Genomic DNA, 45,710 nt, shown 5'->3' with positions numbered 1-45,710 from the left:
GGGTCGAAGCCGCTCGGATCGGTCTCGAAGCTCGACAGGTAGATGCCGAGCTCGGCCGGGCCGGCCGCTCCCTGCGCCTCGGCTCCGGTGAGTGGATCGCTCTCGTCGAACACGTGGCACGCGCCCGCCGCCAAGGCAGTGAACAGCGCCAGCCCGAACAACGCCCTCACGCCGCTCCTCATCCGATCGCTCCTCTACGACTTCCGACCGCCCCGCCGCCGGCCCGGGCGGCTCAGTGTCCGTGCTCCTCCGGGGGGGTCGGGGGGGCCGGATCGCCCGACGCGGAACGCGCCTGTGCGAGGGCGTGCGCGACGACCGCGATGGCCCACAAGCCGACGAAGCTCAGGCAGATCCGCGTGATCGGGTCGAGTTCCATTGGACGGCTCCCCGTCGATTCGCGGGCGGGATGCTATCACGCCCCCCGCCGCCCCGCAGCCGGTATCGAGGGACCCGCGGGCCAGGCTCCGCGGCGCCTTCTCAGCACGGCCGTGACCCAGAAACCGTCCGGCTCGAAACCCAGCCGGCGGTAGAGCCGGCGAGCGCGGTCGTTGCCGGCCTGGACGTACAGGCAGAGTTTCCGGTTCCTCCGGAGCGCCTCTCGGCCGAGCTGGGCCACCGCGGCGCCGGCGCAGCCGGCGCACCGCTCCGACGGGACGGTGTACACGCCCTCGAGCAGGATCCGCGACCGGCTCTCGACAGGGGTCTCCGCCTTGAACACCGGACGATCCCATCGCTCGCCGACGTGGCTGGCCCCGGCGCGGATCAGGTCGCGGAAGTACCTCCGGTAGGCGGCGAGGTTCCCGCTGACCTGGTCCACGCCCAGATCCTCCCGGCACATCGCGGCGTGGGCTCTCAGCAGCCACCGGTGGTCCTCGGGCCGCGCGCGGCGGAGACGCCAGCCAGGGGGCGGCGCCGGTTCCCGGGGCTCCGAGGGCAGGGTCATGAGGATCTGGTCGCGGACCTCCACCACCGCCAGCCCGACCGACCCCGCGCGTTCGAGCAAAGGAGCGATCACCGTTCGGGGGCCGAACAGCACGTCTTCGTGACCGGCCAGTCGTGCGATCGCCCGGGCCAGCGCGGAGAGCACGGCAGGGTCCTGGCGGAGATCCGGATCCACGGCCACCGCCAGCCCCCGGTGGCGTGCCGCGACCGCCGCCGGCAGGCCGCCGCGTTTGACGACCAGGAGCCGAGGGGCGACCCCGACGAGCGCCCCGTCGATCAGCGCCGCGACGTGGACGTGCTCGGATGGCCGGCTTTCGGCGAGCCGCCGCAGCCGGGATGCGTCCCGGGGCGCCGGCGGCCCCAGGAGCAGCTCGCCGCCTTCTTCCGGTCGGGCGCTCGAAACGAGGCGTGGCCTCCGGATCAGCATCGCCGGACCACCGCGCGGACGACCCCGCGGATCTCGACCTCCTCCTCCGGCAGGCGGGGCATCCCCGCCGGGTCCGGCTCCTCCACGGCCCGGCCGTCGAACCGGAAGAACCGGACCTCGCCTCCCGGTACCAGAGCGAGGACGAGGTCGCCCCGATGAGCGCTCCGGCGCTCCTCGATGACCACCACGTCTCCCCGCCGAATCGCTTCACCGCGGAGCGAATCGTCAGCCGCCCGCAGGGCGTAAGTGCGTCCCGAACCGACGAGCCACGCCGGCAGGGCGATGGTGCGGTCGCCGACTCCGGTCTCCACCGGCCGGGCGTCGTGGACCCGCCCGAGCAGGGGCACCTCGACCGCCCGGGGCGCCTCGTTCTCCCCGACCACCTCGATGGAGCGGTTCTGGTTCCAGGAACGACGGAGAAGCCCCTTGCGGACGAGGTTCGTCACATGCTTGTGCACGGTGGCCACCGACGAGAGGCCGAAGTGGCGGCCGATCTCCTCGAGACTCGGCGAGTAACCCCGCTCTTCGATGAAGGACCGGACGAAGTCGTAGATCTGCTTCTGGCGCCGGGTCAGTGCCATCGCGTCCCTTCCCGGCGGCCCTCCCGCCCGGTCGGAGGCGGACCGGCCGGCGACCCCGACGGCCGGCGAGCCCCGGGGCCGATGTTCCGACGGCAGTATAGCAAAAGCGAATCGAAAGCGGGCCGGACGCTCCCCGGCCGAAACGCCCGGCCGGCGGGACTTTGCGGGGGAACGGGGGCGGTGGTACCGTCCGTCGCATCACGCTCATGCCGACGACGACGCCGCGGTGCCTCCTCCTCGTCCTCCTCGCCGCCGCGACCGGTGTCGCGCGCGGTGCCTCGGGCGACGTTCTTTTCCCTCCCCCCCCTCCGGCCGTCGCGCGGAGGCTCGCGGCAACGATCGAACGCCTGGGACGCGAGGTGAAGCCGGCGGAGCGGGATGCGCTGTTCGATCAGATCGTGGACGCCGGTTCGGAGGCGATCCCGATCCTCCTCGCGGAGATCGAGAAGCGGAACCCGCGCACGTGGAGCCTCGGCATCCAGGCGCTGGGGGCGATCGGCGATCCGAGGGTGATCCCTCGCCTGCGGGAGGAGCTGAAGGGCCTGCGCGGGAGGCCCGCGATGGACGTGCTTTACGCGCTCGCCCTGGCGGGTGACCGCCGGGCTCTGGTGGACGCTCTCCGCAGCACCCACGCGACGGTTTCGTTCGAGCAGGGGACGACCGCCGTGGACTACATCGCGGGAGCGCTCGGTCCGGACGCCGTGCCCACGCTGATCGAGGAAATCCCCCGGCGCGCGAAGAACTCGAGGGTGGCCGGCCTCGGAGCCCTCGGGACGATCGCCGATGCGTCGGCGGTGCCGTTCCTCCTCCGGTGGTCTCGACAGCCGGAGCCGCTCGATCGCCGCTTCGCGCTCATGGCGCTCGCCCGAATCGGAGACCCCCGAGCCGCCCCGAGACTCATCGAGGCTCTCGAGGACCCGGATCTGGACGTGCGGGTCGCCGCCGCCGAGGGGCTCGGCTACCTCCGCGCCGAGGAGGCGATCCCCCGCCTCGCCGCCCTTCTCGGCAAGCCGTCCGTGCTGCGGCCGAAAGCGATCTGGTCCCTCGGTCTCATCGGCGGACCGGAGGCCGCCGCCGCGCTGCGCGCGAGCTGGACCGATGTCTCGGAACTGGAGAAGCCGCTCGTCGTCGAGGCCCTGGGGCGGGCCGGGGACCCCGAATCGGCCCCCCTCCTGGGCGAGATCGCCCGCGGGGAGGACACGCAGCTCGCCTCGCTCGCGGTGGATGCCCTGTCGCGCCTCCACGGCCCCGCGTCGAGCGCGGCTCTTCTCGCCGCCTGTTCGGGTGCGGGCTCGCACGAGACCCGCGAGCGCGCCGCGGGAGAGCTGGTCCGGAGGAGGGACCCGCGATCCGTGCCGTGCGTGCTGAAGCTGCTGCGCGAGGAGGTGGAGCGGCGCAACGGCCTGTCACCGGAAGCGAGCGCCATGCTCGCCGAGCTCCCTCTCTTCGCTCCCCCGGGCGCAGCGGAAGCGTTGGAGACGATGGCGGATGCGGTGCGCGCTCCGGCGATCCGGTACCACCTTTCCTCGGCGGCCTCCGCCATCCGCACGGTCCAGCGGTTGGGCGCGGAGGTCGACCCGTGGCTGGCTCTGCTGAACCAGGGAACCGCAGAGGAGATCGACCTCGCGATCCGGTGGCTGGGAGAGCTGGGCGATGCCCGCGCGGTCGAGCCGCTCTGCCGCCTGATCGGGAGGCTCGAGCCGGCTCGAGCTCATCTGGTGCCACAGGCGCTGGGACGGATCGGTAGCGAGCGGGCCACGTCGTTTCTCGTGTCCCTCCTCACGGAGGAGTCGTACCGGGATCCGGAACTCCGCCGCACGCGGGAGGAAGCGGTCCGGGCGCTGGCGCGCTATGCCCGCTCGAAGCACGTCGCCCAGGAGCTCGAGCGGGCCTTCCGGGCCGAGCACGCAAGGACGGTCACGCCTCTGCTCGCCTACGCGCACATCGTGGGGCGCGAGGGGATCCCCCGGTTGATGATGCTCAAGCGCGAGTTGCTCCGCCGCAGGGGACGCCTGCAGGTGCTCCGGCACGAGAAAGTGAATTGGGCGCTCCGGCTGCTCCGGACGGGCCGTCCGATCCCGTGGGAGGAGCTGCGCGACCCCTCGTGAAGCGCCGCTCAGGCGCGCGCCCCCGCCCGGGCCGGGGTTACGCGCCGCGGGCCGGGACGGGAGGCGAGGATCTCGTCCAACTCGCCCGCCTCGTAGGCCCTGTTGAACGCCTCGACGACCTCCGGCGCGAAGGCGATCCCCTTCAGGTCGTTGATCCGGGCCACCGCGCTCTCCACGTCGAGGGCGTTCTGGTACGGCCGGTCGGTGGTCATGGCGTCGAACGCGTCGGCCACCGCGATGATCCGGGCCTGCAGGGGAATCTCCTCGCCCCGAAGACCGGCAGGATATCCCCCGCCCTGCCAGCGCTCGTGATGGAAGCGGAGCCCCGGAATGATCCCCTTCATCTGCGGGATCCGCCCCATGATCTTCGCCCCCCTGTCGGTGTGGGTCTTCATCACCTCGAACTCCTCGGGGGTGAGCGCCGAGGGTTTCTTGAGGATGGCGTCGTCGATCCCGATCTTCCCCACGTCATGGAGCAGGGACGCGACGTGGAGTTCGCGCAGCACGTCCCGGCTCTGCCCGAGATACCGGCCGATCACCACCGCGTAGCGGTTGACGCGCACGGAGTGACCCTTGGTGTAAGGGTCCTTCTCGTCGATCGCGTCGGCGAGGGCCCGGATGACGCCGAGGAACATCGCGTTGGCCTCGCGGGCACCGGCGCGGAACCGCTCCACCAGCTCGCCGAGCTGCCGGGCCATGCGATTGAAGCTCCGGGCCAACTGATCGAGTTCCCGGACCCTCGAGGGGGCGGCGTCGACGGAGAAGTCGCCGCGAGCCAGGCGCCGGGAGATTCCCGCGAGCCTCGTGATCGGCCGGCTGATCGCCCCGCCCAGCACCAGCGCAGCCACGAGCGCCAGCCCCGCCGCCAGGGCTCCGCCGAACGTGACGTCCTCGAGCATGCGGCGCACCGGCGCGAGCGCCAGGGCTTCGTCGACCTCCACCAGAACGCCCCACCCCTGATCGGTGGTGCTGAACGAGCCGAGCACGCGCCGCGTGCGCCCGTCCGGCTGCCGAATCTCGTAGGCGCGGGCTCCTCGCGCTCCGCCCGCCGCGCGCAGCAGCTCGGCCACGATCCCGCGCTCGGCGAGCGTCCCGGACGGCCCGTCTCCCGACGAAGCCACCACCTGCCCGGTCGGGTCGATCAGGAGAACGCGTGTGGGAGGCGGGACCGACGACTTCACCTCGGCCCACAGTTCCTGCAGCAGGGCGATCTCCTGGAACACCCCGAGCAGCTCGCCGCGGCGCTGCACGGGGGCGGACACGGTCACGGCGAGGATCCGGCTCGGTCCCAGAGCGTAGGGCCCGCCGAGAACCGCTTCGCGGGCGGCCGCCGGGACCGGCGCGGCGCCGCTCTCAAGGAGAATGCGGCCGTCGCGGTCGAGCGCATCCCGCAGTTCGTCGGTGAGGACGAGCTCGGGGGCCATCACCGCCGCGGGGCGGCCCCGCACCGGCGTGAAGCGGGCCAGGACCACCGTGCGGTCAAGGAACTCCTCGAGCGCCGGTACACCCCCCCGGCTGCCGAGCAGCTCCGCCAGCTTGACCGCCTCGCGTCCGGTCTGCTGGAGGAAGGCATCGAACCGCTGGGCAACGGAGGCGGCGACCTGGAGCTGGCGCTCCTGCTGCGCGGTCACCAGCGACTCGCGCATCCCCCGGACCGTCAGCCAGCCGAATAGGGCCAGAGGGGTCAGGGCGACGCCGAGGACCACGAGGAGAAGGACCAGGAAGAGCGGCACCTTCGGGGTGCGCTCCCACCCGGCCTCCAAACGCTCTTCGCGCCGTTCGCTGCTCTGCTCGTCGTGCAAGCCGCCCTTTCCCGTCGAACGGGTGTCGACCCTCGCTGTCGAATGTGGCCTGGAGCCGCCTGCGGGGCAATCCGGGTGTCGGAAACTGAACACCCCCCTCACACGCGCCAGGGGTTCGGCCCCCGGAGGAGCTCCGCCAGATCCGGCCCGGGAGTCGCGGCAGCGCGCTCCATCCGCGACGCGTGCTCCCGGTCGAAGACCGGAGCCTGCACGGCCCGGAGCACACCGATGGGAAGCGGAAACTCCGGCGGCGACATCTGACCGAGCATGAAGGCCGTGGCCGGGCTCTCCTGGCTTTCGTCGTGGATCAGCACGGCCGCGTCGTCCTTGTCCGCGTCGACGATCCGTGGCAGGCCGTCGGGCCCGATCGCGATCCCGCGTTCGAGCGCCTTGCCGAAGCGCATCGGCTTCCCGTGCTCCAGATAGAGCACGTTCTCGTGCCTGCCGTCCCTGTCGGTGAGCGGCGCGAACGCGCCGTCGTTGAAGATATTGCAGTTCTGGTAGATCTCGACGAAGGAGGCTCCCCGATGCTCCGCGGCGCGCTTGAGGACCGCGCGCAGGTGGGCGCCGAAGCGGTCGATCGACCGTGCGACGAACGTGGCGTTCGCCCCCAGCGCCACCGACACCGGGTTGAACGGCCGGTCGAGGGAGCCGTCCGGAGACGAAGGTGTGCGCTTTCCCCGCTCGGAGGTGGGCGAGTACTGGCCTTTCGTGAGCCCGTAGATGCGGTTGTTGAACAGCAGGATGTTCACGTCGACGTTCCGCCGGAGCGCATGGATCAAGTGGTTGCCCCCGATCGCCAAGGCGTCGCCGTCGCCGGTGATGACCCAGACCGACAGCTCGGGGTTCGCCAGCTTGACCCCCGTTGCGAACGTCGGCGCGCGCCCGTGAACCGTGTGGAAACCGTACGTCTCGACGTAGTACGGAAACCGGCTCGCGCACCCGATTCCCGACACCACCACGAAGCGCTCTCGCGGAAGACCCAGCTCGGCGAAGACCGTCTGGACAGCGTTCAGGATCGCGTAGTCCCCGCAACCGGGACACCAGCGAACCTCCTGGTCGCTGGCGAAGTCTTTCTTCCGCAGGCCCGGCGCTCCGGTGGGATTCATGGTTGCGCTCCCAGCATCGCTTCGGCGCGCTCCTCGATCTCGTAGACCCGGAACGGCTGGCCCTGGATCTTGTGCAGGCCGTCGAGCGGGCGGTGGAAGGTCGCTTCGAGAACGCGCTGGAGTTGGCCGCTGTTCAACTCGGGGACGAGCACTTTCGAGAATTTTTGGATCAGCTCCCCGAGTCCGCGCGGCAGGGGATTGAGATGCCTCAGGTTCAGGCTGGCCACGCGGCGCCCGCGGTCCCGCAACCGCGCGACGGCCTCCGAAACCGCTCCGTACGTCCCGCCCCACCCGAGGACCAGGAGATCGTCACCCTCCTCGCCCTGGTCGAGCTTCGCCGGCGGCAACTCGCGCGCGATCGCCTCGAGCTTGGCTGCGCGGAGCCGGACCATGCGCTCGTGGTTGGCCGGATCGTACGAGACCTCTCCTTTCTCGTTCTTCTCCAGTCCACCGATGCGATGTTCCAGGCCCGGCGTTCCCGGCTTGATCCACGGCCGGGCGAGCGTCCGGGGGTCCCTCGCGTAGACACCGGAGAATTCGGCCGCGTCGACGAGGAAACCGGGATCGATCGGCTCGATTTCCTCCGGGTCCGGGACGCGCCACGGCTCCGCTCCGCTCGCCAGATAACCCTCCGAGAGAACGATCACGGGCGTGCGGAACCGGATCGCGACCCGGGCCGCTTCGAGCACGGTCCAGAAGCAATCCCCGGGACTCCCGGCGGCGAACACCGGAAGAGGCAGCTCTCCGTGGCGCCCGTACAGCGCCATCAGGAGATCGGCTTGCTCCGTCTTGGTCGGCATGCCCGTGGACGGCCCGGCACGCTGTACGTCGATCACCAGCAGCGGCAGCTCGACCATCCCAGCCAGGCCGATGATCTCGCTCTTCAGGACCATTCCCGGGCCGCTCGTCGTGGAGACTCCGAGTGCACCGGCGAAGGAGGCGCCGACAGCCGCGCCGACCGCCGCGATCTCGTCCTCCGCCTGGAACGTGAGCACGCCGAATCGCGCCAACCGGCTCGCGCGGTGCAGGATCGTCGACGCCGGCGTGATCGGGTAGGAACCCAGGACCACCTTCAGACCGCTCTTCTGCGCCACCGTCGCCAGCGCCAGGGCGACCGCTTCGTTGCCGTCGAGGTTGCGGTAGGTCCCCGGCGGGAAATCCGCCGCCGGCACCTCGTAGACGGTCTGGAAGATCCCGACGGTCTCCGCGTAGTTGTACCCGGCCCGGAGCGCCTTCTCGTTGGCCCGGGCCAGCTCGGGCCGGCGCGCGAACTTCTCCCGGAGCCAGCCGACGGTCGGCTCGACATTCCGGCTGTACAGCCAGTACAGGATCCCGAGCGCGAAGAAGTTCTTGCACCGATCGACTTGCCGTGTCGTCAAGCCGGAGTCCGCCAGCGCCTCCCGCGTGAGGCGTGTCAGCGGAACGCGGAAGAGCCGGTATTCCGACAGCTCGTCCCCGTCGAGCGGGTTGCGCGAGTAGCCCGCCTTTTTCAGGCTGGTCTCGTCGAACGCGTCCTCGTTGACGATGAGGACACCTCCCCGCTTCAGTTCGGGAAGATTGACGCGCAGCGCGGCGGGGTTGAAGGCCACCAGCGCATCGGGACGGTCGCCGGGAGTCCGGACATCGTGGGACGAGAACTGCAGTTGGAACCCGGACACGCCCGGGAGCGTCCCGGCCGGCGCCCTGATCTCCGCCGGATAGTCGGGGAAAGTGGCCACGTCGTTGCCGGCGAGGGCCGAGGTGGCCGTGAGCTGGCTCCCGGCGACCTGAATTCCGTCCCCGGAATCGCCGGCCAGCCGGACCGTCACCTCGGTCAGCCGCTGCCGGTTCGGCGGCGTCGCCTTCGGGCCGTGAGAACTCGTCATCGCGGTGGTCCCGTCGGATCGGTTGCGAAAAGGGTCGGAGTCTAACGCGGATCGGGGGCGGGCGCCCCGGCCCCCGGGAACGATCCCCAGCGCCATTCGACGAGTTCCCAAGTCTCGACCGGCTGCGTGGAGCGCTCGATCACGAGGCGCGAGGCGAGTTCGACCCCGCCGTACCGGTGCCATTCTTCGTACCGCACCACCTCGTCCGGGACCTTGCCGCTCCCGCGGGCCCCGCCGAACCAGATTTCCAGCCGGTCGATCCCCCCGCCCTCCGGGCGCAGGACGAGCCGCAGCTCCCCCCCGCCGGGGAGGTCCGCCGCCAGAGCGGGGCAGTTCCGGTCCCCGCAGGAGGCCTCCTCCGCTCGCCCCGCGAGCACTCCGCCCGCCACGGCCGCGGCGAGCACCGCCGGCTGCCGGTAGGCGAATGCCTCCACGCGCTCCGCTCCGCCGAGATAGGCCGAGGCCGGCGGGCGGCCCCTTCGGACGACCCGCGCGCTGTTCCCGGGGGCTGCCGCCTCCATCGTCCAGCCCGCGCCGCTGACGCGGAGCCGGAGCTGCTCGGCATCCGCCCGGAGCTCGAGCGTCGCTTCGGCGGGCCCGGCCGGCGTTTCCTCGCGGGCCGCGTAGCGCGCCTCGAAGGGAGATCCGGCGAAACCGCCGGGAGCGAGGCGGTCGAGCAGCCGGCGCGCGAGCGCCGACGCCTCTCCCGCTTCGTCGTCATCCCCGGGCGGGCAGCGGAGGTCCGGTGCCTGTGGACAGAAATCGGCCGCGGGAAGGCGCGGCGCTTCCGCGAGAGCCGGTGGAGCCGCGAGCCCCGGCGCGAGCACGGCTGCCATCGCCGCCGGCGGCGGGAGATCCCTCGCCGCCGCCGCCACCTCCGGCGCGCCGGGCGGCGCGCTCCAGCGCCGCGGTGGAGGCCAACGCCAAGGGGTGGCGCCCGCGGCCCCGTCGAGGAGGCGCTCGGCAGGTTCCAGGGACTCGGCGAGCGCGTCCAGCCTCCGCCGTGCCGCCACGAGCGCCGGTTGGCTCGGTGGCAGTTCGCGAAACGATGGCGGGCCGGCGAGCATCGTCCGCCACGCGTCCTGCACCCTTTCGCAGGGCACTTCCGCGGAGAGCGCGAGAACGGCCGCCGTCCCCGCGCCGATCAGCTCGGCGTGCGCCTCGGCCCGGCCACCCGTCGCGACGGACAGGCGCTGGGCGATGGAGCCGGGTCCTTCCGCCAGCAGCTCCGCCAGCAAAGCCAACGCCGGACCGTGCCGGCCGGCCGTCTCGTCCGGCACGGGGATGGCCAGCGCGAGGCCGCAGCGGGAGGAATCCTGGTCGAGCACCACCCGGCCGCCCTTTCCCAGCGCGACCGGCCCGGGTCCCTCCGCGCGGGGCAGCCCCCTCAGCGTCTCGGCGATCCGTGCCGCGAGGCGCGGGTCTCCCGCCTCCCGCACGAGGACCGGGCTTCCGCGGGCCGCCTCGAGCCAATCGGCGAGCCGTTCGGGGGTGAGCGCGTCTCGCTCCCCCGGGAGGAGGCCGCGTCCGGCACCGGAGGGAACGAGCATGGCGACCGCGGCATCGCGCGCCAGCCGGCCCGGCCCGTCGGCCCGCGCCGCATCGGCGATCGCGGCCCCGAGCGCTTCCGGACCCGGATCCGGAAGCTCGGCCAGCCGTCCGAGCAACTGGACGACTTCCTCCTCCCGGCCGGGTTCGGCGACGAAGCCCCCGGCCGGTCCCCACGGGAGGATGCCGGCCACGGGCCGCACTCCTCCGGAATCGGCGGCCAGGGTCCGCGTCACCGCTTCCAAGGCGACGCGGCCCGCCTCGGGGGGCTCCGCGTCCGGCCAGATCAGGACCGCACCGCCTCCCCGCTTTCCGGAGGCCTCCAGGCCCGGCGCGGCGGCCACGAAACCGCCGCCCGAGGCGAGCAGGAGGGTGAGGACCGCCAGGCGGGGCACCGGACTGCTGCTCACCGGCTCGCGCCCCGGAGCAGGCGATTCGCCGCGTCCACCACCGCCTTCTCGAGGTTCGCCAGGCGCCGCTCGCGCGACTGGACGGTGTGGCCGGCGATGTGCGGCGTGGGCAGGACGGCCGGGTGGCCGACGAGCCGCGGGTCGGGTTCGGGTTCCCCGCGGAAGACGTCGAGAGCGGCGCCGGCGATCCTTCCCTTTTCGATCCCTTCGTACAAGGCGGCCTCGTCGAGGATCTCGCCCCTGGCGGTGTTGACGACGAAGGCCCCCGCGGGCAGGAGGTCGAGTTCCGCGGGACCGATCATGTCACGCGTTTCCGGCGTGAGGGGGCAGTGGAGGGTGAGAAACTCCGCCTCGGGCAGCAGCGCCTCGAGGCTCCACCGCCGCTCGGCCCCCACCAGCGCGAACCGCTCGTCCTCCACGTAGGGATCGACGGCGATCACCCTCATTCCCGCGGCGCCGGCGAGGCGGGCCACTCGGGTCCCGACCCGGCCGAGACCGACGATGCCGACGGCCGCCCCGTGGAGCTGCCGGCCCGCGCACCGGTCGCGGTCCGGCCATGTCCCCCCGGCGAGCGACCGCCAGTGGTCCCGGACGCCGCGTGCCAGGGCGATCATCGACATCAGCGTCAATTCGGCGACGGCGGCGGCATTCTCCGGCTCGACCTGGATCACCTCCACGCCACGCTCCCGGGCCGCCCCGGTGTCGACGTTGTCGATCCCCGCGCTCGCCTGGATCACAGCCCGCAGCCTCGGGGCGGCCGCGAGCAACCCGGCATCCACCCGGTGGACGGTCCGGGTGACGATCAGCTCGGCGGCCGACACGGCCGCCCGCCATTCCCCTGACGCGGGCACGATGATCCGCAGATCGCCGTACGCGGCGAGGCGTTCGGGCAGTCCCGGCTCGGGGGGTGGGGCGAGGAGAACGGTTCTCGAAGGTCTCATCGGCGGGCGATTATGACCGCGGTCGTGCTAGCTTGACAGGTGCGGAAGGGAACCCTACAAGCCGGTCGAGGTAGCGGCGCCGCGGCGCAGCGCGGCCGGTTTCCCGCGCGGAGGCGGTCCACCGATCCGGAGCGCCGTCCCGGTGGGGTGAACGGCCCGCGGGGAGGCGGCCCTCCGCGCCCGCGGACCGGCCGGAGCGGAAATCCCGCCCGCGGAGGGGACGATGGACGCGCTGTGGCCCGCGATCGGACTCGTTCTGGGAACCATCGCCGTCACGCTGCTGGCCGTACTCAGCGGGGCGCTGGTGCTGACCCTGTTGGAGGTCCGCGGCGCGGCGCGGCGCCTTCGCGACACGCTCGAGCGCCTGACGCCACCGGCGGAGGAGACGCTGGAGGGGCTGAGGGAGGTCTCGCGGACGGCTGCCGACGCCACGCGGCAGGTCAAACGTCTCGGCGGGCAGATCGGGCCCATCGCGCAATGGCTCGGCCGGCACGGCGGCCTCCTGCCGGCCGCCGCCGGACTCCTCGGCGCCCTGGCGGCCTATCGCACCGCGCGGCGGGCTCGCCCCGAGGGCCGGCAGCGGGGCAAGCGCATCGTTTCCTGACTCGACCGGGCGGCGCCGCCGGTGCCGCGCCGCCCTTCAGGCCGGTCCCCCTCGACCGGCAAGCAAGGAGGACACCATGGCAGCCAACGATTCGGGTGGTTCGGTGCTGGCCGGATTCCTGCTGGGAACCATCGTCGGCGTGGCGATCGGCCTTCTGACGGCCCCGAAACCGGGAAGGGAGACCCGAGAGGACCTCGCGCGCTGGGCCGACAGCGCGCGCGAGAAGGCGCGGGAGCGCCTCGGCGATCTGCAGGAGCGCGCGGAACGGGTCCGGCACGTGGCGGCCGAGAAGGGGGAGAAGGTCAAGGAGCTCGCCGGCGAAGCGGGACAGAAGGTCCGCCACGCGGTGAGCGCCGTGCGCGAGCGGTTGACCGCTCCCCGTGAGGAGGGGTCCGCCGACGCCTGACCCGCCGCGCGTTCCCCGCGTGGGATCGGTATGACCCGCGCTTCCCCGCACGCCCCGGCGGGAAGCGCGAGGGGTGTCGGCGCGCGCCGGGAACCCCCTTCCCTTCGCGCGCGTTTTGCGAGAGAATCGGCCCGGACCGGAGAGTCGACCGGCAGACGCGGCGGAGCCCTCCCGCCATCAGCGCCCGGAAGGGAGGGCTCGTGTTTGCTGGCAGCGTTCGTTTCGGCGGATACCTGAGAGCTCTGCGACTGGCACGCCGCTTGACGCTCGACGACGTCGAGCGGATGACCTCCGGTGACCCCGAGCCGGTCACGCGAAGCCTGCTATCCCGCCTGGAGAACGGCAAGGCGCGCGTGTCGCTGTTGAAGCTCCTCGCGCTCGCCCGCGTGTACCGGGTGAGCGTCGGTGTTCTCGCCGATCGGCTGGAGCTGGCCCACGCCGCCGAGCGGGTCCGCCGGGCGGCCGCGGCGGCGCCGCGAAGCGAACTGGTCGACCGGGCGCGCCGCGCGGCGGAAGCCGGGGACCTGCGCGAGGCCCTGATGCTTCACGAGCGGGCGATGGGACCGGGACCGGGTGCAGCCGTCCAGGCGCGCCTCTCGCTGGCCCGGGCCCTGCTGTCCGCCCGCCGGCCGCGCCTCGCCAAGGTGATCCTGGAGGAGCTGCGCCTGGAGGAGCTCGGCCCGGAGGATCGCGCCCGGGCGGTGGCTCTCCTCGCCGCGGCCGCGATCGGCAGCGGAGAGACTCTCGCCGCGATCGGCTTCGCCCGCTGCCTGGACGACCTCCCCGGTCCCCTGCCCGAGGACGTCGAGCTCGACAAGGCGCTGGTGGCGGCGGAACTGGCCACGGCGCAGGGAGACCTCGCCCGCGCGGGCGAGGCCTGGATGGAGGCGGCGGGAGCGGCCCAGCGTGCCGGCCACCCCGCGGAGGAAATCCGGTGCTACGTCTCGCTCGCCGCGCTGGAGCGCCGGCGCGGGCGATGGTCCGAGGCGCTGTTCTGGGCAAGGAAGGCTCTGCGCACCGCGGGGACTTCGTCCGAGCACCGCGGACGGGTCGCGGCCCTCATCGAGTTGGGGCGGGTGCACGCCAGCCGCGGGGGCACCGCCTCGGCCCGCCGGGCGTGGGCCGAGGCCCGGCGCAGTGCGCGCGAACTCGGCCTCCGGGAGGAGCTATGCGAGGTCTACGCCGAGCTGTGGCGGCTGGCCGAACGGGAAGGCGACAAGGCATCGGCGCGCGCCTGCCTGCGCTCCCTCCGGCATCTGGCCCGCTGCGTGGAGCGGCTTCCGGCCGCGGCCCCCGAGCTCGCCGCCCGCCTGGGGCAGCCTTCGCGCCGTCACGCCGGGTGAGGCGCCTCACCGAGAGCGCGCAGGTACTCGAAGGAGTAGATGCCGGTGTCGTGGCCGTCGCTCCAGTCGAAGCGCACCCCGTAGCCGCCCACCGCCTTCCAGCCGGTCGCCCGCAGGTCGTCGGGAATCCGAGCGGGATCGTAACGGCGCCGGCCGGTCAGCTCGTCGACACACTCCGCGCAGGGGCAGGCGCGGCGGAGCCGGGCCGGCGGGTGGATGTCCTCCCTCCCGTCGCTCCACGCGATGCCGATCTCCCCGTTGGGGAAGATCTCGATCGCCCGCGGCACCACCTCGCCCACGGCTTCCCTCCGCTCAGAGCTCCGTGTCGAGCGGCCTCGGGACGGCCGCGGGCCCGCTGACCCCCTCCGGCAGGCGCCCGGCGACCGCGACCACCGTCGTGGAGAGCCCCCCGCGCACCCGGAAGAACCCGGTGACGCGCGCCCACGCGGGATCGCACGCCGCCACCACGTCGTCGAGGATGCGGTTGACGGCCGCCTCGTGGAAAGCCCCCTCGTCGCGCCAAGACCACAGGTAGAGCTTGAACGACTTCAACTCGACGATGGACGCGGCCGGCACGTACTCCAGGACGATGGTGGCGAAGTCCGGCTGTCCGGTCCGCGGGCACACGCAGGTGAACTCGGGCGCCACGACCCTGACGAGATACGGCCGGTCCGGGGCGGGATTGGGGACGACCTCGAGTTCTCGCGACGGCGCAGCCATCGGACCTCCCGCAGGACAGCGGGGAGGATGACGGCGAAGCCGCTCTCCCGCAACCCCGCGCGGGAAGAGGAGTTGGACGCCCCGTCCCCGTCCGGGAGCGTTCCCCCCAAGACAGGGGTCAACCGGGGGACGGTCCGGCCGATGAGAGTGCCGGGACTCCGTACCGGGCCGGAGGGCCGAAGGAGCTCAGCGTATGCCGGACATCCAGGCGGTCGCCCCCGTGGATCTGGCCGAGGGCCTCCAGCGGGCCGGCAACGACCGCGCCTTCTACAAGGAATTGTTGGAGATGCTCGTGGCGGACCTGCCGCGCCAGGCGGCCGAGATGCGCACCGCCCTCGAGCGCGGGGACCTGGAGGCGCTCCGCAGGACCGCGCACGCCGTGAAAGGGGCCGCCGCCTCCCTTGCGGCGGGGACGGCGCGGGAACTGGCGTTCCAGATCGAGACGTTCGCCCGATCCGGCCGGCCGGACGGGATCGCCCCTCTCATCACCGACCTCGAGCAGGAGGGCGAACGACTCCGAGCGTTCGCCGGGGAACTGTGAGCCGCCCCCTCCCCATTCTCATCGCCGAGGACGAGCCGGTGACGCGGCGCCTTCTGGAGAGCGCGCTGCGCGAGATGGGCCATCGCGTCATCGCCACCTCGGACGGTCTCGCCGCGTGGGAAGCGATCCGCCGGCACCGCGCGCGCATCGTCATCGCCGACTGGATGATGCCCGGGATGGACGGGTTGGAGTTGGTCCGCCGCATCCGGGCGATGCCGGACAGCAGCTACATCTACACGATCCTCCTCACCGCCAGGCACGAAAAGCAGGACGTCGTCGCCGGACTGGCGGCCGGTGCCGACGACTACGTGGTCAAGCCGTTCGACAGGGACGAGCTGATGGTGCGCATTCGTGCGGGAGAGCGTGTGGTCCGCCTCGAGGAGGAGCTGGCGCGGAGGAACGAGCAGCTCAGACGCCTGACGCTGATCGACGAGCTGACGGGGATCGGAAACCGGCGGGCGTTCGACGAGTCTCTGCGCCGGCTTCACGAACACAGCCGGCGCTTCTGCCACCCGCTGGGCCTGATCATGGCCGACATCGACAGGTTCAAGGCCTACAACGACACCAAGGGTCATGAAGCCGGTGACGACGCGCTGCGGGCCGTGGCGCGGATTCTCAAGGAGTCGGTGCGGACGGGGGATCTCTGCTTCAGGTACGGCGGGGAGGAGTTCGTCTGCCTGCTCCCGGAAACGACGCTGGACGGTGCTCTGATCGTGGCCGAGCGCCTCCGGGACCGGGTGAGGGATGCCGGACTGCCGCACCCCGGGAATCCACCCTTCGGCGTGGTCACGATCAGCGCGGGGGCTTACGCGCTGGAACCGGGAGCGCTGATCACCCCCGAGGAACTCCTCGGCCGGGCCGACCAGGCCATGTACGAGGCCAAGCGCTCGGGGCGCAACGCGGTCCGCGCCTGGCGCACACCCGCCCTGCAACTCTGAGGTGCCGCCGGGAAGGTGCTCGGGCGCGCCGGAAAGACCGGCGCCAGGGCCCGTCCGCCTCCGTCTCCCGCGTCCCGGACGCGGGCCCCGATCGACCCGCGCCACCGCAGCGCACCTCCCGCCAGCCTCGCGGCAGGCCCGGCATCCCGAAGCTCCGAGCGCCCGCTTCCGCGGTGCCGGCAGGGTCCGGCGCCGCCTTCGAGTTCGGCCCGGACGGCCGTGACCGGCGTCGCGCCGGTCCTGCCCGGCGGCTCCGGCGAACGAGCCGGCGAGGGCGGCCGGCCGGCGAGCGCCGCGGCGGCGGCCCGCCTCGCGGAAACCGCCACGCGAGCGATCCTTCCCGGATGCGAGGCGGGGGCCGGAAGCGCTATCATCTCGCCTCCGGAGGAGACATCCATGCACATCCGCATCGACTACTGCGGCGTTTGAAACTACTACCCCAAGGCCGCGAGTCTCGCGGCCGCGATCAAAGACGAATTCGGGGTCGAGCCGGAACTCGTGCGAGGGAGCGGAGGCGTGTTCGACGTGTGGGTGGACGGCGAGCGCATCTTCTGCAAGCACGAGGAAGGGGATTTTCCGGACACCGCCGACGTCCTGTCGCGCATCCGGTCGCGGACCGGCTGAGCGATCCCGCCTGGAGTCCTCCGCTGCGCGCTGCTATTCTCCTCTCGGCCCGGTCCGGGGCCGTCCGGGCGCCGGGACCGGCGGCGGAGAACCGGATGTGACCAGCGGTGCGCGCGGGCCCAGAGACGACTTCTTCTGCTGGAAGTTCCGCGTCTGGTACAACCTCGAGGACTGCGCGTTCCGGCACGCGTACGGCACGACGGAAGACTGCGCGGCGTGCGAACAGGGCGCCGCCAATCTCAAGGTCCTCGGATCGCCGCCGCCTCCTCCGCGCTGGGCGGAGATCCTCTCCGTTTCCCGCCGCCGCGTCCTCCGCCGGATCCGCGGCGCCGCCCGCTGACGATGGCCGCACCCGCGGACGTGCCGGAGGAAATCCGCCGGCTCCAGAAGGTCGAGCTGCACCAGCACGTGGACGGTTCGATCCCGCCCCGGACCCTGTGGGAGATGCTCCGCTCCCACGAGCTGAATCCGGTCGAGACCTTCGAGGAGATGCTCGACCGGCTCGAGCTCCGCGAAGAGGAGGAAGGCTCGCTCCTCGCCTATCTCGACAAGTTCCACTATCCCCTCTGGATCACGCAGTTCTACGAGAACATCCAAGCGGTCTCCGAGGCGATCGTCCGGGACGCGCTGCGGCACAACGTTCGGGTCCTCGAGCTGCGCTATTCGCCGCTGATCCACACCTACGGCGGCCTGACGGTCCGGCAGGCGATCCGGGCCGTGCTGTCGGGGTTCAACCGGGTCCGGCAGGAGCATCCCGAGATCCGGTGCGGACTCATCGTCATCGCGATGCGCCAGCATGGACCGCACATCGCGAAGATTCTCGCCCGGCAGGCGCTCGCCGAGGCGCAGCACCTGCACGAGCGCACCGGCGTGGTGGGCTTCGACATCGCCGGTCCCGAAGCGGGAAATCCGCCGCGCCTGTTCCGGGAAGCGTTCGACGTGGCGCGGAAGGGACGATTGGGCCTCACGGTCCATGCCGGCGAGGCGGCGGGGGCGGACTACATCTGGCAGGCCGTCGACGACCTGGGCGCCGACCGGATCGGCCACGGCTGCGCCGCCGTGGCCGACAAGGAGCTGCTTCGCCGGCTCGCGCGGGACCGCATTCTCGTCGAGTGCTGCCCGACATCGAACCGCCAAACCGGGGCGGTGCCGCGCGGGGCCCGGCACCCGATCCACACGTTCCTGGAGTACGGCGTTCCCGTCGCGCTCTGCACCGACAACACCACCGTGTCCCGGACGGACCACGACCGGGAAGCCGCCGCTTTCGCCCGCGAGGCGGGGCACCGAGGGATCGATCTCCTGCGCGAGATCTACCGCGTGGCCGCGCGACACAGCTTCATCGAACCGAGACCCTCGGTCGAGAACGACTGATGCGCCCGGGCCGGATCGCGGCCGCGCTCGCGGCGACGGCGGCGGCGCTGCTGGCCGCCGCGGCTCCGGAGGAGGAGCCGCCGGAGCCCGATCGCTGGGGCCCCCTCCCCCAGGAGCTGGTGGCGGTGCTGGAAGCCAAGAGCGCCGGCTACCGGAGGCGTGCGCTCAAGTTCACCTGCATCGAGCAGACCAGGAGCGCTTCCTATCGCGGCGACCAAGCGGGGGCGCAGGATCGCTCCGCGGTCGAGTACCTGCTCGTGCGCGACGACCGCGAGCCCGGGGGGTTCCGGGCCCTCCGCAGCCGGATCGGCTCCGCCGGTCGCCGGGAGGTCGAGGCCGAGCACGGCTTCCCCGAACCGTACCTCTGGACGCAGCTGTTCGATCCGGCGATCCGGTCCACCCTCCGTTTCGCCGTCGGAAGCTGGCACACGACGCCGTACAAGCTGGCGATTCCGATTCACTGGCGTTCTTCGGCCCCGGTCGCGACCGGCCGGCGGATCACCGAGTGGTCGGGAACGGCCCAGATCGAGTACCGCACGGGGAACCTGATCGAGATCACCGCGCGCCCGAATCTCCAGGATTCGAGGATGGAAAAGGAGCTCGAGCGGTATCTCACCGCGTTCCGCATCCTGGGCTTCTCGCTGGCCGCCCCGCCCGTCGGAAAAGAGCTCACGGTCCGGTACGGCTACGAGCACGAGGGGTTCACCTACCCGACCGAGGTGGAGCTGCACACCTTCCGGCAGGTGAGCCGGACCGCCCGCTCCACCGTGAGCCGGAAGACGGTGCGCTACGTGGACTACCGCTTCTTCGGCACGGAGATCCACGACGAGATCCCACCGCTGCTCTTCGATCCGCGGGCGGAGGTGGCCGACGGCCGCTGATCGAAGGACCGCATCCCGCGTCACGAACGGGTCCTCCTCCCCCCTGGGCTCCTGTCGCTATAATCCGCCATCCTTTTAGCCGGTGGCCGCGAACATGGTCGAGGTGAGCGGACTCACGAAACGGTTCGACACCGTCGTCGCGGTGGACGGCGTCTCGTTCACCGCCCGCCCCGGAGAGATTCTCGGCGTGCTGGGGCCGAACGGCGCCGGGAAGACCACCACTCTCCGGATCGTCGCCGGGTTCCTCGAGCCGAGCTCGGGCCGCGTCGCCGTCGACGGGATCGACGTGCTCCGGGACTCGCTGGCGGTCCGCCGCCGGCTCGGCTTCCTCCCGGAAAACAATCCCCTCTACCCCGAAATGCGGGTGGGCGAATACCTGCGCTTCCGCGCCGCTCTCAAGGGAATCCCGCGCCGTAGTCGCGACGAGCGCATCGCGGCGGTGGCCGGGCGCTGCGGGGTGGCCCAAGTCCTCGAACGGGTGATCGGGCGGCTGTCCCGCGGATACCGCCAGCGTGTCGGTCTGGCCGACGCGCTGCTCGCCGACCCACCGGTGGTGATTCTCGACGAGCCGACGGTCGGACTCGATCCGAACCAGGTTCGGGAGGTGCGGGGACTCGTTCGCGAGCTGGGGCGCGACCGCACCGTCCTCCTTTCGTCCCACGTCCTGGCCGAGGTCGAACAGACCTGCGACCGGGTGGTCATCTTCCACCGGGGGCGCATCGTCGCGGAGGACTCGACGGACGCGCTTCGCGGCCGCCTCGGACGGGGAGCCCTCGTGACGGCCGAGATCGCCCCCGGCGATGCCCATCGCGCCGAGGAGCTCGCCGCCGGAGTGGCCGAGATCCGCTCCAGCGAGCGACTCGAAGACGGGTGGCTCCGGCTCACCCTCGCGGCGGACAGCGACCCGCGCGAACAGATCTTCCGGCGCGCCGCCCTTTCGGGCGTCGTCCTGCGGGAGCTCACCCGCCGCCGGCTGAGCCTGGAAGAGGTCTTCCACGAGCTGACCGCCGACGAGACGCCGCGAGAAAACGCGGGGGAGGAATCCGGCCGATGAATGCGCTCCGCGTCACGCTGGCGGTGGCCGGGCGGGAACTCCGGGCCTACTTCCTGCAGCCTCTGGCCTGGATCGTGCTCACCACCATGCTCCTCGTCGAGGGTCTGAATTTCTGGTATGTCATCGCGCTCTCCAACGGTGCCGGGGCGTCGTTCGTCGAAGTTGCGCGGCTGTTGTTCAGCTCCCTCCTGTTCTGGCTTCCGCTGCTGGTGGCCATCCCGGTCGCCGCGATGCGGTTGATCGCCGAGGAACGTCAGAGCGGAACGCTCGAGGCGCTCCTCACCGCTCCGGTGACCGAGGGGCAGGTCGCGGTGGGCAAGTTCCTCGGCGCCTACGCGTTCTTCCTCGTGCTTCTCGCGCCGCTCCTCGTGGACCTCGTCCTGCTGGACACCTATGGAGAAGTGGACTGGAGGGCGGCCGCCGCGGGGTTCCTGTCGCTCGCCCTCACCGGGGCCTACCTGCTCGCCGCCGCGATGTGCGCCTCCGCGCTCTCCCGCAGCGCCATCGTCGCCGCGATCACCGGTTTCATCCTCGTGATGGCGCTGTTCGTGACCCCTTACCTCGGCGCCCGGCTCACCGAGGGGACGGACTGGTTCCGATTCTGGGACCAGCTCGACCTTCTCACCGCCCTCGACGAGATGGCGCGCGGGATCGTGAAGTCGAACCGCATCGTCTACCCCGTCACCGGGACGGCCGCGCTCCTCTTCGCATGTGCCCGCCTGATCGAGCTGGTGAAGGGCCGCTGAAATGTGGACCCAGCAGCGCGTCAAGAAGCTGTCCTCCGCTACCTCGCTGATCAGCGTGGCGGTGCTCGTGGTGATCGCCAACTACCTGGGGGCCAAGCACTACGTGCAGTGGGACTGGACGGCCGGCGGGCTGTACACGCTCTCCCAGAGGACCGAGCTCGTCCTCGAGCAACTGGACCGGCCGGTCAGGTTCGTGTCGTTCCTGGTCCCCGAAGAAGAACTCAACCCCGACGCCGTGGAACAGATCCACGTCCTGCTCGAAGCGTACCGCGCGGCCAACCCCGGCATGGTTTCGGTGGAGATCATCGATCCTCGCCGGGATCCGGCGCGGACCCGCGCCCTGCTCAACGAGTTCGATCTCGACCCTCTCACCGACGCGACCGACATCGTGATGGTCGCGTCGGGGGACCGGCGAAAGCAGGTGCGGCTCGACGAAATGCTGGAATACGACGAAGGCGGATTCGGGCTGCCCGGCGGGGTGAAGAGCCTCACCGCCGAGGCGGCCCTGACCGGAGCCGTCGTGGCGGTGACCCGTTCCCGGCGCCCGCTCGTGCAGTACGCCGTCGGCCACGGGGAACGTCCGATGAGGGGCGGTGAGGAGGGGGCGCTCGGGCACTTCATCGAGGCCCTCGAGCGAGAAGACACCGAGATCGTCGAATGGGACGCGCTCGGTGCCGAGGCGGTGCCGGAGGGCACCGACCTGGTCATCGTGGCCGGGCCTTCCCAGCCCTGGCTGGCGCCGGAACGCGACGCACTCGGTCGCTATCTCGAGTCGGGGGGCGCCGCGCTGATTCTGCTGGAGCCGACCTTCCGGCGGGCGGGCGGCGGGAACCTGGTTCCGAGCGGGCTGGAACCGGTGCTGAAGCGGTGGGGACTCACACCGCGGGAGGACATCGTCATCGACCCCGCCGCCACCGTGCCCCTCGTCGGCGCCGAGACGTTCTTCGCCGACATCTCGCCCGACCATCCGAGCACCCGGAATCTCGGCTCCCGGCGGGCCCTGTTCACGTTGGCGCGCTCGATCGCGATGGACGATCCTCCGCCGGAAGGCGTCGTTCTCACCGCGCTGGTCTCCTCCACGGGCGAAGCGTGGAGCGAGCAGGACCTCGACGCGCTTTCCCGGCGGGTGGAGCGGGACGACGACGAGCCGCGCGGCCCGCTCCCCGTCGTGGTGGCGGCGGAACGGCGGGAGGGCGAGGAAGCCGGCGGCACGGAACCGCAGGGGGATGAAGAAGAAGCGGGCAGCCGCTCGGGCCGCGGCGGGAGGATGATCGTCGCCGGAGACGTCGACTTTCTCCTGAACGGATCTCTCGACCAGCTTTCCAACCGGGCCCTCGCCCTGAACCTGGCGGAATGGCTGCTCGAGGGAGACCGGCGCCTCGGAATCCCGCCGAAGGAGCGGACGCTGACTCGCCTCTTTCTCACCGCGGACCAGCTCTATCTCGAGCTGCTCCCGCTTCTCGTTCTGGTGATTCCGCTGGCCGCGGTGGCGGCAGGCCTCGGGGTCTGGTGGCGGCGGCGGGAGACGGGAGGGAGCCGATGAGGCCACGGACGGCACTCCTCCTGTTCGCGGCCGCCGCCGTGGCGTCGGCGGTCGTGCTCCTGTGGGAGCGCCGCCTGCCGGGCACCGACGAGCGGCGGGAACAGGAGGGTCGTCTCGTCCCGTACCTGGCGGTCGAGGATGTCTCCCGGATCGAGATCGAAAGGCCCTCGGGCCGGCTCGTGCTCGAGCGCGCCGGAGAAGACTGGCGCCTGCGGGAACCGGTGGATGACCGCGCGGACTCGTGGGAGGTGGAGGCGCTGCTCCGGGACCTGATCGAAGCGCACGTCCGGACCCGGGTGCCCGCGGGGGAGATTAAGGGAGGCGACGAGGCGACGGGGCTGGGCGGCGCCGCGCCCCAGGTGACGCTGGTCGCCGGCTCCCGGCGCTTCGTGCTCCGGGTCGGGACCGTGGCGGCCCCCGGCCGCGTGCGCTACGTGAGGGTTGCTGGGGACGACCGCCTCGCGGTCGTCGACGAAGCCGTGGCCAGGGCCGTGGAGCGGCCGGCGGAATCGCTGCGCGACCGGGACCTCTTCCACTTCTCGACCCTCGACATGAAGGCGATCAGGGTCGAAAAGAACGGTCGGACCCTCTTCGAGCTGGCCAAGCGGGACTCGGGGCGCTGGTGGCTCACGAGCCCCGTCGAGGACGAAGCGGACCAGAGCACCGCCTCCCGCATCGCCGGCGCGCTGGCGGCCCTGCGCGCCGAGCGGTTCGTCGACGACCCCGGCGCCGATTCCGTTCTCGCCGCCCCCGAGTGGGTCGTGACCATCGACCACGGATCGAGTGAAGGACCCGAGGTGCTCGCCATCGGCGGAGCGCGCTCGGGCGGGGAGGCGAGGTACGCGAAGGTGACCGGACGGCCGGCCCCCTTCGAACTCCGGGCGGAGGATCTGATCGAGGACCTCGCGTCGGGCGCAGAGAAGCTCCGCTCGCGGCTGGCCCTCGACTTCGTCCCCTACGAGGTCCGATCGGTCACGCTCGAAAGGGACGGCCGCAGGGTCGTCGTGGAGCGAAACGCCGGCGAGTACGAGCCTGCGCGGAAATGGGTCTGTCGCGAGCCGGACGGTTTCGACCTCGCCCCCGAAAAGGTCGATCCGTGGCTGGACGGCCTGTCGGGAATCGCCATCGTCCGCTTCGTCGACGATGCCGGGCGCGCCGGCGCGGCGTTCGAGGAACCGCTGGCGCGGATCGCGCTCACGCTCGGGGACCGCGACGGGAGGAGCCTCGAGCTGATCGTCGGCGGCGAGACGGATGGGGGCCTCTTCGCCCGGCGTCCCGACCGGCCGCAGCCGTTCGTGATCGAAGAGAAGGCCCGCAGTCTTCTCGACGCCGAACGGCTGCACCGCGGACCCGACGGCGAAACCGGCGACTGATCAACCGCCGGGCGGCGCCGGGGGCGTTTTCTCCGCCGCTTCTCCCGCCTCGGATCCGGGCCCGCCCGCGTTGCCGGCAGCCGCGGGTGCGGGCGCGGCCGCGGGCTTGCCGATATACGGTTCCAGGTTGAGGAACTCCGGCTTGTACTGCGCGATGAGCTGCGCCGCTTCCCGCTCCATAGCGATCTTGAGCGCTTCTTTGAACAGTCGCTCCCGGATGTCCTTTTCGACCTCCTCGAACGGCCGCACATGTTCCGGTTCCACCTCCTTCGCCAGGAAAAGGTGGAACCCGTGCGCGCTGCGGACGATCTCGCTCAGTTCCCCTTCGTCGAGCTTGAGAACCACGTCCCGCACTTCGGGCAGCATCGGCGCGTCCCGGGTGATCCAGCCCAGATCGCCGCCCTTGATCGCGGAAGGATCGGTGGACAGCTCGCGGGCCACGTCCTCGAAGGCCTCCCCGCCGGCGATCCGGCGCCGGGCCTTCTCGATGATCTCCCTTTCGCGCTTCTGCTCCTCCTCCGGGGCGTCCTTGGCGACCGACCGGAGGAGGTGGAACAGGTGGATGCGCCGCGGCACGCGGAACAAGTCGTCGCGGTGCATGTCGTAGAACTTGCGCGCCAGTTCCCGGGTCGCCTTCTCCTTCCGCACGCGGGGCGCGACGAGCTCGTCCCGGTATTTGTTGAAGAGCAGCTCCATCCTGATCTGCTCCTTGCGCTCGTCCACCGACAGTCCCGCCGCCTCGAGCTGCTTCCTCCACTGTTCCGTCGAGTCGTAGCGGGCCATCTCCTTGGCGAGCTGCTCTTCCACCTCGGCGTCGGAAACCTCGAGCCCGCGTCGCTCGGCCTCCAGCGCGATGGCGACCATCTTCGTCAGCAGCTTCCGGCCCGCGTCGATGAGCGAGTACTCGTCGACCTGGAACGGCCCGGAGGCCGTCATCTGGATCTCCTGCATGGCGCACCAGTTGAACAACCAGGAGGCGGAGATCTTCGCGTCTCCGATGCGGACGACCGGGAGTTCTCTCGGGATGTGCCGGAGCTTCTGCAGCGGCGTCGGTTCCGGCCGCTTGCCGCACCCCCCGGCCGGGAGAAGGAGAGCGGCGGCCGCGAGGGCGGCGGCGGCGCGGATGGGGAACGGGTCGCGGGCTCGGTTCAGGCGCATCGTCGGACTCCGTAAACCGTCGGAAGCGGGCGATTCTAGCGCGGATCGGAGCCGCCCGCCCCGGTCCTTCCGGCGGGGAGGCACTAGACTTGCCCCATGGCGCCGTCCCGGTCGGCTCGCCTGCGGCATTCGTCCGCGGCCCTGTTCTCGCGAGCGTTCGGTCTCGCCGGAAGGTCACCGGTCACGGGCTCGGGTGTCGCGGCGGCGGCCCTCGCCGCCATCGCGTTGGCGGCCGGGCGGCACCTCCAGGACTTCGTGCTCGCGACGGCCGGCGCCGGCGGCCTGGCGCTGTTCGTCCTCTCCGGCCTCGCTGCGCTGGCGCAGGGGCTCCTGGCGAGGCGGCACGCGGCCAAAGGGAAGGAGGCGCTCGCGCCGCTTCGGGCGGTGGAGGGGCGGCCGGCCGAGACGGGTCGGCGATGGCCCGACGCGTGGGTGCCGCTGGCGGCGCCGATCCGGATCGCCTGGCGGGTCCCTCCCGGTGAGGCGCGGCTGCGGCGGGTGCCCGGCGGCCTGGCGGAGACGGTCGTCTTTCGGGACCGCGCCCTCGTCACCGAGGCGGTCCGGGAGCTGGTCGCCGAGGATGTCCTCGGGTTCTGGCGCATCCGGTTCCGGGCGCGTGATGACGTGCGCGTGCGCGTCCTCCCCGACCCCGGACGCCTGAGCGCCGCCGAGCTCGTGGCCTGTCTCGCCTCCGCCGACCTGATGCCCTACCCCTTCGGCCGCCCGACCGGTGACCGCGTCGATTCGCGCACCTACACGCGCTCGGACCCGGCGCGGTTCATCCTGTGGAAGGTCTATGCGCGCACCCGCGAGCTGATGGTGCGCGTCCCTGAACCCGCGCGGTCGCCGGAGCGGGCTCCGCTGATCTTCCTCGCGGCGGGGCGGGAGGACGCCCCGGCGGCGGCGCTGGTGCTGCTCCTCCTCGAAGGCGGGCTGCTCGGCCCCGGCGCGCGTTTCGCCGCCGACGGGAGCCCCGATCCCTCGCGCGATCCCGAGGCGGTGCGCGACGCGATCGCCAGATCGTCGTCGTTCCGGGAGCGGGGCGGACGCGACCTCTCGACGGCTCTCGGACATCCCTCCCTCTCGCCGGAAGATCCGGTGGTGATCGTCGGCCCCGCCGCGGACGAGGCCTGGATGGCGGAGGTGGCCGGCACGGTGGCGGCCGATCCTTCCCGTTTCGTCGTGCTCGCCGCCGCCGACGCGCACCCGCCGGCCCGGACCCCGGCCGGCTGGCGGCGGATCCTCTTCCGCCCGCCCCCCGAAGGCGGGCGTCCGGTCCCCGCGCTCGCCCGGAAGCTCGGGATCCTGACGGAAGCGGGCGCCCGCGTTCTCCTCGCCGACCGCGCCGGCGGAAGGATCGTCCCCGTCGCCCCCGGTCCGGCGGCCGCGAACCGGAGGAGGGCGGGATGACCGGGAGACCGCGGCATGGGGCCGCGGACCGGGCGGCCGGACTCGCGGCGGCGATCGCGGCCGCAGCCGTGATCGGCTGGTGGCCGCACGCGCCCGCCGGGAGCCTGATCGCGGCCGGGGTCTCGGCGTTCGCCGGCGCTTCTTGGGGGAGTCGGGCGGCCGACTCGCGGGTCCGGACCCCTTGGCTGGTCCTCCTTCCGCTCCTCGCCGCAGCGCTCGCCCTTCGTCTCGGCAGCACCGCCGCACTCCTTCCCGTGCCGTTCGTCTCCCCGGAAGCGGCTTCGGCGGTCCGCGATCTGCTGCTCGTCGCCTCGCTGACGTTAGGCGCCGCATTCGCTTTCGGAGCCCTCGTGGCGCGGCACCCGGCCGCGCGCCCCGTCGTGCCTGCCTTGCTGGTCCTGGCCGTGGCGAGGCTCGTGGCCGCGCACCGGGGTGGATCGATCCACCGCCCGCACGCGGTCGCCGATCCCGCTTGGCTTCACGGCTGGCATCCGGTGACGGCGTTCGCCGGTCTCGGCCTCGCGGCGGCCTTCGCCGGAGCGCTCGCCCTCCGATCGCGATGGCGCCGGGGCCTGCGGGACGCGGCCGTGCTCCTCGCGGTGGCCGCGGTTCTCCTGCACCTTGCGCCGCGCATCGGCCTGGTCTTCTCGGTCGCCGACCCCCTCGGGCTCGGCGGCTCGCGGCCCGGGGACGAAGCGCCGGCCGCGGGCGGGAAGCCGGAGAGGGGACGCGACCGGCTCGGCCTCACCGCCCGGGGCGACTCGGTGAGGAGCGGACAGGACGAGATGGCCCCCTTCCGGGACGAGTACCCCCGGGAGGGCGAGCAGGCGCCCGTGGCCGTCGTGACGCTTCACGACGACGTCGAACCCATGGGCGGCGTCTTCTACTTCCGGCAGGTCGCTTTCTCGGTGTGGAACGGCCGGAGGCTCGTCCGCTCGTCGGCGCGCGGCGTCGACGTCGACCTGTTCCGCCGGTTCCCGTACCTGCACCGGATCGACGCGGCGCCCCCGCCTCCGAGCCCTCTGCGCCGGGAAGTTCCGACGACCGTATCGCTGATCAGGGAGCACGCGCAGCCGCCGGTCCTCGTGCAGGGGACCTGGATCGCCCCCGCTCCGGTTCCGGACCGCACCCTGTTCCGGACGAGCTACCGGGCCTCCAGCGCGGTCCTGACGGGGAGCGCCAGCGAGCTTCTGGGCCGGCGCCCGGGCGATCCCCGGTGGCCCGAGCGCGTGCGCCGGATCTACCTCGAGCTGCCACCCGACCGCCGGTACCGAGACCTCGCCCGCCGCACCGCCGAAGCGCTCCGGCCGGAGTACCGGCGCGATCCGTGGGCGCTCGCCAGCGGCGTCGCCCTGTGGCTCGAGCGGAACACGCGCTATTCGCTCCGATCCCATCACGCCTCGGCCGCCGATCCGACGGCGTCGTTCCTCTTCGGCGACCGGATCGGCTACTGCGTGCACCTGGCGCACGCGGCGGCGTACCTGATGCGCGCGCTGGGGCTCCCGTCGCGGGTGGCGGCCGGGTACGCCTACGTCGCGGAGAACCGCGCGGGGGGCTCGGCGATCCTCCTGCGCTCGGGGGATGCGCACGCCTGGGCGGAGGTCTACCTGGACGGAGTGGGCTGGGTTCCGATCGACCCGGCGCCCCCCTCGCTCGACCCGCCGATGCCGGCTCCCGATCTCGACCTGCAGCGGATGCTCGGGGAGCTCGCCCGGGGAGACTCGGGTGGGGTGCCGCCCGCGGCGGCCCAGCGGCGCAGCGGGGCGCGGGCGTGGGCGGCGGTCCTCCTCGCCGCGATCGCCGCTCTGTTCGCCGCCGGACAGGCGGTGAAGATCTGGCGCCGTCTCGCTCCGTTCTGGGCCCGGCGCGACCGGGCGGCCCGCACCGCCTACCGGGCCGCTCTCGATCGCCTCGCCGAGGCGGGGTGGCGGCGTGGTTGGGGAGAGACGCGGGAGAGCTTCGCGCGCCGGGTCGCGGCCGCCGCGCCGGCGTTCGAGCGGCTCACGAGTCTCCACCTGCGCGCGCGCCTCGGCACGGCACCCGCGGACGGGCGCCTGGCGGCCAGGCTCAGCCGGGAGGTGGGGCGCCAGCTCGCCAGGCGAGGGCTGAGAGGCCGGATCCTCGGCGTGCTCGACCCCTTCTCCTGGCTGCGGTCGCGCTGATTGGCGGCGGGCCCCGCCGGGACCGATGATGACCCGTGGCGGCGGGGACCGCCCGGAGGCCGGCACGAGTGAACGGACCGACGGTGGAACCGGAAGCGGAGTCGCGCGGCCCCAGCGAGCGCGAGCGGCGGCTCGCCGAAGCCGAGGCGGTGGCGACGCGCGTCGCCGATCACCTCAAGGCGGCGATCCTCGGACGGGACGACGTCATCGAGCTGGTCGTCATCGCCCTGCTCGCCGGCGGCCACGTTCTCCTCGAGGACTACCCGGGGTCGGGCAAGACACTCCTGGCGCGAGCGCTGGGCGCGGCCATCGAACCGGGCGAGGAGCGCGGGCGGATCGCTCCGTTCCGCCGCATTCAGTTCACACCGGACCTGCTCCCCTCCGACATCACGGGCGTTTCGGTGTTCGATCCCGACCGGGGTGTTTTCGAGTTCATGCCGGGCCCGGTCTTCGCGCACGTGGTGCTCGCGGACGAGATCAACCGCACCTCGCCGAAGGTCCAGTCGGCGCTCCTCGAAGCGATGGCGGAGCGGCAGGTCACGGTGGACAACGTGACGCACCCTCTGGACGAACTCTTCCTCGTCCTCGCCACCCAGAACCCGCTCGGCCTCGCCGGGACCTTTCCGCTGCCGGCGCCGCAGCTCGACCGGTTCCTGTTCAAGATCCGCATGGAACACATCGACCGGGACGCCGAACTGGAGGTGGTCCGGACCTTCCGGAAGAGGCTCCGCCCCCGCCCCTCGGGCCTGCCGCCGGTCCACCGGGACGCCATCGTCGAGGCCCGGCGGGCGATGGAGGATCACGTGCACGTCTCGGAAGTGCTGTTCGAGGCGGCCGTCGACCTCGCCCGGCGGACTCGCGAGGACGAGCGGGTGGCGCAAGGGCTCTCGACGCGCGCCCTGGTGCAGGCGATGCCCGCCCTCCAGGCGCGCGCTCTTCTCCACGGGCGGGACTACGTGGGCACCGAGGATCTCGATGCCCTCCTGATCCCCCTTTTCGCCCATCGCCTTGCGCTGGCGCCGGGTGTCCGGCAGGCGGACGAGGTGCTCCGGGAGGCCGCGGAGGTCCCTCTCGAACGGGCGAGCCGCGCGACGCTCCGCCGCTGACCGGGACGCTCGTCCGGCCACCTGGACAAGGAGACCGTCCGGAATTCGGACAGGCCGGAGGGGCTTCACGGCGCCGGTTCCGCGAACGGGCTCCGGGACTGTCCGCATCCTTCTCGCTGCTTGCGCCGCGCGGTCTCCGCCGCGTGGCACCCCCGTTGCACGAGGCGCGGGCGAGGAGGACACGGACCATGGCAAAGACGAGCCGCTCCTTTCGCTGCCTCTCCCTCGTGATGCTCGCCGCGTTCGCCGCGGCGGCGACGCCCGCCGCTGCAGCCTCGACGATCGTCGCCTACGTCGACCAGCCGGTGGTCGTGGGCGGCCAGGTTTTCTCCGGCGGAGAGATCGAACTCGTGCCCGTCACGGGCTCGGGCGTGATGGCCGTGCGGATCGACGGGCGGCAGGTGGCGACGATGTTCCTCGAACCGTCCTCCGGCGGGGGCGCGCCGGCTCTGCTGTTCAGGCGGGACGCCCGAGGGCTGTTGCACCTCGTCGGAGTGCGCCGGCAGGGACGGCCGGGGCAGCCGCCGGCCGACGCCATCCTGCGGGTGGCCGCAGTCGCCCGAGGTCTCGCCACCGCCGACATGCCTCGGCATCAGATCCAGGAGCGGCTCGCGCGACGCTGAGCGCACCACTCTCCGGCTCGTACCGACCTGCGGGGGCCCCCGGCGGCGGGGGCCCTTCGCACGTCCGGCGCCATCTCGGTTCGACGGACCGGCCGGCACTAGAATCTCCCCATGCGCGAGCGCTCCGCCCTTCTCTTCTGCGCCGCCATCGCCCTCTCCGCGCCGGCCGCGGCCGCCGCGGCCGAGGAGGACCTCGTCGCCCGCGCCTTGAAGGCGGTCGACGAGGGGCGCTACGTGCGTGCCCGCGAGCTCGCCGCCGCGATCCTCACCGAAGATCCTGACTCGGCCGTCGGCGAGTTCGTGCTCGCCTTGGCGCTCCACCGCGGGGAGGGATACCTCCCGATCGCGCTCCGGCACTACAGGAGAGCCCGCGCGCTCGCCGAAGGGCCCGCGCACCGCCCGCGGCCCGGCTTCCGGGAACTGCACGAGCGGATCCTCGCCAACGAGTGCGTCGCGCTGGCCGACCTCGGGCTGTACGAGGAACTCCTCCGGGCGAACGCCCTCTATCGCGAGCTGTACGATCCCGAGCGCTTCAGCGCGGACGTGTGGCCGCTGATGAAGCTCGGCAGAATCGATCAGGCGCGCCGCGCGATCGCGAAGGCGCTGGCGACCGGAGACCCCTTCGAGGAGATCGTCGCGCGCAACGGCGAGTGCGCTCTCGACGGGTACGAGGCCTGCCTGGCGATGCTCGAGGCGGTGCAGCGGGTCAGTGGCCTGTCCCCCGGGCTGGCGCTGCGCAACGCGGCGGTCAGCGCGCTCATGGTCGGCCATCTCGACGAGGCCGAGCGCCTCCTCGTCGAGTCGACCGCTCATCCGGAGGACGACGCCGACCCGTGGCGGGACCTCACCGACCTGTACCTCGCCGAGGGCCGCCTCGGGGAGGCGGTCGAGGCCGCGCGCCGGATGATCGAGTTCGGCCGGCGGATGCCGCCGCGGCAGCGGCAGTACGTCCGGGCCGAACAGCTCGTCTCCGCCGGCCAGCTCCTCCTGCTCGCCGGCCATCCGGAGCGGGCGCTGGCCGCCGTGTCCCGAGCGATCGCGCAACCCGACCGCGCTTCTCACTGGTCCGGAACCCCGGAGGAGATCCGGGCGGAAGGCTTCCTCCTGCACCGGGCGGTCCTGCTCGACCTCGCCGAGAGGGCGGAGGAGGAAGCCGCGCTGGAAGCGCTGCCGCGGAGCCTGGCGGCCCGCCTCCGCGCGTGGCGCCGGCGCGTCGAGGCGTGGCTCGCCGGCCGCCGGCTGATGCCGCTGCTCCTGAGGGGCGGCTTGCGCCTCCGGGAGAAGCGAGGAGAGCGCGATCGGCCGGAGCTCTCGGGTCCCTCCTGGCTCACCCTGGACGCGGTGGCGTTGCTGGGCCCGGGGCCGACCCGTTCCCTCGTCGCGGAGCAGCGCGCCCGCGACCCCGACGGTGCCGGCCTGATCCCGCACCGGCTCCGCGAAGGACTCCTCGACGCGCTCGAGTGCGAAGCGGCGGCGCTCGCCGGGAAGGGCCGGGCGGCGCTCCGCGCCGGGCGGGCGGCACGGGAGGAACTCCCCCGGGGGCTCCGACTGCTCCGCGCCCGGCTCGCCGCGCGGATGGCCGAGGCGGCGTGGGAATCGGCCGGTCCGGCGACGGCGGCCGAGCTCTTCGCGGAGGTCCTGGAAACCGATCCCGGTGCGCTGCGGCGCTTGGGGATCAGCCTTCCCGTGCGGCCCGGGAAGGATCCCGCGGTGCGCCGGCTGCTGTCCACCCCCCGGTTCCACGCGGCGCCCGATAGCCCTTTCGCCCTGGAATCCCGCGGGGAGCGGGTCTGCCTGTCCGGCCCCGGAGGAAGCCTCCTCGGGTGCGGGTCCGGCCGGGATGACGCCGCACGCGCGCGGGCTCTCCTCGACGCGGTCTTCGCCCCCCGCATCGATCTCAGCCAGCAAGACCTGGAAACGCTCGACGGAACCCCGGTCGTGGCGAGGGATCTCGACCGCGATCTCCTGGACGAGCTGACCGGGCCGGCGGAGCGTTCCCCGTGAGGGGGGCGGGGCGGGCCGCCCGGCGCGGCCGGAGCCCCCGCCGCCGTCTCGGCTGGGGCCTGGGAATCACCCTCGGTTTCGCCGCCGTGGAGGCGGCGGGAGGCTACTTGAGCGGATCGCTCGCCCTCCTCGCCGACGCGGCGCACATGCTCGCCGACGCCGCGGCACTGGGCATGGCGCTGGCCGCCGCCGTCATCGCCGAAAGGCCCCACACGCCGCGGGCCACGTACGGCTTCCACCGCGCCGAGATCCTCGCAGCGCTGGCGAACGCGCTGCTGCTCGCCCTGATCGTCCTGCGGATCGCCTGGGAAGCGATCGGGCGGATCGTGTCCCCGCCGCCCGTGGCCGGAGGGCCGATGCTCGCCGTCGCTTCGGCCGGCCTGGCGGTGAACCTCCTGGTGCTCGGCATCCTGCACCCGCACGGCGGCGAGCGCCCGAACCTGAACCTCCGCGCCGCTGCCGCGCACGTGTTCGGGGACCTGGCCGGCTCGGTGGCCGCGGTCGTCGCCGGCCTCCTCGTCTACTGGGGCGGCCATCTCGAGGCGGACCCGATCGCCAGCCTCGTGGTGTCGGGGGTGATCGCCTGGTCGGCGTGGCGCGTCCTCGGGGAGGCGACGGCGGTGCTGCTCGAGGTGGCACCGCGCGGGGTCGATCCGCGGCGCATCCGAGCGGCGCTCGAGGATCTGCCGGGCGTCATCGACGTGCACGATCTCCACGTGTGGTCGATCACTCCCGATCGGATCGCCCTTTCGGTCCACCTGCGCGTCGAGCGGACCGTGACGGGGACCGAAACGCTCAAGCGGGCGCGTGCCCTCCTGAGAGAGAGGTTCGGGATCTACCACGCGACGATCCAGATCGAGCCGCCGGAGGGACTGGCCAGCGGACACCGCCTTCCCGCCTACCCGGCGGAGTGACTCGGCCCGGTCCGTTCGCGAAGCCCCCGGGCGACGGCGCCTCATCGGCTCGCTCGCCGTGGCCTCCGGCCCCGCCGGCCCGTCCGGTGCTCCGCCGGGCCGCGCTCCGCGCGGCGGATCCGGCGGCGGGAACCGCGCCTGCGGAGTGGTGCCGAGGGACGGCCCGGGCGCCCGGCCATGGGGCGGGCCGTCCAGCGGTCCCTGCGGCGTTTCGCCTCGAGGTTGGACGGAGGATCCGGGTCAGACGTCCTCTTCGTCGTCGAGCTCGTCCAGCCACTGCCGCCAGTTCGCGGCCCGGGTGTCGTCGTCCTCCTCGAGGAGGTGTCGCCGGCGGGGCGCCCCGCGCTCCCTCTCCTTGTGCGGCTTTTTCTTGGCTCGGTGGCGCCTCGAGGGTTCCTCCTCGGGCATCGGCTCGGGTACGGCCGCGGCGACGGGTGGGCGCCGCGGCGCAGGCCGCGGAGCGGGAGCCCGGTGCCCGTCGCCCGAGACCGGCCGGGCGCCGCGCTCGCGCGCGATGTTCACCACCAGCGGGCGGCCACCGAACGTCCGGCCGTTCAGCGCCTCGGCGGCCCGCCGCGCTTCTTCTTCGGTGGCGAAGGAGACGAACCCGAACCCGCGCGGCCTCCCCGTCTCGCGGTCCACGGCGAGATGGACGTCCGTGAGCGTTCCGTGCGGTGCGAACAGCGCCCGGATCTGCTCGTCAGTCGCGGAGTACGGCAGATTTCCGACAAAAAGGCGGTTGCCCATGGCCCGAACCGGGTCGCCCTCCGCTGCCGGGGAACGCCGGTCGCGCGGGGGCACTCAGTCGCGCACACTCTACCCAATGCCGCCCCCCGCGGTCCAGTCCCGGCGCCGGCCCTCGGACGGGTGCGGCGATTGACAAGCGGAGGACCGCTTCCTAGCCTGGGCTCGGCCGCGGCGGATCGACCGGTACCGGCGCCGGGAAGGCGGGCGCCGGGCCGCCCGCCGGCGGGAGCGCGATGAGCCCTCCGCCCTGCGAATTCGTCCTCGAGCTGGAACCGAGGGCACGTTTCGACGCGATCGACGTCAACGAGCTGCTCCGGCGCCGGCACGGACCGGCGCTGGAGGGCTATCGGCGCGCCCTTTACTGCTCGCTGCACACGACGGCCGGCTATCTGGAACAGGGCCTGACCGTCCGACTCGCGCGGGACCGCGAGCGCCTGGACAGCTTCTTCCGGGTGTTCGACCGGCTGTTCCCCCGCGGAGCGCCGTACCAGCACGACCGCCTCGAGCTGCGCGCCGAGCTGAGCGAGGAACAGCGGCGGCGCGAGCCGCGCAACGCCGATTCGCATCTCAAGTTCATCGGCTCGGGGCTCCGGAGCTGCGTGACCTACGTCAACCGGCCCGAGCGGCCCGTCTACTTCATCGACCTCGACGGTGTGAACGGCGAGGTGCGAAGGCGGCGCAAGACCACCGTCGTCGGGTTCGACCGGGAGGAGGTCGTGCGGCGGCTGAGGATCCCCGTGCCCGTTTCGCGGCACCCGATCGACTCGGTCAATCTGAAGGATCCGCGGCTCGGTCTGTTTCCGCGGCTCGAGGAGGAACTGACGCGGTGCGGTGTGGACCGCGGCCGCATCCGGATTTCTCTCGCGCCGACCGAGCGGCACGCCGGGCTCACGGTGAACGAATACGAGACGCTCTTGATGAGGCACGATCTGGCGGAGGTCCTGCACGACCCGCTGCGATTCGTCGCCGACCGCATCCGGCACGCGATCCGCGACCCGCGCGCGGTGCCGAACAAGACCCGAAACTACGCCCAGTACGATCTCGTCCAGGTGATGAAGGAACTCCTGGACGCCCTGCACATCAGCGAATCGCGACTGGAGCGCTACCTGGCGAAGTTCATCGCGAGGCCGGCGTCGCGCTTCTTCCGGATGCGGGACAGCATCAGCCTGCTGGTCTCGCGCGAGCGCGGCTCCGGCAAGGGAGCGATCGTGCAGGGCCGGTACCAGAGCCCGATCTTGGTCCAGTGGGAGCGCGGCGGCGGCGACGCGCGCAAGCTGGACGTGGTGCTGACCCGCTTCCGCTGAGAGGCGCCCCGATGCCGTCCACTCCCGAGACGATCCTGGTTCCACTGGACGGCTCCGATCTGGCCCGCCGCGCCCTGCCCCTCGCCTCGTCGCTCGCGGAGCGGCTGGACGCCAAACTCGTGCTGTTCAGCGTGGCTCAACCCTCGGGACTCGAGTTCGTCTGGTGCGGTGAGGCCGCCCTCCCGCTGGCCGGGGAGCCGGGGGCCGCGCCCGCCGAGGAGCTCGCCGAGGAGGCGGAGCGGGTCGCCCGGGCGCACCTCGAGGCCGAGGCCGCGCGTCTTCGCGGCGAAGGACGGGAGGTGGAATGCCGGATCGGCCGCGGTGAGCCGGCGCCGGCCATCACGGCCACGGCGGACGAAACGGGGGCTCTGCTGGTCGTCATGGCGACCCACGGCCGGGGCGGCGTCTCCCGGTGGGCGCTCGGCAGCGTCGCCGACAAGGTGCTCCGGCGCGCATCCTGTCCCGTGTTGCTGGTCCGGGCGGGGATGGCCCGCGTCGGCGGGCCGCCCCGGCGCATCCTGGTTCCCCTCGACGGGTCGCGCGCCGCGGAATCGGTCCTCCCGATCGTGACGCGGCTCGCCGCCGCCTGCGCGAGCGAGACCGTGCTCGCGCACGTCCTCCCCGATCTGCGCCGGCTGTCGTGGGGTCACCGCGGCGAGGGCGGCCGGGCGATGGAGGAGCGGTACCGGAGGTGGGCCGAGACCTATCTCGGCGAGACGGCGGAGCGCCTGCGGCGGGAGGGGATCGAAGCGCGGACCGAGATCCTCGGCGGGGCCGACGTCGCCGAGGCCCTGCTCGCCCGCCAGGAGGCCGGAGACATCGACATGCTCGCTCTCAGCACGCACGGCCGGGGCGGCCTCGACCGCTGGGCGTTCGGCAGCGTCGCGGACCGGCTCGTGCGCGCGGGGGGCATCCCGGTGCTCGCCACCCGGATGCCCCCGGACGCGGACAACGGCGCTCCGTGACCGCCGCTCAGCGCTCCGAGATCGGCACGTAGGACCTCAGCTTCGGCCCGACGTAGACCTGCCGTGGCCTGGCGATACGGAAGTCGCCGTCGCGGTGCAGCTCGATCCACTGCGCGATCCAGCCGGGCAGGCGGCCCATGGCGAAGAGAACCGTGAACATGTTCACCGGGATGCCGATCGCCTGGTAGATGATCCCGGAATAGAAGTCCACGTTGGGGTAGAGCTTGCGCGAGATGAAGTACTCGTCGCTGAGGGCGATCTCCTCCAGGCGCATCGCGATCTCGAGCAGCTTGCTGTGGATCCCCAGCCGCTCGATCACCTCGGTGCAGACCCTCTTGATGATCTTCGCTCGCGGATCGTAGTTCTTGTACACGCGGTGGCCGAAGCCCATCAGGCGGGTGGTGTCGTCCCGCGACTTCGCCTTCTCGACGAACTTCTCGGCGCTGCCCTCCCCCTCCGCGATGCTCTGGAGCATCTCCAGGACCTTCTGGTTGGCACCGCCGTGGAGGTGGCCCCACAGGGCGCTGATTCCCGCCGAGATGCACGCGAACAGGTTGGACATCGAACTGCCGACCATTCGCACGGTGCTGGTCGAGCAGTTCTGCTCGTGATCGGCGTGCAGAATCAGGAGCAGGTCGAGGGCCCTGGCGATCACCGGATCGACTTCGTAGTCCTCACAGGGCGTGGCGAACATCATCCAGAGGAAGTTGCTCGCGTAGTCCAGCCGGTTGGAGGGGTACATGAACGGCTGGCCGATCGAATGCTTGTACGAGTAGGCGGCGATGGTGGGCAACTTCGCGATGAGCCGCACGACGGCCCCGTTGACCTGGTGATCCTCCCGCGGATTGAGGTACTCCGGGTAGAACGCCGACAGCGCCGCCACCACCGCGGAGCAGACCGCCATCGGGTGGGCGCGCTTCGGGAACCCGCCGTAGAAGCGTTTGACGTCCTCGTGGAGCATCGTGTGGTGGCGCACGTCCTCGACGAACCGGTCGAGCTCGTCCTGTTTCGGCAGCTCTCCGTTGATGAGAAGGAGCGCCGTTTCGAGGAACGTCGCCTTCTCCGCAAGCTCCTCGATCGGAATCCCCCGGTAGCGCAGGATTCCCTTCTCGCCGTCGATGAACGTGATGGCGCTGCGACAAGATCCCGTGTTTCCGTAGCCGGGATCGAAGCTGATCAGTCCGGTGCGCGCCCGGAGCTTGCGCATGTCGATCGCGCGCTCGTGCTCCGTGCCCTCGATGATGTCGAACTCGTGCTGCCGACCGTCAACGGTCAGGATCGCCTTGTCGCTCATGGCACCGCTCTCCCTCGCTGCTCGGTTGACGGACGCGCCGCCCGACGGCGCGGGACATCTCGACCGGCGTCCCCGCGGCCGGTCGACAAGGCTACCATGCCCTCGGGCACGATGTGACCCGCCGGGACCGGGCCGCATCCCTCGCAATGTCGCCCCGGATCGCCGCGATGGCCGGTTGGCCTCCGGCGCCCCGCGCGCTATAACGGCCACCGGCACCCAAGCTAGGCGGAGGGCCTGGTGACCGACGCTCAGCTCCTCGAGGCGATCCGCGAACGGCGGGCCGGGGCGTTCGACGCTTTCGTCGAGCGCTACGGGAAGCGGCTGCTGGCGTTCGGGTTGCGCATGTGCGGCCACCGGGAGGATGCCGAGGACGTGTTCCAGGAGACCTTGCTCAAGGCGTACGCCGCCGCGGCCTCTCTGCGCGATCCCGGCGCGCTGCGGACCTGGCTCTACCGGGTCGCCGCCAACCAGTGCCTGATGAAGCGCCGGTCGGAGAAGAACTCGGCGCGGGAACTGTCGCTCGACGCCCTCAAGCCGTCCGGCTGGGAAGACGGTCTGGCGGGCGAGATCCCCGACTGGTCGGCGCTTCCGGACGACGAAGCGCAACGGGCGGAGTTGCGGGCGGAGCTCGAGCGGGCCATCGGAGCGCTTCCGCCCGAGCACCGGGCGGTGGTGCTCCTGCGCGACGTGGAAGGCTTGAGTACGCGGGAAACGGCCGATGTCCTGGGGCTCGGGGTGCCGGCCGTGAAGATGCGGCTGCACCGCGCCCGGATGCACCTGCGGGAGCGGCTCGCCGCCTACCGGGAAGGGCGAACGCCGCGCGGCGGGGAAGCCGGATGAGCCGATTGGATCGCATGGACCGGCAGGAACGGATCGCCTTCTGCCGGCGCGTGATGGAGAGCCTGTCCGATCTCGTGGAGGGCGAGGCGCCGCCCGATCTGTGCGAGCAGGTGGCGGACCTCCTCGCCGACTGCCAGCCCTTCCACGCCTACAAGAACACCCTGGAGGCCACGATTCGGCTCCTCCGGGAGTGCGGCGAACGGGGGCCCGCCGATCCCGGCGCGGAGGACCTGCTCGAGCGGTGCATCGAACGCGCCCGGCGCAGGATCGAGGGCGAGGGGCACACCGAACGCGGCTGACCGGGGGCGGAGGACCGGAAACGGGCGGCCGGCGCATCGTCCTCGTGGGTTCGGGCCACGCCCACCTCTTCTCGATCGCCCGCGCCGGGACGTTCGCCAGCCGGGGGCACCACCTGACGCTCGTCGCGCCCGGGCCCTTCCACTACTCGGGGATGGGGCCGGGACTCCTTTCGGGGGAATACCGCGCGGACGAGGGGTCGATCGACACAGGAGCCCTCGTCCAGGCGCGGGGCGGCACCTACGTGCGGGGTTCGGTGCGGAGGGTCGACGCCGCCCGGCGGCGCCTCGTGCTCGACGACGGCTCGATCGTCCCGTTCGATCTCCTGTCGCTCAACGTGGGCAGCGCCGTGCCGGCTCTTCCCGGCCGCCACGACTTCGTCGTCCCGGCCAAACCGGTGGAGGGGCTCGCCCGACTCCGGGAACGCCTGCTGGCGGCACCCCCGGGGACAGCGCCGCTCCATCGGGTCGTGGTGGTCGGGGGCGGGGCGGCCGGATGCGAACTCGCCGGCGCGGCCGCAGCTCTTCGCCGGCGCGGCGGGAGGATCGGAGAGGTGTCCCTCGTCACCGCGGGACCCCGCCTTCTCGACAGCCATCCACCCCGCGCCGGGCGGCTGGCGGCCTCCGCGCTCGCGGAGCAAGGCGTCCGCCTTGTCACCGGCGTGCGGATCGCCGGATCCGCTCCGGGAGTCCTCCGGCCGGCGCGAGGCGAGCCGCTCCCGGCCGACGTCGTCATCGCTGCCACGGGCGTCGCCCCGCCTCCGCTCCTTCGCGAAAGCGGCCTCGCGACCGCGGAGGACGGCGCGCTCGTCGTCGACGAGTGCCTGCGGAGCCCGCAGGACCCCGCCATCTTCGGCGGCGGCGATGCGGTGGCTCCGGGTGGGCGGCCGCTCGCCCGCGTGGGTGTCCACGCGGTGCGGCAGGCTCCGGTGCTGTTCCACAACCTGCTGGCGGCCGCCGAGGGGCGGCCGCTGCGGCCCTACCGGCCGCAACGGCGCTATCTGCTGATCCTCAATCTCGGCGACGGTACCGGACTGCTGCTCCGCGGGCGGTGGGCGGTCCGCGCCCGTTGGGCGCGGGTCCTCAAGGATCGGATCGACCGCCGCTTCATGAGCCGCAGCCGACAGGCGCGCGGCCCATGAGCGGAGGACCTCCGCCGACACCGGCGCGGCCGCGGCGATCCGGGCGTCTACGACTTCTTTTCGATCGGGACGATCTCCTTCGGCTCCAGCCAGTGCTTGCCGTCCCTATCGCTGAGAATGCCGGTCACGCGGGCCCGCTTCTTGGCGGTGCACACATCGCCCACTTTCTCGTAGACGTCGTTCTTCACCAGGTAGTAGTACTCGACCTCGTCTCCGCTACCCACCGCGAGAACGTTCTGGCATCCGTCGCGCTTTTCCTTCAGTGAGCACTTGGCGCAGAGGATCGTCCCCTCGAGCGTGACCTCCTTGCCCGCATCGCCCGCGAAGGCGATCCCGGTGACGGCCAACGCGGCCAGCACCGCCACGGCCAGCGTCATCGTTCGCTTCATGATGTCCTCTCTCCTTTCGGGTCAGGGGAGCGCTTTCCCCTCCCCGTTCGCCTGGGCACCGCCGGGCAGAACCGCCCGGCGGCCGGCGACGGGAGGATAGCCCGCCCTCCGGCGGCCGGCGAACCGGCCCCGGCGGCGCGGTCAGACGCGAGCGCCGATGGTCCCGGAGTGCCTCCCGGACGGTGCGCCACCGCACCCCACTCGCGGGGCGCCGGAAGTTGCGGGCTCGATCGGTTCGCTCGTTTCGAGATCGAGGCCAAGTGCCGATCGGCCGGCGAGTTGCGCGGCGCTGCGTTCCGCCGGGGGTGCCGCCTCACGCGGGTTCCGCGCCGCCGGAAGCGAGGGAACGAACGGGCGTCGGGCGGCCCCCTCTCCCCCAGTTCGGCGCTCGCGGCGAGCGGGCCGCCGGGGAGGAGCGGCCCTGCCGGAAGAATCGCGCCGCCGAGTCGCGAAAGCCCGGGACCGGGCTTGCGGCGCCCGAGCCCGTACCGGGGGCAGGCCTCCCGGGACCCTCCGGCCGAGTCGGGCACGTTCCGCCGGCTGCCGCGGCACCGGCAGGCCGGAACGGCATCCGGTCTCCGGGACCGAGCGCCTCTTCGGCCGGGGGACGGGTCCCGAACTCAGGGACCGACGGGATAGGAGCCGAAGGCGAGCGCGGCGCCGGTGCCGTCGGTGGCCACCACCCAGGGAGCCTGGGGCGTCCTCCCGTAGCCGTAGCTCAGGAGCGTCGTGCCGAGGGCGTTCCGCTGGAGCTGCAGCGTCACCGTGTTGCCGGAGGTCACCGAAGAGACGATGTTGATCGGCGTCCCGTCGGAGGTCACCCGGTAGAGCACCGCATCGCCCCCCGTGATCGGCTTGTCGTAGGTGACGACGATCCGGCTCCGATCCGCCCCGTCGAAAGTGACCGAGACGAGCTGGGGGCCGATCGGCACGTCGAGGCCGTACGATCCCCGGAGAACGACCTGCGCCAGCCTCCGGCCCGCCTCCTTGTAACCCGGAACGTCGAGGTGGATCGTGTCGTTGCGGGTCAGGTCGACCAGCGCCGCGATCCCGGACAGAGGATCGGCCTCCGCCTGCTGGCGCTGCGCCTCCTGGATCGCCACCCACTGCGGCAGGTCGGCGTAGAGGTAGGTCGCCAGCTGGCAGTTCCCGAAGAACAGCTCCGGGTTGCCGAGGTCGTTTCGGTAGTTCGCGACGAGACGCTCGAGATCCTGGCGGTAGAGGTCCGTGCCGCGGCCGACATCCGACTCCCCCTGGTACCAGATGACGCCGCGGATCGGGTAGGCGTAGTTCTGCGCCAGCACGCGGTGGACCGACGACCCGTAGAGGGTGCCTCGGTTGGTCGGGTCGGAGTCGTCGCGCTGCCACTGCGTGTGCAGGTTCGTCCCTCCCAGGGGAGCGGGAATGACCGCCACCGGCACGCCGATCGCCGCCGAGACCTCCTTCGCGAAACGGAGCATCAGCGTGTGCTGGGGGAACTCCTTGCTGACCCGGTCGACCTGGTCCGTCCCGTCGTCCATCGGCTCGGCCGCCTGCTTCCAGACGTAGTCGTTGCCGAACAGGTGCACCTCCGGCACCGGAGGCTCGGCGTTGGCCAGCGAGCCGGAGTAGCCCGACATGTTCGACTGCCCGGCGGCGAGGAAGACGTCGCCGACCGCGATCGACAGGACCGTGTCGCTCCCGAGGATCTCGCCCGTCGTCGGATCGACGATTCGCGCCTCGAGATCGTAGTTGCCGCCGGCGGGGACGTCCGCGACCTCCACCGAGTCGGCCGCGCCTTCGGGGGCCGCCGGCAACGACCATTGCAGGTCGGCGTAGTCGAAGCCGGGCACGACCGCCCCGCTCGCGCTGTCCACCAGGCGCGCCTCGAGCCGCACCTCGCCGCTCGCCCGGTAGCTGAAGGGCAGCGGGACGGGAGCGGTGTCGGCCGGGCCGCGCTGGAAGAGCTTCCAGTCGTCCAGCGTATCGAAGGCCCGGTCGATCCGGAACGGGTCGGGCGGATGCAGAGCGACGCCGGTGACCCGCAGCGCGGGCCGCCGGCCGCCGTCGTGGTTGACGAGGGACAGGAGGCGGCCGCGCAGCAGGTGGTCGTCGCTCACGTCGAACTGCGCCGCCGGGTCCCATCCCGCGCCGTTCCAGGTGTCGACGTACAGCGTCGATGCGAGTTCGGGCCCCTTCCTCAGCCGGAGCCGCAGCCGGGTGGCCGCGGCGAGCGACTGCTGGCCGAGCGTCTGCAGGCTGTTGCCCTCGCGCTGGCGCACCTCGATCGTCCCGTCGCCGAGGATGCGGAACTGCAGCGCGCTCCCCGCGTCCTCCGCGTACGTGCCCTCCGACCACAGCTCGAGCGTCAGCGTCTCCCCCGCCAGATCGGCCGTGTCGAGGTAGACGTCGAGGTCCTGGAAACGCGTGTCGGCCGAGAGGCGGTCGAACAGATCGTTCGCGGTCGCGCCACCGTCGTAGGCCACCCCCTGGTCGCCGGAGTAGTCCCGCACCAGGAAGGAGGGCTCGGCCGCGCCGTCCTGCGTCATCCCGGCCGGCCGCTGGCCGGCGATGTCCTGCTCGAAGTCGTAGGTGCGCGGGTCGCAGGCGTCGCCGGCCCCGTTCCCGTCCTGGTCGAGCTGCTGCGGATTGGCCAGGCCCGGGCAGTTGTCGCGGTCGTCCCGCACGCCGTCGCCATCGTCGTCCCGGCAGGCGACGCGGGGCGCTCGGGCCGTCCCGTCGGATGCGTCACCGAGCGGACCTTCGCCGTCGGCGTTCCAGCCGGCGACGAGATACGTGAAGAGGACCGGCGGCACTTCGGGATCGGTGGCCTCCGTCAGCGGGGTGCGGAAGACGAAGCAGTCGAGGTCGCTGCCGTCCCGGGCGGTGCCGCGGTAGACGTTGTAGCTCTCCGCGCCCGCGGCGGCTCCCCAGCGCAGGGTGATCCGGTCGGCGTCGAAGCGCAGGGTCGGACCCACGTCCCCCGGTGGAACCGCCGGAGCGGACGCGGACGACAAGAACGCGACGAGAAGCGGGAGATGCCACCGGCGGCTCCGTCGGCCCAGCATCCGGAACCTCCTTCCCGGCCGGGCGGGACCCCGGCCCGCGGCCGTCTCCCGGCCTGTACGGCGAAGCCCGGCGCCCCGCAAGCGCGATCGGACCGGCGCGGGTGCGGGAACGGACTCTCCGGCGGCGGCGTTTCCCATACGGGCGTTCCCGGGACGGTCCGTCGCGGCCCTCGCCGCGGCGGGAACGGCCGGCCCGTCTTCCGGCGGGCCGAGACAGGCTCTCGGGACGACAACCGCAGGCGGGGCCCGCCGGACGGCCCCGCGGGATGGAAGGAGGCACAGCGATGGGTCGGTGCACGAAAGCACTCCGGTGGAGCCGGTGGGCGCTCGTGGCGGCGGTCCTGGCCGCCGCGGCAATCGCGCCGGTCGTGGCGTGCGGCGGCGAGAGGGACGTCGAGGCGTTCGTTATCGGGGCCGAAGGGGAGGGGGACGGCGCCTGGCTGGGCGTTCTCGTCTCTCCCGCGGAAGAGGGCGCTCTGGTGTCGGGGATCGCCGAAGGGAGTCCCGCGGCGCGCGCCGGTCTCGAGAAGGGGGACGTGATCGAGCAGGTCGACGGCGAGCCGGTGGGAGGGCCCGAGGACCTCGCCCGCATGATCGAGGCCCGGAAGCCCGGTGAGCGCGTCCGCCTCCTGATCAGACACGAGGGAGGGCAGACCGAAGAGGTGGAGGTGGAGCTGGCCGAAGCGCCGTGTGCCTTCGTCTTCCGCTGCCCCGGCGGAGTTCCGGGGCTCGCGGGCCTGGCGGAGCGGTTCGGCCGCTTCGGAAAGATGTTCGGCTGGACGCAAGGCCACTGCGAAGAGCGCCGGCACGCGTTCCTCGGGGTGGTTCCGATCGATCCGAGCGACGCCCTGCGGTCGAAATTCGGGGCGGAGCCGGGTGTCGGTGTCCTGGTGAACGAGGTGATCGACGACTCCCCCGCGCAGCACGCGGGGATCGCCGCGGGGGACCTGATCCTCTCGGTCGACGGCACCACCGTGACGAGCGCCCGGGAACTCCGGCGCGCCATCGCCGGGCACCGTCCGGGCGAGGAGGTGACGATCGGGCTCCTTCGCGACGGGAAGGAGCTGAGCGTGCGCGCCGAGCTGGCCGGGTCCGGGTGTGACGACCGGGCATCCTCGCCGGGCGCCGGAGGGCGATCGCCGGAGGAGATGGACGAGCAAGTCGAGCGCGCGTTGCGCGAGGCGCTCGATCGGGCGCGAGAGGCGCTGGAGAGGGCACGAGAACGCCTGCGGCGGAGATGGCGGGCGATCGATGACGGGCCGGCGACGACGACGCCGGAAGTGCTCGCGCTGCGGAGCATCTGATCCCCGCCCCGCCCCCCGAGCGCGTCGGGCGAGCGCGGACTCCGGCCGGCGACCGGCGGAGGAGAGGGTGCCGCCGTCCCGGCGCCGCGCTGGCAGGGTCCCGCCGCCCCGCGTATCTTCCGGGCACGGTGCACCGCCCGGGTGAGCAGCCGGCCGCCCCGCCCCGGAGGGGCGCGGCGCGCCGGACGTCCGTCGTCGGGGCGGCCATGGCGGCCGCAGCGGTGTGGTCCGCGGCGACGGCGGATTCGGGCGGAAACCCCCGGCTCGTTCTGGACACCGACCTCGGGCGCCTGACCCTCGAGCTCGCCGCCGACGCGGCACCGCGGACGGTCTCGCGCGTGGTGGCCCTGGCGGCCGGGGGTGCCTACGACGGCTCGGTGGTCTGCGAGTCGCGCGCGGGCGGGTTCGTCGTGCTCGGCTGCCTCCCCGAAACCCTTCCGGGCGAGGCGCCGAAAGCGGTCCCCTCCCCCGCCGGATGGCCCGACGAGATCGATCCGCGGGCCCTCGGTCTCGACCGGCGCCCCCTCGGTGGGCCGCGCGAGATCGACCTGCTGTGGCAGCTGGAGATCTACCCCCGGTATCTCGAACTGCTCGAGCGCGGCGAGCCGGTGCCGCCCGGCCTGGCCGGCCTGATCGCCAGGCTCCGTGCGGAAGGCACCGCGGCGACGAGGATCCTGCTCGGCAAGTCGCGGCTCTGGTACCTCCACGCGATCGGATTCGATTACCCGCTGCGCGGATCGGGTCTCCCCGTGCGCCGCGGGTCCGTGGCCACGGCCTCGGTCTGGCCGGGGGAGGCGGATGCTCGAATCCTGATCGCCCTCACCGACCTGCCGGAGCGCGACGGACGCGCCACCGTCTACGGCCACGTCGCCTCGGGCTGGCCGGCGCTGGCGGCGATCGCCGCCGCGCCGGTCGACAAGGATCACCGCCCCCGCGAACCGATCCGGATCCGTTCGGCCGCGCCCATCGCGGCGACGGCGGTCGCGAACGGAACGGTCCGCGACCCTGGAGGATCGTGAGATGACGCGTGTTCGTGGTGCCGCCTTCCTGGTTCCGCTGCTCGCCGCCGCCGCACTTCCCGCCCCCGCGGAGCGGCTCCTGCACGCCCCGCCCTCCCGCCCCGAGGGC

42 protein-coding genes and 1 pseudogene are annotated in these 45,710 nt (G+C 72.5%); 27 read left to right on the top strand and 16 right to left on the bottom strand.

Features of this window, described 5'->3' with window-relative positions; all coding sequences use genetic code 11:
- The 3 genes from D6718_08340 to lexA form a co-directional block, all read right to left on the bottom strand.
- A partial coding sequence (locus D6718_08340) for a hypothetical protein (GenBank protein ID RMG45205.1) occupies window positions 1–182 on the bottom strand: 182 nt, incomplete at its 3' end.
- 230 nt (window positions 183–412) lie between these two features.
- Entirely contained in the window at window positions 413–1,369 is a 957-nt protein-coding gene (locus D6718_08335) for a GNAT family N-acetyltransferase (protein ID RMG45204.1), read from the bottom strand.
- Window positions 1,363–1,950, bottom strand: a complete 588-nt coding sequence (gene lexA / locus D6718_08330; protein ID RMG45203.1) for a repressor LexA — start codon at window positions 1,948–1,950, stop codon at window positions 1,363–1,365. Before lexA ends, D6718_08335 begins: the two co-directional genes overlap by 7 nt.
- 206 nt (window positions 1,951–2,156) lie before the next feature.
- On the opposite strand from lexA, the gene D6718_08325 reads away from it, so the two are divergent.
- On the top strand, window positions 2,157–4,058 hold the full coding sequence (locus D6718_08325; protein RMG45202.1) for a HEAT repeat domain-containing protein: 1,902 nt from the start codon (window positions 2,157–2,159) through the stop codon (window positions 4,056–4,058).
- 8 nt (window positions 4,059–4,066) lie between these two features.
- On the opposite strand, the gene D6718_08320 is transcribed toward D6718_08325, so the two are convergent.
- From D6718_08320 to D6718_08300, 5 genes are all read right to left on the bottom strand, one after another.
- The gene (locus D6718_08320; protein RMG45201.1) at window positions 4,067–5,860 is read right to left on the bottom strand and encodes an HD domain-containing protein; all 1,794 of its coding nucleotides are present in this window, start codon (window positions 5,858–5,860) and stop codon (window positions 4,067–4,069) included.
- A 98-nt stretch (window positions 5,861–5,958) separates the two neighbouring features.
- The gene (locus tag D6718_08315; protein RMG45200.1) at window positions 5,959–6,969 is read right to left on the bottom strand and encodes a 2-oxoacid:ferredoxin oxidoreductase subunit beta; all 1,011 of its coding nucleotides are present in this window, start codon (window positions 6,967–6,969) and stop codon (window positions 5,959–5,961) included.
- Window positions 6,966–8,834 (bottom strand): 2-oxoacid:acceptor oxidoreductase subunit alpha, encoded by a 1,869-nt coding sequence (locus tag D6718_08310; GenBank protein RMG45208.1) that lies wholly within the window; start codon window positions 8,832–8,834, stop codon window positions 6,966–6,968. Before D6718_08310 ends, D6718_08315 begins: the two co-directional genes overlap by 4 nt.
- Before the next feature lie 41 nt (window positions 8,835–8,875).
- Complete coding sequence (locus D6718_08305) at window positions 8,876–10,777, bottom strand: hypothetical protein (protein RMG45199.1); 1,902 nt, start codon at window positions 10,775–10,777, stop codon at window positions 8,876–8,878.
- Between the two features lie 11 nt (window positions 10,778–10,788).
- Window positions 10,789–11,733 (bottom strand): hypothetical protein, encoded by a 945-nt coding sequence (locus D6718_08300; GenBank protein ID RMG45198.1) that lies wholly within the window; start codon window positions 11,731–11,733, stop codon window positions 10,789–10,791.
- Window positions 11,734–11,956: 223 nt separating this feature from the next.
- Between D6718_08300 and D6718_08295 the strand changes: the two genes are divergently transcribed.
- The 3 genes from D6718_08295 to D6718_08285 all read left to right on the top strand — a co-directional run bounded on the left by D6718_08295 (window position 11,957) and on the right by D6718_08285 (window position 14,086).
- Window positions 11,957–12,337 (top strand): hypothetical protein, encoded by a 381-nt coding sequence (locus tag D6718_08295; GenBank protein ID RMG45197.1) that lies wholly within the window; start codon window positions 11,957–11,959, stop codon window positions 12,335–12,337.
- A gap of 76 nt (window positions 12,338–12,413) precedes the next feature.
- The gene (locus tag D6718_08290) at window positions 12,414–12,743 is read left to right on the top strand and encodes a YtxH domain-containing protein (GenBank protein RMG45196.1); all 330 of its coding nucleotides are present in this window, start codon (window positions 12,414–12,416) and stop codon (window positions 12,741–12,743) included.
- Window positions 12,740–14,086, top strand: coding sequence for a helix-turn-helix domain-containing protein (locus D6718_08285; protein RMG45195.1), 1,347 nt, complete (start codon window positions 12,740–12,742; stop codon window positions 14,084–14,086). The genes D6718_08290 and D6718_08285 overlap by 4 nt, the downstream gene beginning before the upstream one ends.
- Here D6718_08285 and D6718_08280 read toward each other — a convergent pair.
- Window positions 14,074–14,538: a DUF971 domain-containing protein gene (locus D6718_08280; GenBank protein ID RMG45194.1), complete on the bottom strand. Its 465-nt coding sequence runs from the start codon at window positions 14,536–14,538 to the stop codon at window positions 14,074–14,076. The two genes, D6718_08285 and D6718_08280, sit on opposite strands and share 13 nt — an antisense overlap.
- Window positions 14,399–14,806 carry an NADPH-dependent 7-cyano-7-deazaguanine reductase QueF gene (queF, locus tag D6718_08275; protein ID RMG45193.1) on the bottom strand — a complete coding sequence of 136 codons (408 nt, stop codon included), beginning with the start codon at window positions 14,804–14,806 and terminating at the stop codon, window positions 14,399–14,401. Before queF ends, D6718_08280 begins: the two co-directional genes overlap by 140 nt.
- Before the next feature lie 193 nt (window positions 14,807–14,999).
- Here queF and D6718_08270 point away from each other — a divergent pair, with 193 nt between their 5' ends.
- Both D6718_08270 and D6718_08265 read left to right on the top strand, forming a co-directional pair.
- Complete coding sequence (locus tag D6718_08270; GenBank protein ID RMG45192.1) at window positions 15,000–15,347, top strand: Hpt domain-containing protein; 348 nt, start codon at window positions 15,000–15,002, stop codon at window positions 15,345–15,347.
- Window positions 15,260–15,697, top strand: a pseudogene (locus D6718_08265) (response regulator). Before D6718_08270 ends, D6718_08265 begins: the two are co-directional and overlap by 88 nt.
- Window positions 15,698–16,152: 455 nt before the next feature.
- Here D6718_08265 and D6718_08260 read toward each other — a convergent pair.
- Window positions 16,153–16,659 carry a hypothetical protein gene (locus tag D6718_08260; GenBank protein ID RMG45191.1) on the bottom strand — a complete coding sequence of 169 codons (507 nt, stop codon included), beginning with the start codon at window positions 16,657–16,659 and terminating at the stop codon, window positions 16,153–16,155.
- A gap of 91 nt (window positions 16,660–16,750) precedes the next feature.
- Here D6718_08260 and D6718_08255 point away from each other — a divergent pair, with 91 nt between their 5' ends.
- The 8 genes from D6718_08255 (at window position 16,751) to D6718_08220 (ending at window position 23,877) form a co-directional block, all read left to right on the top strand.
- A complete protein-coding gene (locus D6718_08255; GenBank protein ID RMG45190.1) occupies window positions 16,751–16,909 on the top strand; it encodes a hypothetical protein in 159 nt (52 codons plus the stop codon).
- Window positions 16,910–17,006: 97 nt separating this feature from the next.
- Window positions 17,007–17,249 carry a hypothetical protein gene (locus D6718_08250; GenBank protein ID RMG45189.1) on the top strand — a complete coding sequence of 81 codons (243 nt, stop codon included), beginning with the start codon at window positions 17,007–17,009 and terminating at the stop codon, window positions 17,247–17,249.
- A 2-nt stretch (window positions 17,250–17,251) separates the two neighbouring features.
- Window positions 17,252–18,280, top strand: a complete 1,029-nt coding sequence (gene add / locus D6718_08245; protein ID RMG45188.1) for an adenosine deaminase — start codon at window positions 17,252–17,254, stop codon at window positions 18,278–18,280.
- Complete coding sequence (locus tag D6718_08240) at window positions 18,280–19,161, top strand: hypothetical protein (GenBank protein RMG45187.1); 882 nt, start codon at window positions 18,280–18,282, stop codon at window positions 19,159–19,161. Before add ends, D6718_08240 begins: the two co-directional genes overlap by 1 nt.
- A 94-nt stretch (window positions 19,162–19,255) precedes the next feature.
- The gene (locus D6718_08235; protein RMG45186.1) at window positions 19,256–20,215 is read left to right on the top strand and encodes an ATP-binding cassette domain-containing protein; all 960 of its coding nucleotides are present in this window, start codon (window positions 19,256–19,258) and stop codon (window positions 20,213–20,215) included.
- Window positions 20,212–20,961: a hypothetical protein gene (locus tag D6718_08230; GenBank protein ID RMG45185.1), complete on the top strand. Its 750-nt coding sequence runs from the start codon at window positions 20,212–20,214 to the stop codon at window positions 20,959–20,961. The genes D6718_08235 and D6718_08230 overlap by 4 nt, the downstream gene beginning before the upstream one ends.
- A 1-nt stretch (window position 20,962) precedes the next feature.
- Window positions 20,963–22,504, top strand: coding sequence for a hypothetical protein (locus D6718_08225; GenBank protein ID RMG45184.1), 1,542 nt, complete (start codon window positions 20,963–20,965; stop codon window positions 22,502–22,504).
- Window positions 22,501–23,877, top strand: a complete 1,377-nt coding sequence (locus D6718_08220; protein ID RMG45183.1) for a DUF4340 domain-containing protein — start codon at window positions 22,501–22,503, stop codon at window positions 23,875–23,877. The genes D6718_08225 and D6718_08220 overlap by 4 nt, the downstream gene beginning before the upstream one ends.
- On the opposite strand, the gene D6718_08215 is transcribed toward D6718_08220, so the two are convergent.
- On the bottom strand, window positions 23,878–25,035 hold the full coding sequence (locus D6718_08215) for a hypothetical protein (GenBank protein ID RMG45182.1): 1,158 nt from the start codon (window positions 25,033–25,035) through the stop codon (window positions 23,878–23,880).
- A gap of 96 nt (window positions 25,036–25,131) precedes the next feature.
- On the opposite strand from D6718_08215, the gene D6718_08210 reads away from it, so the two are divergent.
- The 6 genes from D6718_08210 (at window position 25,132) to D6718_08185 (ending at window position 33,254) form a co-directional block, all read left to right on the top strand.
- Complete coding sequence (locus D6718_08210; GenBank protein ID RMG45181.1) at window positions 25,132–26,445, top strand: DUF58 domain-containing protein; 1,314 nt, start codon at window positions 25,132–25,134, stop codon at window positions 26,443–26,445.
- On the top strand, window positions 26,442–28,607 hold the full coding sequence (locus tag D6718_08205) for a transglutaminase domain-containing protein (protein RMG45180.1): 2,166 nt from the start codon (window positions 26,442–26,444) through the stop codon (window positions 28,605–28,607). The genes D6718_08210 and D6718_08205 overlap by 4 nt, the downstream gene beginning before the upstream one ends.
- 83 nt (window positions 28,608–28,690) lie before the next feature.
- Window positions 28,691–29,713: a hypothetical protein gene (locus D6718_08200; GenBank protein ID RMG45207.1), complete on the top strand. Its 1,023-nt coding sequence runs from the start codon at window positions 28,691–28,693 to the stop codon at window positions 29,711–29,713.
- Between the two features lie 188 nt (window positions 29,714–29,901).
- Window positions 29,902–30,336, top strand: a complete 435-nt coding sequence (locus D6718_08195; GenBank protein RMG45179.1) for a hypothetical protein — start codon at window positions 29,902–29,904, stop codon at window positions 30,334–30,336.
- A 111-nt stretch (window positions 30,337–30,447) separates the two neighbouring features.
- The gene (locus D6718_08190) at window positions 30,448–32,340 is read left to right on the top strand and encodes a tetratricopeptide repeat protein (GenBank protein RMG45178.1); all 1,893 of its coding nucleotides are present in this window, start codon (window positions 30,448–30,450) and stop codon (window positions 32,338–32,340) included.
- Window positions 32,337–33,254, top strand: a complete 918-nt coding sequence (locus D6718_08185) for a cation transporter (GenBank protein ID RMG45177.1) — start codon at window positions 32,337–32,339, stop codon at window positions 33,252–33,254. Before D6718_08190 ends, D6718_08185 begins: the two co-directional genes overlap by 4 nt.
- Window positions 33,255–33,494: 240 nt before the next feature.
- Here the strand turns inward: D6718_08185 and D6718_08180 are convergent, their stop codons facing one another.
- Window positions 33,495–34,001: a hypothetical protein gene (locus D6718_08180; protein RMG45176.1), complete on the bottom strand. Its 507-nt coding sequence runs from the start codon at window positions 33,999–34,001 to the stop codon at window positions 33,495–33,497.
- Between the two features lie 233 nt (window positions 34,002–34,234).
- Between D6718_08180 and D6718_08175 the strand changes: the two genes are divergently transcribed.
- Window positions 34,235–35,305 carry a hypothetical protein gene (locus D6718_08175; protein RMG45175.1) on the top strand — a complete coding sequence of 357 codons (1,071 nt, stop codon included), beginning with the start codon at window positions 34,235–34,237 and terminating at the stop codon, window positions 35,303–35,305.
- 11 nt (window positions 35,306–35,316) lie between these two features.
- Window positions 35,317–36,270 (top strand): universal stress protein, encoded by a 954-nt coding sequence (locus D6718_08170; protein RMG45174.1) that lies wholly within the window; start codon window positions 35,317–35,319, stop codon window positions 36,268–36,270.
- Window positions 36,271–36,277: 7 nt separating this feature from the next.
- On the opposite strand, the gene D6718_08165 is transcribed toward D6718_08170, so the two are convergent.
- Window positions 36,278–37,564, bottom strand: coding sequence for a citrate synthase (locus D6718_08165; GenBank protein ID RMG45173.1), 1,287 nt, complete (start codon window positions 37,562–37,564; stop codon window positions 36,278–36,280).
- Between the two features lie 234 nt (window positions 37,565–37,798).
- Between D6718_08165 and D6718_08160 the strand changes: the two genes are divergently transcribed.
- Genes D6718_08160 through D6718_08150 form a run of 3 tightly spaced genes read left to right on the top strand, consistent with a single transcriptional unit; the run spans window position 37,799 to window position 39,842 of the window.
- Window positions 37,799–38,404, top strand: coding sequence for a sigma-70 family RNA polymerase sigma factor (locus tag D6718_08160; GenBank protein ID RMG45172.1), 606 nt, complete (start codon window positions 37,799–37,801; stop codon window positions 38,402–38,404).
- A 14-nt stretch (window positions 38,405–38,418) separates the two neighbouring features.
- On the top strand, window positions 38,419–38,703 hold the full coding sequence (locus tag D6718_08155; GenBank protein RMG45171.1) for a hypothetical protein: 285 nt from the start codon (window positions 38,419–38,421) through the stop codon (window positions 38,701–38,703).
- A 35-nt stretch (window positions 38,704–38,738) separates the two neighbouring features.
- On the top strand, window positions 38,739–39,842 hold the full coding sequence (locus D6718_08150; protein RMG45206.1) for a pyridine nucleotide-disulfide oxidoreductase: 1,104 nt from the start codon (window positions 38,739–38,741) through the stop codon (window positions 39,840–39,842).
- A 47-nt stretch (window positions 39,843–39,889) separates the two neighbouring features.
- Here the strand turns inward: D6718_08150 and D6718_08145 are convergent, their stop codons facing one another.
- Window positions 39,890–40,231 (bottom strand): hypothetical protein, encoded by a 342-nt coding sequence (locus D6718_08145; protein RMG45170.1) that lies wholly within the window; start codon window positions 40,229–40,231, stop codon window positions 39,890–39,892.
- A 620-nt stretch (window positions 40,232–40,851) separates the two neighbouring features.
- Window positions 40,852–43,416, bottom strand: coding sequence for a hypothetical protein (locus D6718_08140; protein RMG45169.1), 2,565 nt, complete (start codon window positions 43,414–43,416; stop codon window positions 40,852–40,854).
- Between the two features lie 128 nt (window positions 43,417–43,544).
- Between D6718_08140 and D6718_08135 the strand changes: the two genes are divergently transcribed.
- A complete protein-coding gene (locus D6718_08135; protein RMG45168.1) occupies window positions 43,545–44,582 on the top strand; it encodes a PDZ domain-containing protein in 1,038 nt (345 codons plus the stop codon).
- Between the two features lie 206 nt (window positions 44,583–44,788).
- Window positions 44,789–45,601: a hypothetical protein gene (locus D6718_08130; protein RMG45167.1), complete on the top strand. Its 813-nt coding sequence runs from the start codon at window positions 44,789–44,791 to the stop codon at window positions 45,599–45,601.
- Window positions 45,602–45,710 lie beyond the last annotated feature (109 nt).

The organism is Acidobacteriota bacterium (assembly GCA_003696075.1).
GTDB lineage: Bacteria > Acidobacteriota > Polarisedimenticolia > J045 > J045 > J045.
The sequence above is the reverse complement of the archived record's forward strand: the minus strand, read 5'-3'. Positions and strand labels throughout refer to the sequence as shown.

Coding starts and splice junctions, on each gene's coding strand:
- lexA (RMG45203.1), bottom strand. CDS start 1,950: ATGGCACTGACCCGGCGCCAGAAGCAGATCTACGACTTCGTCCGGTCC.
- D6718_08210 (RMG45181.1), top strand. CDS start 25,132: ATGGCGCCGTCCCGGTCGGCTCGCCTGCGGCATTCGTCCGCGGCCCTG.
- add (RMG45188.1), top strand. CDS start 17,252: ATGGCCGCACCCGCGGACGTGCCGGAGGAAATCCGCCGGCTCCAGAAG.
- D6718_08240 (RMG45187.1), top strand. CDS start 18,280: ATGCGCCCGGGCCGGATCGCGGCCGCGCTCGCGGCGACGGCGGCGGCG.
- D6718_08290 (RMG45196.1), top strand. CDS start 12,414: ATGGCAGCCAACGATTCGGGTGGTTCGGTGCTGGCCGGATTCCTGCTG.
- D6718_08155 (RMG45171.1), top strand. CDS start 38,419: ATGGACCGGCAGGAACGGATCGCCTTCTGCCGGCGCGTGATGGAGAGC.
- D6718_08300 (RMG45198.1), bottom strand. CDS start 11,733: ATGAGACCTTCGAGAACCGTTCTCCTCGCCCCACCCCCCGAGCCGGGA.
- D6718_08180 (RMG45176.1), bottom strand. CDS start 34,001: ATGGGCAACCGCCTTTTTGTCGGAAATCTGCCGTACTCCGCGACTGAC.
- D6718_08295 (RMG45197.1), top strand. CDS start 11,957: ATGGACGCGCTGTGGCCCGCGATCGGACTCGTTCTGGGAACCATCGCC.
- D6718_08235 (RMG45186.1), top strand. CDS start 19,256: ATGGTCGAGGTGAGCGGACTCACGAAACGGTTCGACACCGTCGTCGCG.
- queF (RMG45193.1), bottom strand. CDS start 14,806: ATGGCTGCGCCGTCGCGAGAACTCGAGGTCGTCCCCAATCCCGCCCCG.
- D6718_08130 (RMG45167.1), top strand. CDS start 44,789: ATGGCGGCCGCAGCGGTGTGGTCCGCGGCGACGGCGGATTCGGGCGGA.
- D6718_08325 (RMG45202.1), top strand. CDS start 2,157: ATGCCGACGACGACGCCGCGGTGCCTCCTCCTCGTCCTCCTCGCCGCC.
- D6718_08195 (RMG45179.1), top strand. CDS start 29,902: ATGGCAAAGACGAGCCGCTCCTTTCGCTGCCTCTCCCTCGTGATGCTC.
- D6718_08230 (RMG45185.1), top strand. CDS start 20,212: ATGAATGCGCTCCGCGTCACGCTGGCGGTGGCCGGGCGGGAACTCCGG.
- D6718_08165 (RMG45173.1), bottom strand. CDS start 37,564: ATGAGCGACAAGGCGATCCTGACCGTTGACGGTCGGCAGCACGAGTTC.
- D6718_08205 (RMG45180.1), top strand. CDS start 26,442: ATGACCGGGAGACCGCGGCATGGGGCCGCGGACCGGGCGGCCGGACTC.
- D6718_08145 (RMG45170.1), bottom strand. CDS start 40,231: ATGAAGCGAACGATGACGCTGGCCGTGGCGGTGCTGGCCGCGTTGGCC.
- D6718_08190 (RMG45178.1), top strand. CDS start 30,448: ATGCGCGAGCGCTCCGCCCTTCTCTTCTGCGCCGCCATCGCCCTCTCC.
- D6718_08170 (RMG45174.1), top strand. CDS start 35,317: ATGCCGTCCACTCCCGAGACGATCCTGGTTCCACTGGACGGCTCCGAT.
- D6718_08260 (RMG45191.1), bottom strand. CDS start 16,659: ATGATAGCGCTTCCGGCCCCCGCCTCGCATCCGGGAAGGATCGCTCGC.
- D6718_08310 (RMG45208.1), bottom strand. CDS start 8,834: ATGACGAGTTCTCACGGCCCGAAGGCGACGCCGCCGAACCGGCAGCGG.
- D6718_08140 (RMG45169.1), bottom strand. CDS start 43,416: ATGGGAAACGCCGCCGCCGGAGAGTCCGTTCCCGCACCCGCGCCGGTC.
- D6718_08335 (RMG45204.1), bottom strand. CDS start 1,369: ATGCTGATCCGGAGGCCACGCCTCGTTTCGAGCGCCCGACCGGAAGAA.
- D6718_08135 (RMG45168.1), top strand. CDS start 43,545: ATGGAAGGAGGCACAGCGATGGGTCGGTGCACGAAAGCACTCCGGTGG.
- D6718_08270 (RMG45192.1), top strand. CDS start 15,000: ATGCCGGACATCCAGGCGGTCGCCCCCGTGGATCTGGCCGAGGGCCTC.
- D6718_08175 (RMG45175.1), top strand. CDS start 34,235: ATGAGCCCTCCGCCCTGCGAATTCGTCCTCGAGCTGGAACCGAGGGCA.
- D6718_08220 (RMG45183.1), top strand. CDS start 22,501: ATGAGGCCACGGACGGCACTCCTCCTGTTCGCGGCCGCCGCCGTGGCG.
- D6718_08315 (RMG45200.1), bottom strand. CDS start 6,969: ATGAATCCCACCGGAGCGCCGGGCCTGCGGAAGAAAGACTTCGCCAGC.
- D6718_08215 (RMG45182.1), bottom strand. CDS start 25,035: ATGCGCCTGAACCGAGCCCGCGACCCGTTCCCCATCCGCGCCGCCGCC.
- D6718_08225 (RMG45184.1), top strand. CDS start 20,963: ATGTGGACCCAGCAGCGCGTCAAGAAGCTGTCCTCCGCTACCTCGCTG.